Source organism: Phycicoccus jejuensis, from assembly GCF_044797865.1.
In the GTDB taxonomy this organism is placed as follows: domain Bacteria; phylum Actinomycetota; class Actinomycetes; order Actinomycetales; family Dermatophilaceae; genus Phycicoccus; species Phycicoccus jejuensis.
In genome coordinates, this window is the sequence record NZ_CP085209.1 from 4,083,113 (window position 1) to 4,138,532 (window position 55,420).

58 protein-coding genes and 1 pseudogene (1 of these 59 only partly in view) are annotated in these 55,420 nt (G+C 74.3%); 14 read left to right on the top strand and 45 right to left on the bottom strand.

Features of this window, described 5'->3' with window-relative positions; genetic code table 11:
• Nucleotides 1-89 precede the first annotated feature (89 nt).
• Entirely contained in the window at nt 90-341 is a 252-nt protein-coding gene (locus LG324_RS19445; protein WP_404350550.1) for a hypothetical protein, read from the top strand.
• 89 nt (nt 342-430) lie between these two features.
• Here the strand turns inward: LG324_RS19445 and LG324_RS19450 are convergent, their stop codons facing one another.
• The 10 genes and pseudogenes from LG324_RS19450 to LG324_RS19495 all read right to left on the bottom strand — a co-directional run bounded on the left by LG324_RS19450 (nt 431) and on the right by LG324_RS19495 (nt 7,191).
• Nucleotides 431-1,231 carry an RNA polymerase sigma factor gene (locus tag LG324_RS19450; protein ID WP_404350552.1) on the bottom strand — a complete coding sequence of 267 codons (801 nt, stop codon included), beginning with the start codon at nt 1,229-1,231 and terminating at the stop codon, nt 431-433.
• Between the two features lie 9 nt (nt 1,232-1,240).
• Nucleotides 1,241-1,498: pseudogene (locus tag LG324_RS19455) on the bottom strand (hypothetical protein); the annotation flags it as partial.
• 169 nt (nt 1,499-1,667) lie between these two features.
• On the bottom strand, nt 1,668-2,033 hold the full coding sequence (locus LG324_RS19460) for a YciI family protein (protein ID WP_055816774.1): 366 nt from the start codon (nt 2,031-2,033) through the stop codon (nt 1,668-1,670).
• Nucleotides 2,030-2,416 carry a YciI family protein gene (locus tag LG324_RS19465; RefSeq protein ID WP_404350555.1) on the bottom strand — a complete coding sequence of 129 codons (387 nt, stop codon included), beginning with the start codon at nt 2,414-2,416 and terminating at the stop codon, nt 2,030-2,032. Before LG324_RS19465 ends, LG324_RS19460 begins: the two co-directional genes overlap by 4 nt.
• Entirely contained in the window at nt 2,413-2,775 is a 363-nt protein-coding gene (locus LG324_RS19470) for a YciI family protein (protein WP_404350557.1), read from the bottom strand. Before LG324_RS19470 ends, LG324_RS19465 begins: the two co-directional genes overlap by 4 nt.
• 127 nt (nt 2,776-2,902) lie before the next feature.
• Nucleotides 2,903-3,952, bottom strand: coding sequence for an LLM class flavin-dependent oxidoreductase (locus LG324_RS19475; RefSeq protein ID WP_404350559.1), 1,050 nt, complete (start codon nt 3,950-3,952; stop codon nt 2,903-2,905).
• 102 nt (nt 3,953-4,054) lie between these two features.
• Nucleotides 4,055-4,696, bottom strand: coding sequence for a TrmH family RNA methyltransferase (locus LG324_RS19480; protein ID WP_404350561.1), 642 nt, complete (start codon nt 4,694-4,696; stop codon nt 4,055-4,057).
• 10 nt (nt 4,697-4,706) lie between these two features.
• Complete coding sequence (locus LG324_RS19485) at nt 4,707-5,441, bottom strand: amino acid ABC transporter ATP-binding protein (RefSeq protein WP_404350563.1); 735 nt, start codon at nt 5,439-5,441, stop codon at nt 4,707-4,709.
• Entirely contained in the window at nt 5,438-6,313 is an 876-nt protein-coding gene (locus LG324_RS19490; RefSeq protein WP_030526416.1) for an amino acid ABC transporter permease, read from the bottom strand. Before LG324_RS19490 ends, LG324_RS19485 begins: the two co-directional genes overlap by 4 nt.
• Nucleotides 6,310-7,191 carry an ABC transporter substrate-binding protein gene (locus tag LG324_RS19495; RefSeq protein WP_207022302.1) on the bottom strand — a complete coding sequence of 294 codons (882 nt, stop codon included), beginning with the start codon at nt 7,189-7,191 and terminating at the stop codon, nt 6,310-6,312. The genes LG324_RS19490 and LG324_RS19495 overlap by 4 nt, the downstream gene beginning before the upstream one ends.
• Nucleotides 7,192-7,404: 213 nt before the next feature.
• Here LG324_RS19495 and LG324_RS19500 point away from each other — a divergent pair, with 213 nt between their 5' ends.
• Nucleotides 7,405-8,088 carry a DedA family protein gene (locus LG324_RS19500; RefSeq protein ID WP_030526414.1) on the top strand — a complete coding sequence of 228 codons (684 nt, stop codon included), beginning with the start codon at nt 7,405-7,407 and terminating at the stop codon, nt 8,086-8,088.
• A gap of 564 nt (nt 8,089-8,652) precedes the next feature.
• Here LG324_RS19500 and LG324_RS19505 read toward each other — a convergent pair.
• The 5 genes from LG324_RS19505 to LG324_RS19525 form a co-directional block, all read right to left on the bottom strand.
• Nucleotides 8,653-9,279 (bottom strand): response regulator transcription factor, encoded by a 627-nt coding sequence (locus LG324_RS19505; protein WP_030526413.1) that lies wholly within the window; start codon nt 9,277-9,279, stop codon nt 8,653-8,655.
• The gene (locus LG324_RS19510) at nt 9,276-10,493 is read right to left on the bottom strand and encodes a sensor histidine kinase (protein WP_404350566.1); all 1,218 of its coding nucleotides are present in this window, start codon (nt 10,491-10,493) and stop codon (nt 9,276-9,278) included. The genes LG324_RS19505 and LG324_RS19510 overlap by 4 nt, the downstream gene beginning before the upstream one ends.
• A 34-nt stretch (nt 10,494-10,527) precedes the next feature.
• Nucleotides 10,528-11,328, bottom strand: coding sequence for an ABC transporter permease (locus LG324_RS19515; protein WP_404350568.1), 801 nt, complete (start codon nt 11,326-11,328; stop codon nt 10,528-10,530).
• Entirely contained in the window at nt 11,325-12,197 is an 873-nt protein-coding gene (locus LG324_RS19520; protein ID WP_207022300.1) for an ABC transporter ATP-binding protein, read from the bottom strand. Before LG324_RS19520 ends, LG324_RS19515 begins: the two co-directional genes overlap by 4 nt.
• A gap of 103 nt (nt 12,198-12,300) precedes the next feature.
• Nucleotides 12,301-12,981 carry a LemA family protein gene (locus tag LG324_RS19525; protein ID WP_404350570.1) on the bottom strand — a complete coding sequence of 227 codons (681 nt, stop codon included), beginning with the start codon at nt 12,979-12,981 and terminating at the stop codon, nt 12,301-12,303.
• Between the two features lie 121 nt (nt 12,982-13,102).
• Between LG324_RS19525 and LG324_RS19530 the strand changes: the two genes are divergently transcribed.
• Both LG324_RS19530 and LG324_RS19535 read left to right on the top strand, forming a co-directional pair.
• On the top strand, nt 13,103-13,534 hold the full coding sequence (locus tag LG324_RS19530; protein ID WP_030526407.1) for a universal stress protein: 432 nt from the start codon (nt 13,103-13,105) through the stop codon (nt 13,532-13,534).
• Nucleotides 13,534-14,985 (top strand): alanine/glycine:cation symporter family protein, encoded by a 1,452-nt coding sequence (locus LG324_RS19535; RefSeq protein ID WP_404350572.1) that lies wholly within the window; start codon nt 13,534-13,536, stop codon nt 14,983-14,985. Before LG324_RS19530 ends, LG324_RS19535 begins: the two co-directional genes overlap by 1 nt.
• Nucleotides 14,986-15,048: 63 nt before the next feature.
• On the opposite strand, the gene pyrE is transcribed toward LG324_RS19535, so the two are convergent.
• From pyrE to LG324_RS19560, 5 genes are all read right to left on the bottom strand, one after another.
• A complete protein-coding gene (pyrE, locus tag LG324_RS19540; protein WP_030526405.1) occupies nt 15,049-15,603 on the bottom strand; it encodes an orotate phosphoribosyltransferase in 555 nt (184 codons plus the stop codon).
• Between the two features lie 30 nt (nt 15,604-15,633).
• A complete protein-coding gene (locus LG324_RS19545; protein WP_030526404.1) occupies nt 15,634-16,116 on the bottom strand; it encodes a hypothetical protein in 483 nt (160 codons plus the stop codon).
• A 108-nt stretch (nt 16,117-16,224) separates the two neighbouring features.
• Entirely contained in the window at nt 16,225-16,662 is a 438-nt protein-coding gene (locus tag LG324_RS19550; protein WP_030526403.1) for a hypothetical protein, read from the bottom strand.
• Between the two features lie 86 nt (nt 16,663-16,748).
• A complete protein-coding gene (locus tag LG324_RS19555) occupies nt 16,749-17,525 on the bottom strand; it encodes an SDR family NAD(P)-dependent oxidoreductase (RefSeq protein ID WP_404350575.1) in 777 nt (258 codons plus the stop codon).
• Nucleotides 17,522-18,391, bottom strand: a complete 870-nt coding sequence (locus LG324_RS19560) for an alpha/beta fold hydrolase (protein WP_404350577.1) — start codon at nt 18,389-18,391, stop codon at nt 17,522-17,524. The genes LG324_RS19555 and LG324_RS19560 overlap by 4 nt, the downstream gene beginning before the upstream one ends.
• 65 nt (nt 18,392-18,456) lie before the next feature.
• Here LG324_RS19560 and LG324_RS19565 point away from each other — a divergent pair, with 65 nt between their 5' ends.
• Nucleotides 18,457-19,236 carry an exodeoxyribonuclease III gene (locus LG324_RS19565; RefSeq protein WP_404350579.1) on the top strand — a complete coding sequence of 260 codons (780 nt, stop codon included), beginning with the start codon at nt 18,457-18,459 and terminating at the stop codon, nt 19,234-19,236.
• A 58-nt stretch (nt 19,237-19,294) separates the two neighbouring features.
• The gene (locus LG324_RS19570) at nt 19,295-19,711 is read left to right on the top strand and encodes a hypothetical protein (RefSeq protein WP_051749997.1); all 417 of its coding nucleotides are present in this window, start codon (nt 19,295-19,297) and stop codon (nt 19,709-19,711) included.
• 55 nt (nt 19,712-19,766) lie between these two features.
• On the opposite strand, the gene LG324_RS19575 is transcribed toward LG324_RS19570, so the two are convergent.
• The 6 genes from LG324_RS19575 to LG324_RS19600 form a co-directional block, all read right to left on the bottom strand.
• Nucleotides 19,767-20,570 (bottom strand): DNA-formamidopyrimidine glycosylase family protein, encoded by an 804-nt coding sequence (locus LG324_RS19575; RefSeq protein ID WP_404350581.1) that lies wholly within the window; start codon nt 20,568-20,570, stop codon nt 19,767-19,769.
• 66 nt (nt 20,571-20,636) lie between these two features.
• Entirely contained in the window at nt 20,637-21,146 is a 510-nt protein-coding gene (locus tag LG324_RS19580; RefSeq protein ID WP_404350583.1) for a DinB family protein, read from the bottom strand.
• 10 nt (nt 21,147-21,156) lie between these two features.
• The gene (locus LG324_RS19585) at nt 21,157-22,830 is read right to left on the bottom strand and encodes an MFS transporter (protein ID WP_404350585.1); all 1,674 of its coding nucleotides are present in this window, start codon (nt 22,828-22,830) and stop codon (nt 21,157-21,159) included.
• A complete protein-coding gene (locus LG324_RS19590; RefSeq protein WP_404350587.1) occupies nt 22,811-23,503 on the bottom strand; it encodes an LppX_LprAFG lipoprotein in 693 nt (230 codons plus the stop codon). Before LG324_RS19590 ends, LG324_RS19585 begins: the two co-directional genes overlap by 20 nt.
• Before the next feature lie 144 nt (nt 23,504-23,647).
• Complete coding sequence (locus LG324_RS19595) at nt 23,648-26,218, bottom strand: ATP-dependent Clp protease ATP-binding subunit (RefSeq protein WP_207022288.1); 2,571 nt, start codon at nt 26,216-26,218, stop codon at nt 23,648-23,650.
• Between the two features lie 120 nt (nt 26,219-26,338).
• A complete protein-coding gene (locus LG324_RS19600) occupies nt 26,339-26,605 on the bottom strand; it encodes a ribonuclease E inhibitor RraB (protein WP_030526393.1) in 267 nt (88 codons plus the stop codon).
• Between the two features lie 78 nt (nt 26,606-26,683).
• Between LG324_RS19600 and LG324_RS19605 the strand changes: the two genes are divergently transcribed.
• Both LG324_RS19605 and LG324_RS19610 read left to right on the top strand, forming a co-directional pair.
• Nucleotides 26,684-27,493, top strand: coding sequence for a TspO/MBR family protein (locus LG324_RS19605; protein ID WP_030526392.1), 810 nt, complete (start codon nt 26,684-26,686; stop codon nt 27,491-27,493).
• Between the two features lie 151 nt (nt 27,494-27,644).
• Entirely contained in the window at nt 27,645-28,658 is a 1,014-nt protein-coding gene (locus LG324_RS19610) for a hypothetical protein (RefSeq protein ID WP_404350590.1), read from the top strand.
• 98 nt (nt 28,659-28,756) lie between these two features.
• On the opposite strand, the gene LG324_RS19615 is transcribed toward LG324_RS19610, so the two are convergent.
• The 5 genes from LG324_RS19615 to LG324_RS19635 all read right to left on the bottom strand — a co-directional run bounded on the left by LG324_RS19615 (nt 28,757) and on the right by LG324_RS19635 (nt 34,341).
• Nucleotides 28,757-29,218 carry a heat shock protein transcriptional repressor HspR gene (locus tag LG324_RS19615; RefSeq protein ID WP_404350592.1) on the bottom strand — a complete coding sequence of 154 codons (462 nt, stop codon included), beginning with the start codon at nt 29,216-29,218 and terminating at the stop codon, nt 28,757-28,759.
• Between the two features lie 14 nt (nt 29,219-29,232).
• Nucleotides 29,233-30,270: a DnaJ C-terminal domain-containing protein gene (locus LG324_RS19620; protein ID WP_404350594.1), complete on the bottom strand. Its 1,038-nt coding sequence runs from the start codon at nt 30,268-30,270 to the stop codon at nt 29,233-29,235.
• Between the two features lie 22 nt (nt 30,271-30,292).
• A complete protein-coding gene (gene grpE / locus LG324_RS19625; protein ID WP_030526388.1) occupies nt 30,293-30,910 on the bottom strand; it encodes a nucleotide exchange factor GrpE in 618 nt (205 codons plus the stop codon).
• Entirely contained in the window at nt 30,907-32,796 is a 1,890-nt protein-coding gene (dnaK, locus tag LG324_RS19630) for a molecular chaperone DnaK (RefSeq protein WP_030526387.1), read from the bottom strand. Before dnaK ends, grpE begins: the two co-directional genes overlap by 4 nt.
• Before the next feature lie 393 nt (nt 32,797-33,189).
• Entirely contained in the window at nt 33,190-34,341 is a 1,152-nt protein-coding gene (locus tag LG324_RS19635; protein WP_404350597.1) for a hypothetical protein, read from the bottom strand.
• A 123-nt stretch (nt 34,342-34,464) separates the two neighbouring features.
• Between LG324_RS19635 and LG324_RS19640 the strand changes: the two genes are divergently transcribed.
• On the top strand, nt 34,465-34,707 hold the full coding sequence (locus tag LG324_RS19640; RefSeq protein WP_404350599.1) for a DUF3072 domain-containing protein: 243 nt from the start codon (nt 34,465-34,467) through the stop codon (nt 34,705-34,707).
• 24 nt (nt 34,708-34,731) lie between these two features.
• Here LG324_RS19640 and LG324_RS19645 read toward each other — a convergent pair whose 3' ends face one another.
• The 7 genes from LG324_RS19645 to LG324_RS19675 all read right to left on the bottom strand — a co-directional run bounded on the left by LG324_RS19645 (nt 34,732) and on the right by LG324_RS19675 (nt 41,983).
• The gene (locus tag LG324_RS19645) at nt 34,732-35,721 is read right to left on the bottom strand and encodes an LLM class F420-dependent oxidoreductase (protein ID WP_404350601.1); all 990 of its coding nucleotides are present in this window, start codon (nt 35,719-35,721) and stop codon (nt 34,732-34,734) included.
• 39 nt (nt 35,722-35,760) lie between these two features.
• On the bottom strand, nt 35,761-37,371 hold the full coding sequence (locus tag LG324_RS19650; protein ID WP_404350603.1) for an HNH endonuclease signature motif containing protein: 1,611 nt from the start codon (nt 37,369-37,371) through the stop codon (nt 35,761-35,763).
• Nucleotides 37,372-37,497: 126 nt separating this feature from the next.
• Nucleotides 37,498-38,193, bottom strand: coding sequence for a nucleoside/nucleotide kinase family protein (locus tag LG324_RS19655; RefSeq protein WP_404350605.1), 696 nt, complete (start codon nt 38,191-38,193; stop codon nt 37,498-37,500).
• A 7-nt stretch (nt 38,194-38,200) separates the two neighbouring features.
• Nucleotides 38,201-39,079: a sugar phosphate isomerase/epimerase family protein gene (locus LG324_RS19660; protein WP_404350607.1), complete on the bottom strand. Its 879-nt coding sequence runs from the start codon at nt 39,077-39,079 to the stop codon at nt 38,201-38,203.
• On the bottom strand, nt 39,076-39,921 hold the full coding sequence (locus LG324_RS19665; protein ID WP_404350609.1) for an ATP-binding cassette domain-containing protein: 846 nt from the start codon (nt 39,919-39,921) through the stop codon (nt 39,076-39,078). The genes LG324_RS19660 and LG324_RS19665 overlap by 4 nt, the downstream gene beginning before the upstream one ends.
• Nucleotides 39,918-40,919 carry an ABC transporter permease gene (locus LG324_RS19670; protein ID WP_207022277.1) on the bottom strand — a complete coding sequence of 334 codons (1,002 nt, stop codon included), beginning with the start codon at nt 40,917-40,919 and terminating at the stop codon, nt 39,918-39,920. Before LG324_RS19670 ends, LG324_RS19665 begins: the two co-directional genes overlap by 4 nt.
• A gap of 11 nt (nt 40,920-40,930) precedes the next feature.
• Nucleotides 40,931-41,983 carry a substrate-binding domain-containing protein gene (locus tag LG324_RS19675; protein WP_404350612.1) on the bottom strand — a complete coding sequence of 351 codons (1,053 nt, stop codon included), beginning with the start codon at nt 41,981-41,983 and terminating at the stop codon, nt 40,931-40,933.
• A gap of 186 nt (nt 41,984-42,169) precedes the next feature.
• Here LG324_RS19675 and LG324_RS19680 point away from each other — a divergent pair, with 186 nt between their 5' ends.
• Nucleotides 42,170-43,405: an ROK family protein gene (locus LG324_RS19680; protein ID WP_404350614.1), complete on the top strand. Its 1,236-nt coding sequence runs from the start codon at nt 42,170-42,172 to the stop codon at nt 43,403-43,405.
• A 25-nt stretch (nt 43,406-43,430) separates the two neighbouring features.
• Here the strand turns inward: LG324_RS19680 and LG324_RS19685 are convergent, their stop codons facing one another.
• On the bottom strand, nt 43,431-44,414 hold the full coding sequence (locus tag LG324_RS19685) for a patatin-like phospholipase family protein (RefSeq protein WP_404350616.1): 984 nt from the start codon (nt 44,412-44,414) through the stop codon (nt 43,431-43,433).
• 74 nt (nt 44,415-44,488) lie between these two features.
• On the opposite strand from LG324_RS19685, the gene LG324_RS19690 reads away from it, so the two are divergent.
• On the top strand, nt 44,489-45,811 hold the full coding sequence (locus LG324_RS19690) for a cytochrome P450 (protein ID WP_404350618.1): 1,323 nt from the start codon (nt 44,489-44,491) through the stop codon (nt 45,809-45,811).
• 81 nt (nt 45,812-45,892) lie between these two features.
• A complete protein-coding gene (locus LG324_RS19695; RefSeq protein ID WP_404350620.1) occupies nt 45,893-46,564 on the top strand; it encodes a hypothetical protein in 672 nt (223 codons plus the stop codon).
• 45 nt (nt 46,565-46,609) lie between these two features.
• Here the strand turns inward: LG324_RS19695 and LG324_RS19700 are convergent, their stop codons facing one another.
• The gene (locus LG324_RS19700; protein WP_404350622.1) at nt 46,610-47,632 is read right to left on the bottom strand and encodes a GNAT family N-acetyltransferase; all 1,023 of its coding nucleotides are present in this window, start codon (nt 47,630-47,632) and stop codon (nt 46,610-46,612) included.
• A 61-nt stretch (nt 47,633-47,693) separates the two neighbouring features.
• On the opposite strand from LG324_RS19700, the gene LG324_RS19705 reads away from it, so the two are divergent.
• Nucleotides 47,694-48,242, top strand: coding sequence for a DUF6328 family protein (locus LG324_RS19705; RefSeq protein WP_404350624.1), 549 nt, complete (start codon nt 47,694-47,696; stop codon nt 48,240-48,242).
• An 82-nt stretch (nt 48,243-48,324) separates the two neighbouring features.
• Here the strand turns inward: LG324_RS19705 and LG324_RS19710 are convergent, their stop codons facing one another.
• The gene (locus LG324_RS19710) at nt 48,325-49,404 is read right to left on the bottom strand and encodes an alpha/beta fold hydrolase (RefSeq protein ID WP_404350626.1); all 1,080 of its coding nucleotides are present in this window, start codon (nt 49,402-49,404) and stop codon (nt 48,325-48,327) included.
• A gap of 149 nt (nt 49,405-49,553) precedes the next feature.
• Entirely contained in the window at nt 49,554-50,822 is a 1,269-nt protein-coding gene (locus tag LG324_RS19715; RefSeq protein WP_404350628.1) for an ArgE/DapE family deacylase, read from the bottom strand.
• A gap of 92 nt (nt 50,823-50,914) precedes the next feature.
• Between LG324_RS19715 and LG324_RS19720 the strand changes: the two genes are divergently transcribed.
• A complete protein-coding gene (locus LG324_RS19720; protein WP_404350630.1) occupies nt 50,915-52,378 on the top strand; it encodes an MDR family MFS transporter in 1,464 nt (487 codons plus the stop codon).
• A gap of 131 nt (nt 52,379-52,509) precedes the next feature.
• Here LG324_RS19720 and LG324_RS19725 read toward each other — a convergent pair whose 3' ends face one another.
• The 3 genes from LG324_RS19725 to LG324_RS19735 form a co-directional block, all read right to left on the bottom strand.
• Nucleotides 52,510-53,199 (bottom strand): DUF5701 family protein, encoded by a 690-nt coding sequence (locus tag LG324_RS19725; protein ID WP_404350632.1) that lies wholly within the window; start codon nt 53,197-53,199, stop codon nt 52,510-52,512.
• 37 nt (nt 53,200-53,236) lie between these two features.
• Nucleotides 53,237-54,496, bottom strand: coding sequence for an MFS transporter (locus LG324_RS19730; protein WP_404350634.1), 1,260 nt, complete (start codon nt 54,494-54,496; stop codon nt 53,237-53,239).
• 234 nt (nt 54,497-54,730) lie between these two features.
• Nucleotides 54,731-55,420, bottom strand: partial view of an ATP-binding cassette domain-containing protein gene (locus tag LG324_RS19735; RefSeq protein ID WP_404350636.1) — the 3' portion only. It continues 1,551 nt past the right edge of the window; the window shows 690 of its 2,241 coding nt (coding positions 1,552-2,241); its start codon lies beyond the right edge, outside the window; it ends in the stop codon at nt 54,731-54,733.

The following is a 55,420-nucleotide window of genomic DNA, read 5'->3' on the forward strand; positions in this document are numbered from 1 at the left end:
GACGGAATTCGTCGCTCGTCGTGCAGGACGGTGCCGATGTGGCCCGTGGGACGACCGGGCCGGCGGACGGACCGTGGCTTGCGCGCTTCTTGACCGAATCGTCGTCAACCGCCTTCTCGGAGGCGCTCAACGTCTTCACCTCGCTGTTCAACGGCGGCGGAGGACCGCACGTCAGGCTCGGCCGCGTGTGGTTCAACGCGGCCCCGCCGCCGGAGGTGCTCGCACCGATGGACGGCTCACTGACCCGCGACGACATGGTCGTCACGGTCTCGGGGTACGGGGCCGGCCGGCTCTCGGTCGTGCTCCCGGCGACGGCCGTCGCGACGAGCGGCGCTGCCTGACGCTCGTCGACCCCGGCGCAGGCCCGTCGGGGCCGGGCACCCTCCCGCGGCGGGGGAGGCGGTGCCCTGCCCCGGCGGGTCCTCGCGCGTCACCCGGCGGCGACGGCCTCGCGCCGGGTAAGCAGGTGGGCGCGCTCGACGTCGTTGCCGCACAGCCGGATCGCCTCGTCGAACGCGGCGAGCGCCGCGTCGTCCCCGGCGCGGGCCAGCAGCTCGGCGCGGACCGCGGCGAGCCGGTGGCTGCCGGCGAGGGCCTCGTCGAGGCCGTCGAGCGCGGCGAGCCCGGCCCTGGGACCGTCCCTCTCGGACAGAGCCACGGCCGCGGCGAGCCGGGCGCTGGGCGACGGGTTGACCTGCAGCAGAGCCGCGTAGGCCTCGCAGATGCGGTCCCAGCGCGTGGCGGCGGAGGTCGGCGCGAGGGCGTGCTCCGCAGCGACGAGGGCCTGGAGCCGGTAGGACTCGACGAGCGGGTCGGGGCTCGGCGCCACCCCGGCGAGCAGGTCGACCGCCTCGGCGACCTCGCCGTGGTGCCACAGCCCACGGTCCTGGTCGGGCAGGAGGACGAGCCCGCCCTCCGCGTCGACCCGCGCGTCGCGCCGCGAGTGCTGGAGCAGGACGAGCGCGAGGAGCGCGCGCAGCACGGGCTCGTCGGGCACGAGTGCGTGGGTCACCCGCACGAGGCGGACGGCCTCGCCGGCGAGGTCCGCCCGCAGCAGGTCCGGGCCCGAGCCCGGCGCGTAGCCCGCCGTGAACGCGAGGTAGGCCACCTGCGCGACGACGCGCAGCCGCCCGGGGAGGTCGCCGCGGCCGGGCACCGCATAGGGGATGCCCGCGGCGACGATCTTCTTCTTGCCGCGCGTGATCCGCGCCGCCACCGTCGGCTCCGGCACGAGGAAGAGGCGCGCGATGTCGGCCGTCGAGACGCCGACGACGAGCCGCAGCGCGAGCGCACTCGCGACCTCGGGCCCGAGGGCCGGGTGGCAGCAGAGCAGGACCAGGCGCAGCCGGTCGTCCTCGACGAGACCCCGGGGTCGACCATCGCCCCTCCTCCTGTCCCGCGCTCGGCCTCGACGACGAGCAACGGCTCCTTGCGGGCGGCCATCGCCTCCCCGCGCAGCCGGTCGAGCACCCGGCGCCGGGCCGCGGTGAGCAGCCAGGCGGCGGGCTTGTCAGGGGCGCCGTCGGCCGGCCACCGGCGGGCGGCCGACTCGACGGCGTCCCCGAGGGCGTCCTCGGCGAGGTCGAGGCGGCGGAACTGGCCGAGGAGGAGCGCCACGAGGCGCCCCCACTCGTCCCGGACCGTCGCCGCGAGGACCTCGTCGGCCGTCACAGCGGGGTGTGGTCCGGGATCTCGACGACGGGGCGGATCTCGACGGTGTACGCGCTCGGCAGGAGCCGGGCCGCGGCGATGGCGGCGTCGAGGTCGGGGAGCTCGACGTCGTAGTAGCCGCCGACCTGCTCGGCCAGCTCGACGAACGGCCCGTCGGTGACGACGCGGTCCGCGCCCGTGCCGGGACCCAGGGTCGTGGCGGTCTCGGCATCCGCGAGCGGGGCCCCGGAGAGGCGCCGACCGTGCTCTTCGACGTAGCGCTCGAACGCGTGGTGCGCGTCGGAGTACCCCCGGCGCACCTCGGGCGTGGCGTCGGCCCAGGCGGCCGGCTCGTAGGCGACGAGGACGACGTACCGCTTCACGACGTCACCGGCCCGTCGTCCTGCTGACCGGTGCCGGCCACCATGTCGCGGAGCTCGATGAGCTCGCCGCGCGCGGCGAACTCGGTGCAGATGCGCACGAGGTCGGCCCGGTCCTCGGTGTCGAGGAGGTAGAAGCCGACGACCTGCTCGACCGACTCGGTGAACGGGCCGTCGGTGACGAGCACGCCACCGGAGCCGTCGGGCCGCATCGAGAGCGCTCGCTCGGACGGCGTGAGCGGCGAGACCGCGAGGATGCGGTGGCCGCCGTCCGCGAGGTCACGGTGGAACTGCTGGTGGCTGCGCATCCCCCTCTCGTGCTCCTCGGGCGGCAGCTGGGCCCACTCGGCCTCGGGCGCCGGCAGGAGGACCAGGTGGCGGCTCACGCGGGCCGGTCCTCGGGCTGCACCGTGCGACGCACCTCGACGGTGTCGCCGAGGGCCGCGATGATGCGGCAGCAGTCGAGCAGGTCGTCGAGGTCGTCGGACTCGACCTGGTAGAAGCCACCGACCTGCTCGGCGGTCTCGGTGAACGGCCCGTCGGTCACGGGGCCGCCACCCCCCGGGATGCGCTTGGCCTCGCTCGTCGCGTGCAGCTCGGCGCCGCCCGTGATGCGGTGGCCGCGCTCGGTCAGCTGCTGGGCGAAGCGGCCGTACTCGGCGTAGCCGGCGGTGCGCTGCTCGGCGTCCATGGTGGTCCACCAGCGGTCGGCGTCACCGACGATGAGGACGACGTACTCGGGCATCGGGGTCTCCTTCGGGACTGCGGGCCGCCGGGTGCGGCCTCACCCCCATGACGCGCGGGACGGACCGACCTCGACAGGTCTACCGGACTTTTCCCGTCGGCGCGCCGGATACCCCGTCGACGACCCCTCAGGCGAGGGCGCCGGCGAGCAGCCGGAGGGTCTCCTCACGGGCCGGGGCCCGGTCGGCCGGCGTGCCGGCGACGGCGCCCGCCACCGGGTGGACCATCACCTCGTCGACGCCGAAGGTCTGCGCGAGGTCGCGCACCTGCGCGGCGGCCTCGTCCGGGGCGCCGACGACCCAGCGGCCGACCATCTCGGTGCCGAGGGCCTCGTGGGCCGCGGGGACGTCGAGCGCCTCGGCCTCCTCGACGAGCAGCTGAGCGGCGAGGCGCTGGCCGGTGCGCAGCGCCACCATCGAGCGGACGTTGGGCAGGGCGAGCCGCTGCGCCTCCTCGGCGGTGGGGGCGACGACGACGTTGACGGTGAGGAGGGTGCGGGGCTCGGGGTGCGCCTCGGAGGGCTGGTACTGCTCGCGGTAGAGGGCCAGCGCCTCCGCCGTCCCGCGGCCGGAGAAGTGGTGCGCGAAGACGTAGGGCAGGCCGCGGGAGGCGGCGAGCCGGGCCGAGAAGTCGGACGAGCCGAGGAGCCACACGGTGGGGACCGAGGTCGCCCGCGGCGTGGCCTTGAGGACGTGGTCGCCGGAGGCCAGGCGCAGGCCGACGCCGTCGGGCGACATCATCGCGAGGACGGTGTCGACGTGGTCGGGGAAGCGCTCGGCGGCGTCCGCCTCGACGCCCCCGCCGCCGCTGCGCAGCGCCCACGCCGTCACCGGGTCGGTACCGGGGGCGCGGCCGAGACCGAGGTCGACACGGCCGGGGAAGGCGGCCTCGAGCAGGGCGAACTGCTCGGCGACGACGAGCGGGGCGTGGTTGGGCAGCATGACGCCGCCCGACCCGACCCGGATGCGCTCGGTGGCGGCGGCGACCATCGCGGCGAGCACCGGCGGGTTGGTCGCGGCGACGGCCGGCATGTTGTGGTGCTCGGCGAGCCAGTAGCGGTGGTAACCGTGCTCGTCGGCGACCCGGGCGAGGGCGCGGGTGGCGGCGAGCGCGTCAGCGGTGCTCTGGTCGGAGCGGACCGGCGCGAGGTCGAGGACGGAGAGCGTGGGGGTGGTCACCGAGGAGTCAGCGACCTCCGCCCCGGCGCTATTCCGTGGGCCCGGTCACCCAGCCCGTACAGAAACTGACGAATGTGTCGATTCCTGCACACCGGCGGCGAGCTACGCCGACGGGTGCTGGTCGAAGACGTGCCGACGCACCCACGCGTGCATCGCGACGGCGGCGGCCGCGCCGGCGTTGACCGACCGGGTCGAGCCGAACTGGGCGATGTACAGGACGACGTCGCACACCTGCTGCATCTGCGGGGTCAGCCCGGCCCCCTCCTGACCGAGGACGAGGACGCAGGCCCGCGGCAGGTCGTACGTCTCGAGCGGCACCGACCCCGGCACGTTGTCGACGCCGACGAGCGGCAGCGGTGCGCCGTCCTCCCCCGCCGTCGCGGCCCAGGCCGCGAGCGCCGCCGCGTCGGGGTGGTGCACCTCGTGCTGGTAGCGGTCGGTGACCATCGCCCCGCGCCGGTTCCAGCGGCGCTTGCCGACGACGTGGAAGGCCGCGACGTTGGTGGCGTTCGCCGTGCGCACGACCGAGCCGATGTTGAGGTCGTGGCGCCAGTTCTCGATGGCGACGTGCAGCGGGTGCCGGCGCGTGTCGAGGTCGGCGACGACGGCGTCCATCCGCCAGTACCGGTACCGGTCGACGACGTTGCGGCGGTCGCCGTCACGCAGCAGCTCGGGGTCCCAGTGGTCGCCCTCCGGCCACGGCCCCTCCCAGGGCCCGACCCCGATCTCGCGCTCGTCCTCCACGCGCAGCAGGCTAGGCGTGCACGCGGGCGAGGAAGCGGCGGGTCCGCTCCTCGCGCGGGTCGCCGAGCACCTGCTCGGGCGGCCCCTGCTCGTGGACGACCCCGCCGTGGAGGAAGCACACGGTGTCGGCGACCTGCCGCGCGAACCCCACCTCGTGGGTGTTGAGGACCATCGTCATGCCCTCGTCCTTGAGCTCGCGCAGGAGGTCGAGGACCTCGCCGACGAGCTCGGGGTCGAGGGCCGAGGTGACCTCGTCGAGCAGCATGAGCCGGGGCTGGTTGACCAGGGCCCGGGCGATGGCGACCCGCTGCTGCTGGCCGCCGGAGAGGTCGTCGGGGCGGGCGGAGGCCTTCTCGGGCAGGCCGACCCGCTCGAGCATCGCCATCGCGCGCTCCCTGGCCTCGGCCTTGGCGACCTTGTGGACCCGGATCGGCGCGAGGGTGATGTTGTCGAGCACCGACAGGTGGGGGAAGAGGTTGTAGGCCTGGAAGACGACGCCCATCCGGGCGCGGACGGCATCGGCGTCGACCCGGGGGTCGGTCACGTCCTCGCCGTCGAGGGTGATGCGCCCGTCGTCGACGACCTCGAGGAGGTTGACGCAGCGCAGCAGCGTCGACTTGCCCGAGCCGCTCGCGCCGATGAGGACGACGACCTGCCCCTCGTGCACCGAGAGGTCGAGGCCGCGCAGGACCTCGGTCTCGCCGAACGACTTCCGGACGCCCTCGAGCCGCAGCACCTCGCTCACAGCATCCCTCCCGCGCCGTGGAAGCCCTGCCGGCGCGCGACGTGGTCGGTCAGCCGGGCCATGGGGATGGTCAGGCAGACGAAGAGCGCACCGGCGACGACGTACGGCGTGAAGTTGAAGTCGAGCGCGGTCTCGATCTGCGCCGCCCGGATGGCGTCGATGACGCCGAGGACCGCGATGAGGCCGGAGTCCTTCTGGAGCGAGACGAGGTCGTTCATCAGCGGCGGCACGACCCGGCGGACGGCCTGCGGGAGGACCACGTGGCGCATCGTCTGCCCGTAGGACAGGCCCAGCGAGCGGGCGGCGGCCCGCTGCGACGGGTGCACCGACTCGATGCCGGCGCGGAAGACCTCCGCCACGTAGGCCGAGTACGACAGCACGAGCGCGCAGGCGCCCCAGAACAGCGCCGACGACGGCAGGCCGGACAGCCGCAGCGCCGGCGCGCCGAAGCCGAGGACGAAGATGACGAGGAGCAGCGGCAGGCCGCGGAAGAGGTCGACGTACGCCGTCGCGAAGAGCCTCAGCGGGAACGCGACCGGGCCGCGGACGGTGCGCATCACGGCGAGCGTCAGGCCGAGGACGGCGATGACGACTCCGCAGGCGAGCATCACGCGGATGTTGAGCCAGAGGCCGTCGACGACGGCGGGGAAGGACTCGACCGCCTTGTCCCAGTCGAGGAACGTGTCGCGGACGCGCGGCCACCCGGGCGAGGTGACGACGAGGGCGACGACGACCCCGACGAGCAGCAGCGTCGAGACCGCCGAGATGCCGGCCGACCGCACCGCCCGGCCGCGGCGGTAGCGCCGTCGCTCGAGCTCGAGGGCGGACGGCTGCGCGTCGGACCCCGTCGCCGGTGCTGCCGGGGTGGTCACTTCAGCTCGGGGGCGCCCTGCGTCGAGAGCCACTCGCCGACGAGCTTCTCGAGCGTGCCGTCGGCGCGCAGGGCGTCGACGGCGGCGGTGACGCAGGGGGTGAGGGAGCTGCCCTTGTCGAGCACGGCGCCGAACTGCTCGGGCGTGCCCTGCGCGGGCAGCTGGCCGACGATGACGCCGTCGTCGAGCTGGGCCGCCGTCATGTAGAAGCCGGTCGGCAGGTCGACGACGATGCCGTCGATCTGCTGGTTCTTCAGGGCCTGGACGGCGAGGTCGTTGGTGTCGAAGACGGCGACCTGCTCGGTGGGGGCGATCTGCTGCGTGGCGGCGGTATAGGACGTGGTCCCCACCTGGGCGCCGAGCCTGGCGCCCTTGAGGTCGGCGACCGAGGTCTTGCCGTCGATCGGGCTGCCCTTGTACGTGATGACGGTCTGGCGCACGTCGTAGTAGCCGGAGGAGAAGTCGACGGCCTTCTTGCGGTCGTCGCTGATCGAGACCTGGTTGAGGTCGAGGTCGAAGGTCTTCGGGCCGGGGGCGATGGCCGTGTTGAACGGCACGACGGCCCACTGCACCTTGTCCTCGGCGTAGCCGAGCTTGTCGGCGATCGCGTACGCGACGGCCGACTCGTAGCCCTTGCCGTTGGAGGGGTCGTCGTCGACGAACCACGGGCCGTAGGCCGGCTTGTCGGTGCCGACGGTCAGCGTGCCCGCGGTGAGGGTCTTCAGCGCGTCGGGCGTGCAGCCGGCGAGCGGGTCGGACGAGGTGCCGCTCGGCGTCGCGGAGGCGGCGGGCTGCTCGTCGACGGGGGCGCCGCAGCCGGCGAGCGCGAGGGCGGCGGCCGCGAGGGCGGGGACGACGAGGCGAGGACGTCGGGTCATGCTGGGCTCTCTTCCGGGGGCGCGCCGTGGACCTGCGCGTTCACGCGCGAGAGTAGCCGCGGGGGACGGATCGCGTCGCGGGTGTCCATCCGCGCGGGGCTTTCCGCAGGGTCGCCCGCTGCTCCACCCGGTCCGTCCGGCGGGAAGCCACAGGTGGCGCACAGCGTCGAGCGGCCGCGCGGTCATGGCGGAGCACCTACCCTTGGGGCCGTGATGCACTCCCTCGGGCCCAACTGGATGGACCCCCAGTACCTCCTCGACACCTACGGGTCGGCGTTCTTCTGGATCTCGCTCGCCATCGTGTTCGTCGAGTGCGGGCTGTTCTTCCCGATCCTGCCGGGGGACTCGCTCCTCTTCGCCGTCGGCCTGTTCGTCGCGAGCGGCCAGCTCCAGGTCAACCTCTTCGTTGCGATGGGGGCGCTGTTCGCGGCCGCCTTCCTCGGCAACGTGGTCGGCTACGAGCTGGGCCGCAGGCTCGGGGCGCCGCTGCGCAACCGGGACGGGCGGATCATCAAGCGGCAGTACTTCGACAAGACCGAGGAGTTCTTCGACCGGTACGGCGCCAAGGCGCTGGTGCTCGGGCGGTTCGTGCCGATCGTGCGCACGTACATCACGGTCGTCGCCGGGATCGGCCGGATGGAGCGGCGCCACTTCTTCACCTGGTCCGCCGTCGGCGCCGCGCTCTGGGTGGGCGTCGTGACCCTCGCCGGTCACTTCCTCGGCAACGTCGCGTTCGTCAAGGACAACCTCGAGGTCGTCATCCTCGCGATCGTGCTCGTCTCGGTCGTGCCGGTCGTCATCGAGTGGCTGCGCCACCGCCGCGCCGCCGCGATGTCGCCGGCCGAGGCGCGCGCGGAGTCCGACGAGGTCGTCGACGAGCTCGAGCAGCGCCCCTGACCCCGGCCCCACCCACCGGGTCGAGGTGAAACCCGACCCTCTGACGGTCTCGTGTCACCTCGACCCGCCGGACCATCCGCGCGGTCGAGGTGAAACCCGACTCCCTGACGGTCCCATGTCACCTCGACCCGCTGCTCCCCTTGCCCGGTCGAGCTATCCGGCCGCCGTCAGACGTGGGCCGGATACCTCGACCCACGCCACGCGCGGCCGGTCGAGGTGAAACCCGACCCTCCGACGGTCCCTTCTCACCTCGACACCCGCCAGACCATCGACGCGGTCGAGGTGAAACCCGACCCTCTCGCGGTCTCCTGTCACCTCGACCCGCCGCGCCCGACCACAGGGCATGTCCCTCACGACCGCTGTCGTTCGCCCCTCATCCCGGAGCAACTGGGATGAGCGGCACTCCTCGGCCGCTCGTCATGGTCGCTCCAAGCCACGACGCGAGCGGGACGAGCGGTGCGCTACGACCGCTCGTCATGGTTGCTCCGGTATCGAAAGCGAACGACAGCGGCCGGTAGGGGTCGTTCCGCTCGAGCCTCGACCCGCTCGCCCCGGCGGCGGCCCTCAGCCGAGGTCGATGAGGCCGCGACGGTGGGCCTCGGTGACCGCCGCCGTGCGGTCCTGCACCCCGAGCTTGGCGAAGGCGCGCAGGAGGTGCGTCTTGACGGTGGCCTCGCCGATGAAGAGCTGCCGTCCCACCTGGGCGTTCGACAGCCCGCGGGCCACGAGCCCGAGCACCTCGACCTCGCGCGCGGTGAGGTCCGGGACCGCCGGCGCCCGCAGCCGGTCCGCCAGCCGCGCCGCGACCGGCGGCGCCAGCACCGTCTCGCCGCGCGCCGCCCGCCGGATGGCGTCCGTGAGCAGCGACGTCGGCGCGTCCTTGAGCAGGTACCCCCGCGCCCCGGCCTCCACGGCCCGGACGATGTCGGCGTCGGTGTCGTAGGTCGTCAGGACGAGCACCTGCGGCGCGGACGGCATCGAGCGCAGCCGGGCGGTCGCCTCGGCTCCGTCCATCACGGGCATCCGCAGGTCCATGAGGACGACGTCGGGCTCCAGGCGCGGGACGAGCGCGAGCGCCTCGGCGCCGTTGCCCGCCTCCCCGACGACGTCGAGGTCGGGCTCCTCGCCGAGCACGGCGACCATCCCGGCCCGGACGACGGGATGGTCGTCGACCACGAGCAGACGGATCACCGGGGCACCTCCAGGCGCAGGGTCGTACCCGAGCCGGGCACGCTCGTCAGGTCCACCTCGCCGCCGACCTGGGCGGCCCGGGCCCGCACGCCGTCGAGGCCGAAGCCGCCGCGGTCGGCGCCCGTGTCGAACCCGCGGCCGTCGTCACACACCGTGAGGACGACCCGCTCGGGCTCGTAGGCCAGCGACACCGCGACGTGCCCCGCGGACGCGTGCCGCCGGACGTTCGAGAGCGCCTCCTGGGCCGTGCGCAGCAGGACGACCTCGGCGACCCCGCCGAGCGGCGCCGGCTCGCCGTCCACCGTCACCTCGGCCCGCATCCCCGTCTCGCTGCTCACGGCGTCGCCGAGCCGCTGCATCGCCTCGACGAGCGTGCGCGACTGCAGGTGCCCCGGGGTGAGCTCGGCGACGATGAGCCGCGCCTCCGCGAGGTTGTCGACGGCCGTCCGCTCGACGAGCGAGAGCCGCTCGCGGGCCGTCGCGACGTCGCCGCGGGCCAGCGCCGCGTCGGCCGCGCGGGTCAGCGTGACCACCGACGTGAACCCCTGCGCGAGGGTGTCGTGGATCTCCCGCGAGATGCGCTCGCGCTCGTCCTGCACGCCGCGGTCGCGCTCGACGGCGGCGAGCCGGGCCTGAGTGGCCTGCAGCTCGTCGATGGTCTCGGCGCGGCTCTTCGCCTCGTCGACGATGCGGTTGATGAAGATGCCGAGGGCCGTCGAGATGCCGAGCGAGATGACCGAGCTGATGAGGATGGCCCCGAGGGCATCGGAGTCGAACCCGCTCTGCCAGAACCGCACCCCACCGAAGACCGCGAGGGACAGGAGCGTCCCGACCGCCGCCCACCGGACCTCGAGCATGGCCCACATCTGCGGGTAGAGGATGAAGTAGAGCATCCACGACTCGGTGCCCGGGTCGACGAGCTGGATCAGCAGGAGGAGGGACCACACGACGACCTGGTAGGCGACGCCGGCCCGCTGCTGCTGCCGGATGCCCCGGACCCCGAGCGTCGCGTACGCCACGGCCATCGCGACGAGCAGGAGCACCGAGGGCCACAGTCCGTGCGGGCCGCGCTCGTCGAGGACCGTGACGACGACCGCCGAGGCCCACACGATGGCGAAGGCCCCGTGCCAGAAGGGCTCCTGCCGCCGCCACATCGCCCGGAACTCGGCGGTCGACACCCCCTGCTCGGGGACGTCCGCGCTGACCTGGCTCATGCCCTCATCCTGCCCGTCGGGCGGCGCGAGCGCCTCACACCGTGCCGCGCTTGAACCACGTGAACGTCGTCAGGCAGAGGACCAGACCGGCGAGCGCCCACCCGGCGAGGACGAGCAGCACCCGACCGGGCTCCCACGAGCCGGCCATCTCGGCCGAGGCGAGGCCGTCCGGCAGGAACACCGCCCGCATCCCCTGGGCGATCCACTTGAGCGGGAAGACCGACGCCACCTGCTGCAGCCACTGCGGCACGTCGGTGAAGGCGATGTACACACCGCTGATGAACTGGAGGACCAGCTGCGGGCCGATGACCACGGCGCCGATGGAGCGCGACGACGCGAGCGACGAGTACGCGATGCCGAGCACCGTGCCCCCGAAGACGCCGAGCGAGAACACGCCCGCGAAGAGCAGCCACCGACCACCGGTGTCGGGCAGCGGCACGTCGAAGGCGAGCCGGGCCACGAGCAGGAGCAGCACGACCTGGACGAGCGAGGTGCACACGACGAGACCGACCTTGCCGAGGAAGTACGCCGCCGGCGGCATCGGCGTGGCGCGCAGCCGCTTGAGCGTGCCGTCGTCGCGCTCGGCGGCGACCGACATCGCCATCGTCTGGAAGCTCGTGAGGATGACGCCGGCGGCGACCATCCCCGGGAGGAAGTAGCGGGCCGCGGTCATCCCGGTGCGGGCCGAGTCCTCGAACTGGCTCGAGAAGATCACCGAGAACAGGAGCAGCAGGAGGATCGGGAAGAGGAAGGAGAAGAAGACGGCCTCCTTCTCGCGCGAGTACATCTTCAGCTCGACGGTCGTGCGGTCGACACCGAGGGCGAGGGTGTTCATGCGGGCACCTCCTGGCGCTCGGTCGTGACGTGGGGGGCGATGAGCCCGAGGTAGGTGTCCTCGAGCGAGGGACGGGTGACGGTCAGCTCGGGGACCTCTCCGCCGAACCGGGCTGCGAGGGAGGCGACCTCGGTGGTGGGCGTCCCCGTGCGGACGGTGCGCCGGGTGCCGTCCTCCTCCCACGAGACCGTCGCCTCCTGGGACTGACGGCCGCCGAGGGCGGCCGGGGTGTCGAGCGCGAGCAGCCGCCCACCGGCGATGACGCCGACCCGGTCGGCGAGGTGCTCGGCCTCGTCGAGGTAGTGCGTCGTCAGGAGGATGGTCGTGCCGCCCTGCGCGAGGCCGCGGATCAGCTCCCAGAAGTCGCGGCGGGCTTGCGGGTCGAACCCGGTCGTCGGCTCGTCGAGGAAGAGCAGCTCCGGCCGCCCGACGATCCCGAGCGCGACGTCGAGCCGGCGGCGCTGGCCCCCGGAGAGGCCGGTGATGCGGTCGTCGGCCTTGGCGCCGAGACCGGTCGCCTCGATGACCTCGTCGACGTCGCGCGGCGTCGCGTAGCACCGGGCGGTGCTGCGCAGCGCCTCGCGCGGGGTGAGCAGGTCGAGGCCGCCAGAGGTCTGCAGGACGATCCCGATGCGGTCGCGCCAGGCCCGGCCGGCGCCGTGCGGGTCGGTGCCGAGGACGGAGACCTCGCCGCCGTCGCGGTCGCGGAAGCCCTCGAGGATCTCGACGGTCGTCGTCTTGCCGGCGCCGTTGGGGCCGAGGAGGGCGAAGACCTCGCCGGTGTGGACGTCGAGGTCGAGGCCGGCGACGGCCCGGTGGCTCCCGTACGTCTTGGTCAGCTCGCGGATGCGGATGGCTGTCTCGCTCATGCCTCCAGCGTGCTCGGACCGGGCGTGCTCCGGGACGCCCGGGCGGTGGACGCGCCGTCCACCGACCGGTGGACGGCGCCGCCGCGGTGGGAGACCGCAACCGTCAGGCGGTGGGGGTGCCTCCGGGGGGCGGCGTGCCCGGGCCGGGCTGCGGGGCAGCCGCGTCGGACGCACCGGAGGCGGGCCCGCCGGTGTACCCGCTCGGCGGGGGGATGGTGGCCTCGCGCTGGCCGAAGTCGACCTTCGGCGCCTCGCGCTGCTCGCCCACGGCCTCGAAGTACTCGGCCCGCTCGATGTGGAACAGGTTCGCGACGATGTTCGTCGGCACCGTCTCGACCTTGGTGTTGAGGTCGCGGACGGTCGCGTTGTAGTAGCGGCGGGCCGACGCGATGCGGTCCTCGGTCGAGCTCAGCTCGGCCTGCAGGGCGAGGAAGTTCTGGTTCGCCTTGAGGTCGGGGTAGGCCTCGGCGACGGCGATGAGCCGGCCGAGCGCGCGCCCGAGGAGGTCCTCGCTCTCGGCCTGCTGCGCCGGCGACTGGCCGGGCGACATCGCCTGTGCCCGAGCCGACATGACGTCCTCGAGCGTGCCCCGCTCGTGCGCCGCGTACCCCTTGACGGTCTCCACGAGGTTGCCGATGAGGTCGTGCCGGCGGGTCAGCTCGACGTCAATCTGCCGCCAGGCCTCCTGGACGAGGTTGCGCAGCTTGATGAGCCCGTTGTAGGCCGCGACCGCCCAGAGGACGAGGGCCAGCACGATGACGACGACGACGATGGTGGCGATCACGAGGGTTCCTCCGGGGACGGGGTCGGGCCGATCCTACGGGCCGCCGGGTGTGGCGCGGGTCACACCCGAGCCGCTAGGGTCGAACGGGACCGTACCGATCGCCCTGAGACCGGGAGGCCCCATGGAAACCGTCGTCGTCGGTGTCGACAACAGCGACGCGTCCACCCGAGCGGTGGAGTTCGCCGTCGAGAGAGCCCGCCACAACGACTGGAAGGTCGTGCTCGTCCACGTCGTGCCGTGGAGCCCCTACTCCTTCCAGACCGCGAGCGAGAACGAGCACCGGCACCGCGAGAAGGAGCGCGAGCTCGCGGCCGCGACCGAGCAGGTGCTCGTCCCGATGGCCCGCATCGCCGAGGACGGCGGCGTCCCGCACACCGAGGTCGTCCGCCACGGCAAGCCGTCCGACACCATCACCGACGTCGCCCGCGAGACCGGCGCCGTCCACGTCATCGTCGGTCGCACCGGCGACGGCGGCCTGCGCGAGGCCGTCTTCGGCTCGGTCGCGAGCCGGCTCGTCCAGCACGCCCATCTCCCCGTCACGGTGGTGCCCTGATGAATCCCGTCGACCTCTTCACCCGCTTCTCCGACTGGCTGACCGGCCTCGTCTTCTACTCCGTCGACGTCGGCGGCGCGACGCTGCCGCTCATCGTCGTCTGGCTCGTCGTCGCCGGCGCGTTCTTCACCGTCTGGCTCGGCTTCATGCAGGTCCGTGGCCCGAAGCTCTCCATCGACCTCGTCCGGGGTCGCTACTCCGACCCCGACGACGCCGGCGAGGTGACGCACTTCCAGGCCCTCGCCACCGCCGTCTCCGGCACCGTCGGGCTCGGCAACATCGCCGGTGTCGCCATCGCCATCTCCCTCGGCGGACCCGGCGCGACGTTCTGGATGATCCTCGCCGGCCTGCTCGGGATGGCGACGAAGATGGCCGAGTGCATGATGGGCGTGCGGTACCGCCGAGAGCACGCCGACGGCTCCGTCTCCGGGGGCCCGATGTACTACCTGCGCGACGGCCTCGCCGCGCGCGGGATGGGCGGCCTCGGCAAGGTCCTCGCGGTCCTGTTCGCGCTGTTCATGATCGGCGGCGCCGTCGGCGGCGGCAACATGTTCCAGTCCAACCAGGCGACCGCGCAGATCATCGCCGTCACCGGCGGCGAGGACTCCTACATCGCCGACGTGCCGTGGGTCGTCGGCCTGGTCTTCGCGGGCCTCGCCGGCGCCGTCATCATCGGCGGCATCAAGAGCATCGCCCGGGTGACCGAGAAGATCGTCCCCTTCATGGCCGGCCTCTACATCGTGGCCTGCCTCGTCGTCCTCGTCTGGAACGTCGGCGCCGTCCCCGAGGCGTTCGGCTCGATCCTCACCGGTGCCTTCTCTCCCGAGGGGGTCGCCGGCGGCGCCGTCGGCGCGCTCATCGTCGGGTTCCAGCGGGCGGCCTTCTCCAACGAGGCCGGGCTCGGCTCGGCGTCGGTGGCGCACTCGGCGGTCAAGACCAAGGAGCCCGCCACCGAGGGCTTCGTCGCGATGCTCGAGCCGTTCATCGACACGGTCGTCATCTGCACGATGACCGCGCTGACGATCGTCATCACCGGGGCCTACACCAACCCGGACGCCTCCGAGCTCGGCGGTGTCGCGCTCACCTCGGACGCCTTCGCGACCGTGCTGCCGTGGTTCCCCAACGTGCTCGCGCTCGCGGTCGTGCTCTTCGCGTTCTCGACGATGATCAGCTGGTCGTACTACGGGATGAAGGCCACGGGCTACCTCTTCGGCGACAACGTCGTCGCCGAGAACACCTTCAAGGTCGTCTTCCTCGTCTTCACCGTCGTCGGGTCGGCGGCCGCCCTCGGGCCGGTCATCAACTTCTCCGACTCGGCGATCTTCCTCATGTCCCTGCCGAACCTCGTCGGGCTCTACCTCATGGCACCGGAGATCCGCGGCGTCATCCGGAGCTACTTCGACCGGGTCCAGAAGGGCGAGGTGACGCAGGTCCCGCACCCGACCCGCTGAGCCACGGGCCTCCGGGCCCGCCGCCCGCCCTGCTCGCAGGGCGGGCGCCGGGTCGGCGGGCGGTCAGGCGAGGCCGAGGTCCTCGAGGCCGTAGACGTGGCGGTACTCCAGCCCCGCGGCGGCGAACTTCTCGGCGGCGCCGGTGGCGCGGTCGGCGATCGTCGCGACGGCGACGACCGTCCCGCCGGCCTCCTGGACGGCCTGGGCGGCATCGAGCGGGGACGCGCCGGTCGTCGAGGTGTCCTCGACGACGACGACGCGCCGGCCCTCGACCGACGGTCCCTCGATGCGCTGCTGGAGGCCGTGGGCCTTGCCGGCCTTGCGGACGACGAAGGCGTCGAGCCGGCCGCCGGCCGCGGCGCTCGCGTGGAGCATCGAGGTGGCGACCGGGTCGGCACCGAGGGTCAGGCCGCCGACGGCGTCGAAGTCGAGGTCGGCGACGAGGTCGAGCATCACCCGCCCGACGAGCGGGCTCGCCTCGCCGTCGAGGGTGACCCGGCGCAGGTCGACGTAGTAGTCGGCCTCCTTGCCGGAGGAGAGGGTGACCCGCCCGTGCACGATGGCGCGGTCGCGGATGATCTCGAGGAGGCGGGCCCGGTCGGCGGCGATGTCGGTCACGGGCACCACGGTAGGGGGTCGGTCGAGGGCTCAGCGTCGCCGGCGCGGCAGCGGGGTCGGCAGCCAGGTCGAGCCGAGGTCGACCGGCGTCACGGCGCTGCCCCACTCGCCGGACCACCCGACGCCGCCACGGACGAGCGGCTCGTCGGCGGGGCCGGCCGGGTCGGCGCCGTCCCAGATCTCCTCGCCGACGCGGAGCGTCCGCCCGGTCGGGCTCGTGACGACCGCGCGGGCCAGCAGACGGAGCAGGTCGGGGCGCATCCCGTCGAGCAGGACCCGGGGCCGGTGCCGCTCGCCGTGGACGAGGAGACGGGCCAGGGTCGGGACGTCGTCCGGGCGGACGCGGGTCCCGGTGAGGCAGAGGCGCTGCACCTCGAGGAGCAGGGCCTGCCGGGCGGCCGCGCCGAGCCGGGTCAGCGCGTGCCGGTGCGCCGTCTCCTGCCAGTCGGCGGGGGCGGTGCGGAGGAGGTGGCGGTACTCGCGGAGCACCGCGGGCTCGACGGCCGGGCGCACCTCGCGATGCTACGTCGCGGCCGCGGCGTCGGGAAGACCCCGGCGCCGCGGCCGCCCCCGGTACCGCACGGGCCGGTCGCGGAGGGGGTGGGCCGGCCCGTGCGGAGCTCATCCGGCGCGCTCGAGCAGCCGCTCCGCCGCCGCGCCGAGGACGTCCTGCATCTCGGGGTCGTGGTCGTACTGCTCGGCGAGGGCGGCGGCCGCGAGCGCGGCGCCGGTGAAGAGCTGCCCCTCGTCCCAGTCGTGGCGCGGCTTCGGCTTCGGCCACTTCTTCGGCCAGCCGGTGCCGCACCAGTCGTCGATCTCGTCGAGCAGCGCCCGGCCCCCGCCGTCGCGCCCGCCGACGATGATGATCGAGGTCCAGAGCAGCGACTCGAGCATCCGCGCCCCGATGGCCGCCTCGCGCGGCGGGAGCGGCTGCGGGTTCAGCTCGACCTCGTCGAACCGACCCACGACGCTCCACGCGGGACCGTGCGGGACGATGGCGTCCCAGGCCTGCGGGGGGATGCGCACGACGTGCGCGAGGGCCTTCCAGCTGACGGCCATGGTGGCCTCCTTCCGTTCCCGCCGGTGCGGGTCACCGGGGAGGAGGCACGAGGTGCCGACCCTGATACCGGGTCGGCGCGGGTGGCTCAGCGACGCCCGCGCAGCCGCTCGACGAGCCGCGTGCCGGCGCCGCGCACGAGCGGGCGCGGCGCCATCCGCACGGCGAGCGACAGCGTCTTCCACTGTGGGCCCGGCACCGAGACGACACGACCGGCCGCGGCGTCGGCCAACCCCTGGCGGGCGACCTCGTCGGCGTCGAGCCACAGCCCCCGCGGCACCCCGGGCAGCGACATGCGGGCGCGCTCGTGGAACTCGCTGCGGGTCAGCCCCGGGCAGACCACGGTGACCGCCACCCCCGTCCCCGCGAGCTGGCCGGCGAGCGCCTCGGACAGCACCGTGACGTACGACTTCGCGGCCGAGTACGGGCCGCTCGTCGTGAAGGACGCGACCGAGCTGACGTTGACGATGCGCCCGCTCCCCCGCGCCCGCATCGCCCGTCCGGCGGCGTGGCAGGTCAGCAGGACGGCCCGGACCATCACGTCGAGCGCGGCCTCCTCGCGGCGGATCTCGTTGTCCAGGAACGGGTGCTGCTGCCCCAGGCCGGCGTTGTTGACCAGCACCTCGACCGGGCGGTCCTCGTCGGCGAGGCGGCGGCAGACCTCCTGCGTCTGCGCCCGGTCGGCGAGGTCGGCGACGAGCACCTCGGTGGCGACGCCGTACCGCTCGCGCAGCTCGGCGGCCAGGCGCTCGAGGCGGGCGCGGTCGCGGGCGACGAGGACGACGTCGAGGCCGTCGTGGGCGAGCCGCTCGGCGAAGGCGCGGCCGATGCCGGCCGAGGCACCGGTGACGAGGGCGGTGCTCATGCCGCCGTCCCCTCGCCGGCCTCGCCGAGGAAGGCGACGAGCGCGTCGAGCACCTCGGTGGGCGACTCCTCGGCGCAGAAGTGGCCGCCCGGGACGGCGTGCCCCTGCACGTCGTCGGCGTACCCCCGCCAGACGTCGAGGACGTCGTAGGTGCGCGCCACGAAACCCGCTGCGCCCCAGAGGACGAGCAGCGGGCAGGCGAGGCGCTGCCCGCGGCTCGCGCGGTCGTCGTCGAGGTCCGGTCCGAGCGCGGCGCGGTAGTCCTCGCAGCTCGCGTGGACCGCCTCCGGGGTGGCGAAGCAGCGGACGTAGTCGCGCACGGCGTCCTCGTCGAAGACGAAGTCCGGCGCCGACCAGCGGCGCAGCTTCTCGCGGAGGTAGAGCTCCGGGTCGGCACCGACGAGCCGCTCGGGAAGACCGTCCGGCTGGGCGAGGAGGAACCAGTGGTAGTAGCCGGTCGCGAAGGCGGCGTCCGCGTGCTCGACCATGTGCAGCGTCGGGGCGATGTCGAGGACGGCGAGCCGCGCGACGCGCTCCGGGTGGTCGAGCGCGAGCCGGTGGCCGACGCGCGCGCCGCGGTCGTGGCCGACGACCGCGAACCGGTCGTGGCCGAGCTCGTCCATCACCCGCACGACGTCGGCGGCCATCGTCCGCTTGGCGTACCGGCGGTGCCCGGGGTCGCCTCCCGGCTTGTCGCTGTCGCCGTAGCCGCGCAGGTCGGGGGCGACCACCTCGTGGCCGGCGGCGACGAGCCCCGGCACGACGCGATCCCACATCCGATGGGTCTGCGGGTAGCCGTGGAGGAGGACGACGGGCGGCCCCTCCCCGCGGCGGGTGACGTGCAGCGTGGGCTCGGCGGCGTCCATCGCCCCAGCCTGCACCGCCGGGACGGCCCACGAGCGCCGTCGGTGCGCCTCGTTAGGGTGGCCGCGTGCGCATCGCCACCTGGAACGTCAACTCCATCCGCTCCCGCATCGACCGCGTCGAGGCCTGGCTGCAGCGGGCCGACGTCGACGTCCTCGCGATGCAGGAGACCAAGGCCAAGGACGAGCAGTTCCCGTACGAGCGGCTGCGCGCGCTCGGCTACGAGGTCGCCCACCACGGCGTGAGCCAGTGGAACGGGGTCGCGGTGCTCTCGCGGGTCGGGCTCGACGACGTGCAGGTCGGCTTCGACGGCGACCCCGGCTGGGGCGAGCCGCTCGCGCCGGAGGCCCGGGCCATCGGCGCGACGTGCGGCGGCGTGCGCGTCTGGTCCGTCTACGTCCCCAACGGCCGCGCCCTCGACGACCCGCACATGGACTACAAGCTGACCTGGCTGCGCGGGCTGCGCGACCGCGCGGTCGAGTGGGCCGCCGACGGCACGCCGGTCGCCCTCTGCGGCGACTGGAACATCGCGCCGCAGGACGAGGACGTCTGGTCGATGGAGTACTACCTCGACAAGTCGCACGTCAGCCCGCCGGAGCGCGCCGCGTTCGCGGCCTTCCTCGACGCCGGCTTCGTCGACGTCGTCCGGCCGCACACCCCCGGGGCCTACACGTACTGGGACTACCAGCGTCTCGCCTTCCCCAAGAAGCGCGGGATGCGCATCGACTTCGTCCTCGGCTCGCCGTCGTTCGCCGCGCGCGTCGCGGGGGCCGCCATCGACCGCGAGGAGCGCAAGGGTACGGGCGCGAGCGACCACGCACCGGTCGTCGTGCAGCTCGACGCCTGAGCGCCCGTCCCGCGGGAGGGGCGTGACGGGCGTCGGTGCCCGGGGTTACGGTGCGGTGATGACCCGCCCGCCCCACGAGAACGTCGCGACGGTCCTCGTCGACCCGGCGGTCCTCGGCGCGCTCGAGGTCGCCCTCATGCACCTCGACCTGCGCGTCTGGCCGATGGCGACCGCGCCCGTGCCGGGCGACGGCCCCCGGCGGGCGTTCCAGTACCGGCGCCGGGTCCTCATGGCGCGGCGCGGCGCTTGGGACGACGCCGAGGGCTGGGTGCCGGTGTGGGTGTCCTTCGGGGCGTCGTGGCGCTCCGGCGCCGACCCGCTGCCGTGGGCCGCGCACGCCGCGCTCTGGGACGAGCTCGCGCGCTGGGGCGACCGGGTCCGGTACCGCAAGTGGCTGACCGGCGTGGCGCCGCTGCCCGTGCCCGTCGGGGTCGACGGCGCCGGCACGAGCCCGGGCACCCGCCGCCGCGCCTGACCGGTGCGCGCCCCGCCGCGCGCGCCGCACCCCGCATCCCGCCCAGTCGCGCGGGTCAGTGCTGCTCGCGGGGGCAGAACCACGTCGTGCGCCCGCCGACGGTCGCCCGGGCCATCTCGCTGCCGCAGCGCGGGCAGTGCCCCGACGACCCGCGGTGCGCGACGACCTCGAGGGTGTGGACGCCGCCCCGCCGCACGGCGGTCCGGACGGCCGCTCGCAGCCTGCGTCGCAGGGCGTCGAGGTCGTCGGTCCCGAGCGTGTCGACGGTGCGGCGCGGGTCGACCCCGGCCTGCCAGAGCACCTCGTCGGCGAGGAGGTTGCCGACCCCGGCGATCACCGACTGGTCGAGCAGGCGGGCCTTGACGGGCGCCCGCCCCCGGCCGACGCGCTCGCGGAACTCCTCGCGCCCGATCTCGGCGGCGTCCGGGCCGAGGGCGTCGACGTCTGGGTCGAGCCGGACCCGGCCGAGGCGCCGTGGGTCGAGCAGCCGCAGCCGGCCGCCGCCCTCGAACGTCAGCGAGAAGCGGTACCACTCCTCCTTCGGGGTGCGGGCCGAGCGCCGCGGCGGCACGTAGTCGCCGCCGACGTCGTCGCCGTCCGGCCCGGTGACCACGATGCGCCCGCTCATCCCGAGGTGGATCCCGAGCGTCGGCGCGTCTCCGCCGAGCTCGCACCACATCGACTTGCCCCGACGGTGGGCGGCGGTCAGCCGGTGCCCGACGAGCGCGTCCCGGATCTCGCCGGGGCGGTGCGGCCGGCACTCCCACGTGTCGGAGTCGTCGACGTCGACGATGGTGCGGTGCAGCCCTCCCCGCTCGATGACGGCGCGGGCGGACTCGACCTCGGGCAGCTCGGGCATCTGCCGATCCTCGCCGCTCGGGAGCGCCCGACCGGCTCCCAGCGCCCGATCTCCCGCGGACGTGTGTCAGGCGCGGTCGAGCATCCCCGCGGCGTAGGAGGCCTGGCCGACGTGCTGCGTCGCGTCGTTGAGCGCACTGACGAGCCGGACGGCCAGCGTCACGGGCGGGTCCCAGTCCTCGTCGACGACGCGGTCGAGCGACTCGGGGGTCACCTCGGCGAGGGCGTCGGTGACCATCGCGTGCGTCGCGTCGAAGTAGCCGCGCAGGTCATCGGCGGAGGCGCGCACCGCACGGACGTCGTCGAAGGACATCCCGTAACCGTGGGCGCTGGCGGGGAACGGCAGCCCGAAACGCTCGAACCATCCGCCGGAGGTCCACACGACGTCGCGGTCGAAGGCGTCGGCGACGTGGGTGTCGAGGACGCGGGTCAGGTGCCACACGAGCCACGCGACGGTGTTGGCGCCGTCGGCGGGCGGCTGGGCGAGCCGGTCCTCGAGGACGTCGTCGAGCAGGCCGTGGACGGTGTCGCGCACCCGGTCGAGGGCGTCGGTGAGCAGGTCGTTGACGGAGGCCATGCCCCCGACGCTACGCCCGGTGCAGGGTCCCGGAGGCCGAGCGGTCCGCGCCGTCCGGGCTGCTCGGGCGGCGGCCCAGCGTCAGCGCGACGGCGGCCCCCGCGAGCGCGGCGAGGGCGGCCCCCCGGAACACCGAGGTGACCTGGACGACGGCCGCGGCACGCAGCGCGTCGGCGTCGGTCGGGTCCGGGAGGGCGGCCACCGCGCCGTAGTAGCGGTGCAGCCCGATCGCCGTGAGCAGCGCGAGCCCGACGACCATCCCGACCATCCGGGCGACGACGACGAGCGAGGAGGCGGCCCCGTGCGTGTCCTCGGACGACTCGGCGAGCGCGGCGTCGTTGACGGGGGCCAGCGCCAGGCCGATGCCGAGACCGGTCACCGCGAGCACCGGGGTGGCGGACCATCCCGAGAGCGAGGTCGCGCCCCACGTCGACATCACACCGAGCCCGACGGCGGTCAGACCCAGGCCGGCCCCGGCCACGGGTCCCGCGCCGGCGCGGCGCAGCGCCCACCCGCCGGCGAGCGCACCGACGGGGACGGCGAGGAGGAAGCGGACGAGGACGAAGGCCGCCTCGGTCTCGTCGCCGCTCAGGACGACCCGCGCCATGAGCGGCACGTCGACCACGACGGCGACGAGGGCGACCCCGACGAGGAGCGAGACGACGAGCGCGCGGACCAGCCGCCCGCGCACCAGCCCGCGCGGGACGAGCGGCGAGACCGCCCGGCGGTGGTGGACGAGGTAGGCGAGCGCGAGGAGGGCGGCGACGGGCAGCAGCGCGTAGCCGAGCGGCCCGACGACCTCGCGCTCGGGCTGCGCGGCGGCGAAGGTGAGGACGACGCAGCCGAGCGCGCCGCCGACGAGGGTGGCGCCGAGCAGGTCGACGCGCCGGACCGCGGCCCAGCGACCTCGCAGCCAGGCCCCCAGCGCGGCGACGAGGAGCACGAGCGCGACGACGCCGATCGGGGTCGCAAGGCGCGAGGTCGCGTCACCGAAGGGGACGAACGGGACGCCCAGCGACACGCTCGTCACGAGCACGTCCGGCGCGGCGAGGACCAGCCAGCCGACGACACCCGCGAGCACCCCGAGGACGGTGGGGAGCGCGCGTGGACGTTGCGGCACACCGCCCCCCGTGACGACGACCGCGCCGGCGAGGACCACCCCCGCCCCGGCGCCGAACCAGAAGATGGCGCGCCAGTCGGCGACCGCGAGCACCGCGGCCCCGAGCACCGGCCCGAGGACGGAGCCGAGCTCCTGCACGGCCCCGACGACCCCGAGCGGGACGCCGCGACGGCCGGGCGGCCAGAGGTCGGCGACGAGCGCGAGGGTCGCGGGGACGAGGCCGCCGCCCCCGGCGCCCTGGACGACCCGCCCGGTGACGAGCACCGGGAGCTCGGTGGCCAGCGCCGTGACGACCGACCCGACGACGAAGACGCCGAGGCAGGCGAGGAGGACGCGCCGGCGGTCGACGACGTCGGCGACCCGGCCGACGAGCGGCAGCACCGCGACGTAGCCGAGGAGGAACCCGGAGACGATGGGCGTCGCGCGCTGCAGCGAGTCGATGCCGACGCCGACCCCGCGCATCATGTCGGTGAGCGCGAGGACGACGACGTAGGTGTCGGCGGCGGCGAGCGCGACGGCGACGGACGCGGCGCCGAGCAGCGCCCTAGGGGCGGTCGATGACAACGGGGGCGCCGTACTCGGTGAGCGTCAGCGTGTACGTCGAGTCCGACCCGCCGAAGAAGGGGCCGACGAGGGTCGCGGTGCGCAGCTGGTCGGCGTCGGTCAGGCCGTAGGTGACCTCGTACGTGCCGTCGCCCTCGCCGAGGTGGAAGAGGTCCTCGACCCGTTGCGCCGGAAGGGTCCCCGTGACCTGGGTGAGGACGTCGCGGCCGGCCCGCACCTGGCCGCCGGCGGTCGGCGACGTCGTCTCGGGCAGCAGGCCGGCGATGCCCTTCGACGGGTCGAAGAAGGTCGCCGGGTTGGGGGCGTTCAGCGTCGAGAGGTCGAACGGCTCGAAGTCGGGGGTGAAGAGCTTGAGCCACGTCTCGTCGCCGATCGCGATGACCTCGACGGTGGCGCCGACGCCCTTGACGGTGCCGGTGATGGTGCCCTTGAACTTCGGCTCGGTAGGGCTGACGACGCCCTGCCCGGTCGCGGCGGTCACGCCGTTCGTGCGCGCGGGGACGTCCGTGCTCTTGAGGTCGAGCGTGAGGCTGCCGGCCTGCTCGAGCGCGGCCCGGGCGGCCTCGAGGCGCTGGGTCGGGGTCTTCGCGGGCGCCTTGTCCTCGTCGGAGCACCCGGCGGGGAGCGCGACGGCCGCGGCCAGGAGGAGGGCGGGGAGCAGGCGGCGGCGCATGGCGGTCAGGGTAACCGGCGCGCGGGTGGCGCCACGTCAGGTCCGACCGGTCCGCGACACAGGGGTTCGTCCACGAGACCCCGGCTCCGAGCCGGGGTCTCGTGGACATTTCGGGGTCACCCCGAAAACGTGAGGCGGATGGGGTCAGGCGAGGGTGAGGGCGTCACCGGCGGCGTCGAGGTCGACCCGCACGGTGTCGCCGTCACGGACGCGGCCCGCGAGGAGGGCGGTGGCCAGGCGGTCGCCGACCTCCTTCTGGACGAGCCGGCGCAGCGGCCGGGCCCCGAACGCCGGGTCGTACCCGGTCGCGGCGAGCCACTCCTTGGCGTCCGCCGACACCTCGAGGGTGATCCGGCGGTCGTGCAGCCGGGTCGAGAGCGCCCGCACCTGGAGGTCGACGATGTGCGCGAGCTCGTCACGCGAGAGCGGGTCGAAGACGACGACCTCGTCGAGGCGGTTGAGGAACTCGGGCTTGAACGCGCCCCGCACCGCCGCCATCACGGCGTTGCGCCGCGCCTCGGGGTCGAGCGTCGGGTCGATGAGGTACTGCGACCCGAGGTTGCTCGTCATGACGAGGATGACGTTGCGGAAGTCGACCGTCCGGCCCTGCCCGTCGGTGAGCCGGCCGTCGTCGAGCACCTGCAGGAGGATGTCGAACGTCTCTGGGTGGGCCTTCTCGACCTCGTCGAGCAGCACGACCGAGTACGGACGCCGGCGCACGGCCTCGGTCAGCTGGCCGCCCTCCTCGTACCCGACGTAGCCGGGGGGCGCGCCGACGAGCCGGGCGACGGAGTGGCGCTCCGAGTACTCGGACATGTCGAGCCGGACCATCGCCCGCTCGTCGTCGAAGAGGAAGTCCGCCAGCGACTTCGCGAGCTCGGTCTTGCCGACACCGGTCGGGCCGAGGAAGAGGAACGAGCCGGTCGGCCGGTCGGGGTCGGCGATGCCGGCCCGGCTGCGGCGCACCGCATCCGACACCGCACGCACGGCAGAGGACTGGCCGATGAGCCGCGCACCGATGATCGACTCCATCGAGAGCAGCTTCTCGGTCTCGCCCTGGAGCAGGCGCCCCGCGGGGATGCCGGTCCACGCCGCGATGACCTCGGCGATGTCGTCGGCGCCGACGCGCTCCTTGACCATGAGGTCCGCGCCCTCGAGCGCGGTCTCGGCGGCCTGCGCGGCGTCGAGCTCCTTCTCGAGCGCGGGGATCTCGCCGTAGAGGACGCGCGAGGCACCCTCGTAGTCGCCGTCGCGCTGGAGCCGCTCGGCGCGGGTGCGCAGGTCGTCCAGACGCGCCTTGAGGTCGCCGACCCGGTTGAGGCCCTCCTTCTCGGCGGCCCAGCGGGCGTTGAGCGCGTCGAGCTGCTCGGTGGCGTCGGCGAGGTCGGCCCGCAGCCGGCCGAGCCGCTCCTGCGAGGCCTCGTCGGTCTCGCGCCCGAGGTGGAGCTCCTCCATCTTCAGCCGGTCGACCTGGCGACGCAGGACGTCGATCTCGACGGGGCTGGAGTCGATCTCCATCCGCAGCCGCGACGCGGCCTCGTCGACGAGGTCGATCGCCTTGTCCGGCAGCTTGCGACCGGTGATGTACCGGTCCGAGAGCGCCGCGGCGGCGACGAGCGCGCTGTCCTCGATCTCGACCTTGTGGTGCGCCTCGTAGCGCTCCTTGAGGCCGCGGAGGATGGCGACGGTGTCCTCGACGGACGGCTCGCCGACGAACACCTGCTGGAAGCGGCGCTCGAGGGCGGGGTCCTTCTCGATGTGCTCGCGGAACTCGTCGAGCGTCGTCGCGCCGACGAGGCGCAGCTCGCCGCGGGCCAGCATCGGCTTGAGCATGTTGCCGGCGTCCATCGCCGACTCCCCGCTCGCCCCGGCGCCGACGACGGTGTGCAGCTCGTCGATGAACGTGACGACCTGGCCGTCGCTGCCCTTGATCTCCTCGAGGACGGCCTTGAGTCGCTCCTCGAACTCGCCGCGGTACTTCGCGCCGGCGACCATCGCCGCGAGGTCGAGGCTGACGAGCCGCTTGTCGCGCAGCGACTCCGGGACGTCGCCGTCGACGATGCGCTGGGCGAGGCCCTCGACGACGGCGGTCTTGCCGACACCGGGCTCGCCGATGAGGACGGGGTTGTTCTTCGTGCGCCGCGAGAGGACCTGGACGACGCGGCGGATCTCCTCGTCACGTCCGATGACCGGGTCGAGCTTGCCGTCGCGCGCGGCCTGCGTGAGGTCGGTGCCGTACTGCGCGAGCGCCTCGCCCGTCTCGCTCTGCGTCTCGGAGGTGACGGTGCGCCCGCCGCGCAGCTCGTCGATGGTGCGCTCGATGTCGGCCGCGCCGCGCTTCTCGACCGCCGCGAGGTGGCCGGTCTCGGCGAGCGCGAGGAGGACGAGGTCGAGGGCGAGGAAGGTGTCGCCCTTGGCCCGCATGAGGGTGTCGGCCTGCTGGAGCACGGCGACGGCCTCGCGGCCGAAGGTCGGCGGCTGCGCGGTGGCGCCGCTCGTCGTCGGCAGGGCCCGCAGCCGGGCGTCGGCCTGGCCGAGGACGTGCTGGGCGCCGGTGCCGGCGGCGGTGAGCAACGCGTCGGCGAGGGGGGTGTCGAGGCGCACGGCGGCGCTCGTCAGGTGGTCGGGCGTGATCTCGGCGTGGCCGGCGGTCTGCGCGGCGCGCTGGGCGAGCGCGAGGGCCTCCGCGACCTTCGTCGTCGGCTTGAGCTCCATTCGGGTCGTGTCTCCTGGTCGTGCGGTGGGGTGGTGACGTCATCCGGAGCAACGCTCACCAAAGTTGAGTGTATTCCGCTCAAGGTGCTCCCGCCAGCCGTTCGCGCCCTCCCGCTCCTCTCACCCCGCGGGGTCGGGGTCGTACCAGCCGCCGCGCTCCTCGGCGAGGGCGGCGAAGCGGTCGCGCAGCCCCTGGGCGACCGGCCGGCTCTCGTCGATCACCGTCTCCTCCTGCACGAGCACGCCCCACTCGTGGTCCTCGGCGTCGTCCTCGCCGGCCAGCGCCTCCCGGACGACACGGACGTCGTCGAACCCGTCCTCGCGCAACCCCTCCGCCACGTCCTCGGCGGTCTCGCGGTCCGGGAAGACGATGAGGTGCTCGGTCATCCGCCGAGTATGGACGCTCCGACGCCCGTCGCGCCGCTGTCGCGGCCGGGCGCCCGAGCGCCCCGCTAGCGTCGGTGCATGAGCGCCGCGACCGTCACCTCGACCGCCCCCACCTCGGCCGACCGCCTCCGGCAGGTGGGCGTCACCCTCGCGGAGGTGTTCTGCGTCGTCGGCACCCTCGTCGGGGTCGGCGTCATCGGCACCCGTGTCGAGGAGTCCTCGGGCGGGGCGCTGGCCGCCGACGCCACGCTCGTCGCCCCGGCCGGGCCGGCGTTCTCGATCTGGACGCCGATCTACATCGGTCTCCTCGGCTACACGGTCTGGCAGTGGCTGCCGCAGCAGGCGAGCGACCGCCGCCACCGCGCCATCGGCTGGCTCGCCGCCGTCTCGATGGTCCTCAACGCCGCATGGTTGCTCGTGACCCAGCAGGGATGGCTCTGGGCCAGCGTCGTCGTCATCGTGGCGCTCGCGCTGACGCTCGGCCTGCTCGTGCGCCGGCTCCAGGAGAACCCGTCCTACGGGCACGCCGAGACGGTGCTCGTCGACGGCACCTTCGGCCTCTACCTCGGCTGGGTCACCGTCGCCACGGTCGCCAACGTCACGACGACGCTCATCGAGAGCGGTATCGACCCCTCCGGTCTCGTCGCGGAGGTCCTCGCCGTCGTCGTCCTCGCCGTGGCCGCGGGTCTCGGGGTCCTCTTCGCCCGCCGCCTCGGTGGCCGCTGGGCCGTCGCGGTCGCGATGGCGTGGGGGCTGGGCTGGATCGCGTGGGGCCGCCTGACCGACGAGCCGCGCTCGGCGATCGTCGGGCTCGCCGCGGTCGTCGCCGCGCTCGTCGTCCTCTCCGCGGCGGCGCGTGTCCGCCGCCCCGCCCTCACCACCCCCTGACCCTCCCGCGAACGCGTGTGAACCCGCCGGTCTCCTCCGGCGGTTTCACCCGCGTTCGCGACGAGGACCGGCCGCCGGACGAGGTTCGACGGCTCTGCGTCCCGCCGGACTCCCCCGCGCCCTCCCCGGCACGACCGGGCCACCGTGGACCATGGACACCCTGACGCAGCCCGCCCGCCCGACGACCTCCCTCACCCGCCGCTCGGCGCTGACCGCGGGCGCGGTCGGCGTCCTCGGCGCCACCGGCCTCTCCCTCGCGCCGTCCGCGGCGGCCGACGGACGCCATCACGGCGGCCGACTCCCCGAGACCGTCCGGCTGCCGGACGGCATCCAGCCCGAGGGCATCACCTCCGGCCCCGGCACGACCTACTACGTCGGCTCGCTCAACGACGGCCGCATCGTCACGGGCGACCTGCGCCGCGGGACGAGCCGCGTCCTCCTGCCGGGCGCCACGGGCCGGCAGCTGCGCGGCCTGCGCTGGGACGCGCGCTCCGGGCTCGTCTGGGCGGTCGGCAACGTCGGCACCGAGGCGCACGTCTGGGCCGTCGACGGCCGGCGCGGCACCGTCGTCACCGACGTCGTCGTCCCGGGCGGTGGGTTCCTCAACGACCTCGACATCACCCGGGACGCGGTGTGGGTCACCGACTCCCGCGTCGACCGGCTCACCGTGATCCGGCTCGGGCGTGACGGCCGGCCCGTCCGTGGCGCGTCCCCGCGCTTCGTGCCGCTCGTCGGTGACTGGCCGGGCTACGACGGGACGAACCTCGCGGCCAACGGCATCCGCGCCCTCGACGGGTGCAGCGCCGTGCTCGACCACAGCACGGCCGGCGGTCTCTGGGTCGTCGACACCCGCACCGGCCGCGTCCGCGAGGTCGACGTGCAGGGCGGTCCGGGCATCACCGGCGGCGACGGCATCGAGCGCTCCGGCTCGACGCTCTACGTCGTGCGCGGCTCGGGCCAGGCCGAGGTGTCGGTGCTCCGGCTCGGTCGTGACCGCCGCGGATGGGTCGCGCGCTGGCGCGGCGCCCTGACCGACGAGACGCTCGACGTCCCGTCGACCGCCACGCTCGCGGGCGGCGCGCTCTGGGCGGTCAACGCGCGCTTCGGGGTCGCGTCACCGGCGACCGCCTCCTACTGGATCACGCGCCTGCCGGCCCGTCGCTGACGACGGTCCCCCACCCGGCTTGTTGCGAGCTCACCCGCTCGACACGCCGATCCACGGCGTGTCGGGCGGCGCAGCTCGCACGAAGTCGGGGGTGAGGATCAGTGGCGCTGCGGGCCGCGCCAGACGACCAGCGCCTGGCCGCGCGCGGCGGAGCGGGGGCGCTCGCCGAGCCGTGCCGCGTAGACGTCGCCCGCCGGGCTGACGGAGAACACCCGAGTCGTGCGCCCGCTGCCGGCCTCGAGCGCCTCGACCTGCGCGCTCAGCTCGGCGACCCGGGCGCGCAGGGCATCGACCTGGTTCTCGAGCTCGAGGATGCGGGCGATGCCGGCGAGCGAGACGCCCTCGTCCTGCGAGAGCCGCTGCACCTCGCGCAGCAGGGCGACATCGCGCTGGCTGTAGCGACGCCCGCCGCCCTTGGTGCGCGAGGGCGTGACGAGACCCATCCGGTCGTACTGCCGCAGGGTCTGCGCGTGCATCCCGGCGAGCTCGGCCGCGACCGAGATGACGAACACGGGCGTGTCGTCGTCGGGGCCGAACGCGGTGACGTCGAGACGGGCCATCGGTGCACCTCCGGTCAGGTCGCGGCCTGCTGGAACAGGGTGGCGCGGGGGTCGACGCCGCCCTCGGCGTCGCGCAGCGTCTCGACGGCGGCGCGGGCCTCGTCGGTGAGCCGCTGCGGGACGACGACCTGGACGCGGGCCAGGAGGTCGCCGGTGCCGTGGCGCCCGGCGACGCCGCGGCCCTTGACCCGCAGCACGCGGCCGCTCGGGGTGCCCGGCGCGACCTTGACGCGCACCGGGGTGCCGTCGAGCGTCGGCACGGCGACGGTCGCCCCGAGGGCGGCCTCGGCGAAGGTGACCGGCAGGTCGACGGTCAGGTGGTCGCCGTCGCGCCCGAACACCGGGTGCTTCTCGACGCTCACCGTGAGGATGAGATCGCCCTTGGCGGCGCCGGGGTCGCCCTCGCCGCCCTTGCCGCGCAGGCGGATCTTCTGGCCGTCGCGCACGCCGGCGGGGATCTTCGTCGTGACCCGCGCGCCGTCGGCGGTCGTCAGCGTCACCGTCGAGCCCTCGACGGCGTCGCGGAACCCGAGCGTCGTGCGGGCGTTGACGTCCGCACCCGGCCGGGGACCGCGCGCGCCGCGGAAGCCGCTCGCGAACGGGTCGCCGCCACGGGCACCACCGGCCCCGCCGCCGAACATCTGCGACAGCAGGTCGTTGATGTCCTCGCCGCCGGGCTGGCCCTGACCGGGCCCTCCGGAGGAGAAGCGGACCCGGCTGCCGCCGGCCCCGCCGCTCCCGAAGGCGCTGAAGATGTCCTCGAACCCGGTCGCCCCGCCGGGACCGCCGGCCCCGGCGCGGAAGCGGGCGCCGCCGCCGGCCATCGACCGGACGGCGTCGTACTCCTGGCGCTGCTTGGGGTCGGAGAGGACGGCGTGCGCCTCCCCGACGTCCTTGAAGCGCTGCTCGGCCGCGGCGTCCCCCGCGTTGCGGTCGGGGTGGTGCTGCTTCGCGAGCTTGCGGTAGGCCTTCTTGATCGCCGCCGCGTCGGCGTCCTTCGGGACGCCGAGGATGGCGTAGAAGTCCTTCTCGAACCAGTCCTGGCTGGCCATCGGCGCCTCCTTCCGGTCGCTGTCAGTCGGGGTCGGCGACCGCGACGCGGGCAGGACGCAGGACCTGCTCACCGGCACGGTAGCCGGGCTGGAGGACGGTGACGACGGTCGTCGCGCTCGCGCCGCTCGGGAGCTCGTCGTCACCGGCCGGCCACGGGGCGTGCATGAGCGCCTCGTGCAGCTGCGGGTCGAACTCCTCGCCCTTGGCCCCGAAACGCTCGAGGCCGTAGCGCCCGAGGGTGCCCTCGAGCTTGTCGGCGATCGCCGCGAACGGCCCGACGAGGTCGCCGTGCTCGCGCGCGGCGTGGATGTCGTCGAGGACGGCGAGCATCGACTCGAGGACGTCGTGGACCGCACGCTCCTGGACGACGGCGCGGTCCCGGTCGACGCGGCGCTTGTAGTTGACGTACTCGGCCTGGAGACGCTGGAGGTCGGCGAGGCGCTCGGCCGCGAGGACCGTGTCGGGGTGGCCCTCGCCGGCGGGCGCGGCGCCCTCGGCCGGGGCCTCGGCGGGCTCGCCCGCGGGCACCCCGCCGGGGGCGGCGGCCCCGGACTGTGCCGGGGCCGCCTCCTCACCGCGCTGCGGCTCGTCGTTGACCGCCTCGGTGTTCACCGAGTCGTCCATCGAGGAGTCGGTCACTTCTTCTCCTCGTCGTCCTCGACGACCTCGGCGTCGACGACGTCGTCGTCCGAGGCGCCGGTGGTGCTGCCATCGGTCGCCTCGGCGCCGGGCACGTCCGCCGACTCACCCTGCTCGGCGGCCGCGGCGTAGACGGCCGCGCCCATCTCCTGGGAGACCTTGTTCAGCTGGTCGATCTTGGCCTGGATGTCCTCGGTCGAGGCGCCACTGTCGGGCTTGATGGCGTCCTTGAGCTCGGCGAGGGCCGCGTCGACGGGGGCGCGGTGCTCGTCCGAGACCTTGTCCCCGGACTCCGAGAGGAACTTCTCGGTCGAGAACACGAGGGTCTCGCCCATGTTCCGGGTCTCGGTCTCGGCGCGGCGCTTCTTGTCCTCCTCGGCGTGCGCCTCGGCGTCCTTGACCATCCGCTCGATCTCCTCCTTCGACAGCGCGGAGCCGCCGGAGATGGTGATCTTCTGCTCCTTGCCGGTGCCCCGGTCCTTCGCGGAGACGTTGACGATGCCGTTGGCGTCGATGTCGAAGGTGACCTCGACCTGCGGCACGCCGCGCGGCGCCGGCGCGATGCCGGAGAGCTCGAAGGTGCCGAGCGGCTTGTTCTGCTGCGCGATCTCGCGCTCGCCCTGGAAGACCTGGATGAGCACCGACGGCTGGTTGTCCTCGGCCGTCGAGAAGACCTCGCTGCGCTTGGTCGGGATGGCGGTGTTGCGCTCGATGAGCTTGGTGAACAGGCCACCCTTGGTCTCGATGCCGAGCGAGAGCGGCGTGACGTCGATGAGGAGGACGTCCTTGCGCTCACCCTTGAGGACACCGGCCTGGAGGGACGCGCCGAGGGCGACGACCTCGTCCGGGTTGACGCCCTTGTTGGGCTCCTTGCCGCCGGTCAGCTCCTTGACGAGGGCGCTGACGGCCGGCATGCGGGTCGAGCCACCGACGAGGACGACGTGGTCGATCTCGCCGACGGAGATGCCGGCGTCCTTGATGACGTTCTGGAACGGCTGCTTCGTGCGGTCGAGCAGGTCCTTGGTCATCTGCTCGAACTGGGCGCGGGTCAGCGTCTCGTCGAGGTGGATCGGGCCGTTCTCGGACATCGAGAGGTACTGGAGGGAGATGTTCGTCGAGCTGGCCGACGAGAGCTCCTTCTTGGCCTGCTCCGCCGCGTCGCGCAGGCGCTGCATCGCGATCTTGTCCTTGGACAGGTCGACGCCCGAGGTGTTCTTGACCGTGGTCAGCAGGTGCCCGACGACGCGCTCGTCCCAGTCGTCACCACCGAGCTGGTTGTCACCGGAGGTCGCCTTGACCTGGATGGTCGCGAAGCCGTCGTCGGGGTCCTTGCCGACTTCGAGGAGGGACACGTCGAAGGTGCCGCCACCGAGGTCGAAGACGAGGATGAGCTCGTCCTCCTTGCCCTTGTCGAGGCCGTAGGCGAGCGCGGCCGCGGTCGGCTCGTTGACGATGCGCAGGACGTTGAGGCCCGCGATCTCGCCGGCCTCCTTCGTGGCCTGGCGCTCGTGGTCGTCGAAGTACGCCGGCACGGTGATCACGGCGTCGGTGACGGTCTCGCCGAGGTAGGACTCGGCGTCCCGCTTGAGCTTCTGGAGGATGCGCGCGCTGATCTCCTGCGCGTTGTACGTCTTGCCGTCGACGTCGTCGGAGGCCCAGTCGGTGCCCATGTGGCGCTTGACGGAGCGGATCGTCCGGTCGGCGTTGGTCACGGCCTGGCGCTTGGCGATCTCGCCGACGAGGACCTCACCGCCCTTGGAGAAGGCGACGACGGAGGGGGTGGTGCGACCGCCCTCGGCGTTCGCGATGATGGTGGGCTCGCCACCCTCGAGGACGGCGACGGCACTGTTGGTGGTGCCGAGGTCGATGCCGACTGCACGTGCCATGTGTGGTGCTCCTTGGTGTGGTGCTGGGCCGGGGCGGTGCGCCCACGGACCGGGTTGAGTCGTTGTCACTCAAGTTAGCCCCGCCGACCATCCTGCACAAATCGGTGGGACGAAACTTGCGTCCACCAGGCTCAACCCTCGGGTGGGCACGGATGTTCCCCCCGACCAGGACCCCAGCCTGAAAGCCCGCACGTGCGGGGTTATCGCTGTCCCGGGGCCGTCCCGACCACGAAAAGCCCGCACGTGCGGGGTTGTCGCTGTCGCCTCGCCGTCCAACCACGGAAAGCCCGCTCGTGCAGGGTTACCGCTGGCCCGGGGCCGTCCCGACCACGAAAAGCCCGCACGTGCGCGGTTGTCGCTGTCCCGGGGCCGTCCCGACCGGCCAGCCCGACGTCAGGGCGCCGGGCGGGTGTGCCGGATGGCCACCGTGCACGGCGGGAGCGTCGAGAGGTTGTTCGTCGGGTCGGCGTCCGCGACCGTCGCCAGGTAGGGGAAGTAGGGGTTGTCCTCGTTCTCGGTCGTCACGACGTCGGCCTCGGCACCGGTCTCGCCGCGCACGAAGAACGTGTGCGTGCCGGCGCGCAGCAGGTCCATCACCCGGCTCTTCGACATCGCCCACGGGCTGCCGTCGGGCAGCACCCCGCCGAGGGTGCTGATGAAGGGCTTGCGCCCGGTCCGCTGGATGCCGGTCACCTGCCACCGCCCCGGCGGCAGGGTGTCCGCCACCGGGACCCAGTACTCCTCGATCGGCTGCCAGACGTGCCCGTGGAGGGCGTAGTTGTAGGCGGAGGCCTCCCGATGGCCCGCCCCGTGGTCGTAGATCAGCTCGTCGACGGCGAGGCGGCGGTGGGTGTCGCTCGCCGCGAGCTCGTCCTGGCTCCACGAGCGGACGACGATGCCCTGGAAGTCGTCCGGGTCGGAGGCCTCGACCACCGCGGCGGGGAAGCTCAGCTCGCGCACGATGGTCGCGATCGCCACGTCCTGCGCGTAGCGGTTCAGCCGGTCGACGACGCGCTTCATCCGCTGCTGCAGGTACTCGGTGGCGACGTCCTGCGCCGTGCGGCCCTCGGCGAGGCCGCGGAGGATCTTCGCCCCGACGCCGTCGAGGTCGAGGTCGGCGACGGCCTCGGTCAGCTCGGTGCGCAGGAGGTCGACGACCTTGGCGTGCGCGGCCTCGGCCCCTGCGTCGGAGGTCATGTCGTCCTCGAGGAGGATCGCGACGAGCACGAGACGTCCCGGCACCTCGACCCGGTGCCCGGCCGCGGTGATGACGATGGGCTCGAGCGTGGTGTCGTGGTGGCCGACCGCGGCCGGCACGGTCCGGTTCTCGCCGATGCCCACCGGCCCGCCCAGGCTGCCGTGGCTGCCCGGCGAGGACCAGATGCCGGGAGCCCCGTCGAGCGAGGGCGCGTCCGGCCGGTGCGTGATGGTACGGCCGTCGAGGGTCACGACGACGGTCCACAGGTACGGCTCGCTGTCGCTCTCGTCGGCGCCGTGGTAGCAGAAGAGCTGCTCCAGGCGGAGGCGGACGGGGATGGTGGCCATGGCGTCTCCCGGGTGCGTGGGTGGTCACGCGGCAGGAGGCGACGCCGCACCCGGGTGATACACGGACCCCGTGGGTCGGTCACGGCGGGGCGACCTGTCGGACCCGGTCCGTAGCGTGCAGGGATGAGCACCCGGGACCAGAACCCCGCCCAGACCGACCCGATCCAGGACCCCCAGGACGCCACGAAGCCGCCGGAGCAGTGGGCGACCGGTGACGAGCCCGCCACCGGCCCCCAGCTGAGCTACCTCTCGACCCTCGCCCGCGAGGCCGGGCGCGAGGTGCCGGAGAACCTGACCAAGGCGCACGCCTCCGAGCTGATCGACGAGCTGCAGGGCGCCTCCCCCCGGGTCGAGCCCGAGGCCTGACGCCTGCGGCGCCCCGCGGGCGGGTCAGCGCGACCGCACGAGGGGCGCCAGCGCCTCGGCCATCATCGAGACGACCCCCGGCTCGTGGCCGTTGGCGACCATGTTGACGATGAGCCCGTCGACCCCGTGGTCGAGCACCCGCTCCTGCAGCTGCCCGGCCACCTCCTCGGGCGTGCCGGCGAACTGCCGGTCGGTCGCGGCGCGCCGCTGGTCCTCGTCCATCGCGTCGAGGTCGACGCCGCGGGCGGCGAGGAAGTCCCGGTGCAGGCGGCGCGCCGCGTCGCCGTCCTGGTCCATCATCACGAAGGCCAGGTAGCTGGTCTCGAGCGTCGAGCGCTCGCGCCCCTCCTCCTCGCACCGGGCGGCGAGGGCCTCGAGCTTGCGGGGGATCTCGGTCGCGTTGCAGATGAGGTTGAGGTGCGCCGCGTGGCGGGCCGCGTACCTGAACGTCTTCCGCTCTCCCCCACCGCCGAGGAGGATCGGCAGGTCGTCGCGCAGCCGCGGCTCGTTCATCGCCGACTCCGTGCGGTACCACTCGCCGGAGACCGTCGGCCGCTCCCCGCGCAGCATCGGCTCGATGATGGACAGCGCCTCCTCGAGCCGCTGGAAGCGGTCGGTGAAGGTGCCGAACTCGAAGCCCAGCTGCCGGTGCTCGAGCTCGAACCAGCCGGCGCCGAGGCCCAGTACCGCGCGTCCGCCGCTCACGAGGTCGAGGGTCGTCACCTCCTTCGCGAGCAGCGTCGGGTTGCGGTAGGTGTTGCCGGTGACGAGCGTCGAGAGCTGCACCCGCTCGGTGGCCGTCGCGAGCGCGCCGAGCAGCGTGTAGGCCTCGAGCATGGGCTGGTCCGGCTCGCCGATGCCGGGCAGCTGGTAGAAGTGGTCCATCACGAGGACGGCGTCCACGCCCGCGGCGTCCGCCTCCTGCGCCTGCTGGACCACGGTCGGCACGATGCGCGCGGGGTCGCCCCCGGGGTAGCTGAAGTTCGGGATCTGGTAGCCGAGGCGGATGCTCATCCTCGGGACGCTACGCCCGTCGAGGCCTCACCGGGCGGCTCAGAACGGGGGTGACCCGGGCGGCGTCGAGCGGCGCCGCCGGGGGTGCGGCGCGAGCTCGACGACGAGCCGCCCCGGCGGCCGACCGCGGGGGCGGTGGACCTCGACCCGGCAGCCCCGCGAGGGCTGCGGCGGCCCGCCGTGCTCGAGCAGGTGCTCGAGCACGGAGTGGGGTGCGTCGCTCGGCGCCGCACCGGCCGGGCGCGCCGGCAGGTGGGCGTCGGACCCGGTGTCGGGCAGGACGACCGGCCGGTGGTCCAGCGGATGCGTGGTCCGGCGCCGACCGGTCGGGTCCACCCAGGTCGTCGTGGCGTCCGGGTGGAGGACGACCGACCATCCCGGCCGCTGCTTGGTGCGGTGGTGCCGCCGGCACAGGCACACGAGGTTGCGTGCCGTGGTGGGCCCGACGGGCCAGGGCACGACGTGGTCGAGGTCGCAGAACCGGGCGGCGACGTGGCACCCCGGGAAGCGGCAGCGCCCGTCCCGCGCCCGCACGAGCCGGGCGAGCCCGGCCCCCGGCCGGTAGTCGTCGGCGCCGGGATCGTCGACCGGGACGAGGGCACCGCTCGAGGGGTCGACGACGACCCGCCCGAGGTGGTCGGGGCGGGAGGAGGTGGCGGCCACGGCACGCTCCAGCCAGTCGCGGGCGACGAGGACGGGCTCGCCGGGCGCAGCGCCGTGCACGGTCACGAGGTCGGTCGGCCGCGTGGCAACCGCCGACCCCGCCGGCCGAACCTCGCCGTCAGGGTCGCCGTCCGGGACGACGGTCACGACGTGGACCCGGAGGTCGATGGTCGCGCTGCCCGTCACGAGGTCGGTGAGCGCCCGGGCCCGTGCCCGGTCGATGCCCTCGCAGGTGCCGTCGGCGACGAGGCGCTGCGCGAGCGCGTCGATGGCGGCCCACGCCCGACAGGCCTCCTCGGAGGGGAAGGTGCCGAGCCAGGTGTCGGTGCCCGGCTCGTCGACCCAGCGGCGCAGCGACGACGCCGCCCGGGCCCGGACCGCCCTCTGCCGCAACAGGTCCGGCGAGATGCGGGCCAGAACCCGCCGCACCCGGCGGCGCAGGCGGGGCGCGTCCTCGACGCCGAGGTACGCGTCGACGGCCTCGAGCACGGTGGCGGCGACCTGCGCCGGGACCTCCTCGAGCTCGCGGGCGACGACGCCCGCGCGGTACCCGTCCAGGCGCCCCTGCGCCATGGCGAGGTGGAGCGCGCCGAGGCCGGTCGCAGTGTCGGTCCCGTCAGGGCCGTCGGCGGCGCGGCGGACGGCGTCGCGCACCCAGTGCTCGGCGTGGACGGCCGTCATCCCCAGCACCCCGGAGACGATCGACGGCGCGTCGAGCGAGACGTGGCCGGGCGCACGGTGGGTCTCGACGAGCTCGCCGGTCTCGAGGACGAGCGGCTCGATGGCCGCCAGGCGCACGACCGCTTCGGCCTCGGCCGCCTCGACGACGTCGGCCAGGGCCCGGAGCTCACCGAGGGCGGCGGCCCACTCCTCGCTCGAGCCGCGGGCGCCGGCCGGGGAGAGGACCGCGCCCACCACCTGCCGCGCCCTGCGGGCCGCCTCGGCGACCTCGCGCGGACCCGGTCGCGCCGTGGTCTGGGACTGCATCGGCTCCCCCTCCCCTCGTGGTCCCAGCCTACCGCCGCGGGGCCGTTCGAACAAGGGTTCGAGAAGGCGAATTCGCCTGTCGGTCAAAGTTTTTGCTGGCAACAGATGGGGCGACGCGAGCGAGGGTCAGCCGCGCGCGAGCTCCCAGCCGCCGTCGGTGACGAGTACGACGCGGTCGGCCGCCCCGGCCCGCTCGCGCACGAGCTCGGCGTTGCGGTCGTCCACCGCCGCCACCCAGGCCGCGGCCTCCTCCGGCGTCTTGCCGAACTCGACGTGCCGGGCCAGCAGCCGGCGGCGCCGGACGGCGTCGTCCCCGTCGACGAACCAGACGGCGTCGAGGGCCTCGCGCGCCTCGCGCCAGTCCCCCTCCAGCAGCAGGTAGTTGCCCTCGGTGACGACGAGCCGCGTCCCGCCGCGCACGACGACCGCGCCGGCGATCGGCTGCTCCAGCACCCGCTCGAACCCCGGCGCGTAGACGTCGCGCTCGGGGTCCTCCCGCAGGCGGCGCAGCAGCGCCGCGTAGCCGAGCGCGTCGAACGTGGCCGGGGCGCCCTTGCGGTCGCGCAGGCCGAGCCGCTCGAGCTGCACGTCCGCGAGGTGGTAGCCGTCCATCGGCACCTGGGCCACCCAGCCGTCCCCGTGCCGTCGGGCGAGCTCGGCGACGAGCGCCTCCGCGAGCGTCGACTTGCCCGCCCCCGGCACGCCGGCGACGCCGAGCAGCGCGCGTCCGTCACCGGCCGACCCGACCAGGGTCTCGGCGAGGTCGGCGAGCTCGCCGAGACCCTCGGGGGCGGTGTCGGACGGTCGGGGGCCGGCGCTCATCGGCCCATCATCGCGCGACGGCGGCGTGGGCCCGGTCCAGGCCCGCCGTGAGGAAGCCGTGCGCCTCCCGCGCGAGGTCGGTGCCGTCGGACCAGAGGTTGCGCCAGATGGCCAGGTCGTTGCTCAGCCCCGGGGCGAGCACGGCCGACGAGAACGACTCGAAGGTCACCGGGCCGCGGTACCCGATGTCGGCGAGGGCCCCGAAGAAGCCCTCGAAGTCGAGGTGGCCGGAGCCGAGGTAGCCGCGGTGGTTCTCGCCGACGTGGACGTAGCCGAGGCGGTCGCCGACCTCGCGCACGGGGTCGCTCATCGAGTCCTCCTCGATGTTCATGTGGTACGTGTCCAGGTGCACCACGACGTTGTCCGCGCCGATGTCGTCGGCGAGGCGTACCGCGTCGCGTGCGGTGTTGACGACGTTGGTCTCGTAACGGTTGCACACCTCGAGCCCGAGCGTGACGCCGCGTGCGGCCGCGTCGACGGCGAGGCCCTTGAGGACGGCGACGACGTTGGCCCGGCCCTTCGCGGTGAGCGGCGCGGCCGCCTTGCCGAAGGCGCTGTACAGCGCACCGGTCAGGACGGTGCCGCCGATGTCGGCCGTCACCGCGAGCGACTCCTGGAGCAGCTCGGCGCCGCGGGAGACGACGGCCGGGTCCTCGCTCGAGACGTCGGCATCCGGCGCGAGCCCCCGCGAGCAGGCGGCCTGCAGCCCGTGGGCCTCGAGGGCCGCCCGGGTGGCGGCGCGGTCGAGGTTGACCGAGTCGTGCAGCGAGAACTCGAGGAGGTCGAAGCCGGTCGCGGCGGTGCGCTCGACGGCGGCGGCGACGGACTCCGGGGAGGTGTCACCGACCCAGACGAGGGCGTGGATGCCGAGGGGGTTCGCGGTCACGGGGTGGGTCCTTCCGTCGGGGAGGCCGCGCCGGCGGGCACGGCCTCGTGGTCGCCCGGGCGGGCGCCGGTGATGAGGCCGACGATCTCGTCGCCGTCGGTCTGCGCGGTGCGGCGGCCGGCGACGCAGCGCCCGGCCCGCATGACCCAGACGGCGTCGCTGAGCCGCAGCACCTGGGCGAAGTTGTGGCTGATGAGGACGATCGCGTGGCCCTGCCCGCGCAGGTCCTCGACGAGCCGCTCGACCTTGGCGGTCTCCTGGACACCGAGGGCGGCCGTCGGCTCGTCCATGATGATGAGCTTCGAGGCGAACCCGGCGGCCCGGCAAATGGCCACCGCCTGCCGCTGCCCACCGCTGAGGCGCCGCACCCGCGAGCCGACCGCGGGGACGTTGACCGCGAGGCCGGAGACCTTCTCGGCCGCGCCGGCGCGCATCGCCTTCCGGTCGAGGACGCGGAACGGCCCGACCCCGCGGGTCAGCTCGCGGTTGAGGTAGAGGTTCTGCCACACCGTGAGGTCCTCGACGAGCGCGAGGTTCTGGTGGACGGTCTCGATGCCGGCCTCGCGGGCGTCCTCGGGCGAGCGGAAGCCGGTGGCCGCGCCGTCGAACCGGATGGTGCCGGCGTCGGGGCGGTGGATCCCGCTGATGCAGCGGATGAGCGTGCTCTTGCCGGCGCCGTTGTCGCCGACGATCGCGGTGACTTCGCCCCGGCGGGCGTGCATCGTCACGTCGCGCAGCGCGCGGACCTGCCCGAACGAGAGGCTGATGTCGCGGACGTCGAGGAGCGCGTCGGAGGGGACGTCATGGGCGAGGGGCGTCCCCGCGGTCTGGGTGCTGGTCACTTCTGGAACCTCGTGAGGAAGGCCGCCGCGACGACGACGACGCCGACGGACAGGGGCTGGTAGAACTGCGAGACCCCGAGCAGGGTCAGGCCGTTGACGAGCGCCGTGAGCAGGAGCGCGCCGATGACCGGCCCGAGCACCGTGGCCCGTCCGCCGAAGAGGCTGACCCCGCCGAGGACGACCGCGGCGACGCTGTTGAGCAGGAAGGCGGTGTTGGCCGCGGGCTCGGCGGCGCCGACGCGGGCCACGAGGAGCACGGCCCCGACCCCGGCGAGCAGGCCGGCGATGACGTAGACCGCCGTCTTGACCCGGGCGGTGCGCACGCCGGTGGCGTTGGCCGCCTCGGCGTTGCCCCCGGTCGCGAGCACGTGGGTACCGAACCGCGTGTGGAAGAGGACCACGTGCGCGACGACGGCGATCGCCGCCGCGACGACCACCGAGTAGCCGATGATCCCGACCGACCCGGTCGACAGGCGCAGCAGCGGCGCGCTGATGATCGTCGCCGGCTTGCCGTCGGAGAGGACCAGGGCCAGCCCGGAGGCCGCGGAGAGCGACCCGAGGGTGACGATGAAGTCGGTGATCTTTCCGCGGGCGACGAGCAGGCCGTTCGCGAGCCCGACGAGGCCGCCGGCGACGACGGCCGCGACGACCGCGGGCAGCAGGCCGGCGCCGGAGGTGAAGACGATCCCGAGGACGACGGCCGCGAGGGTCATCGTCGACGCGATCGAGAGGTCGATGCCGCTCGTCGCGACGACGAAGGTCTGGCCCACGGCGAGGACGACGAGGATCGCGGCCGCGACGAGCATCGACTGGATGTTGCCCGCGCTGAGGAAGGTCGGGTTGAGCGCCTGGAAGACGACGACGAGGACGACGAGCCCGACGAGCGCGGCCCAGTCGGCCCAGTTCGCGACGTCGCGCCATCCGGTGCGGGGGCGGGGGCCCGCCTCGTCCGCCGGCGGGGCGGACGAGGGGGCGGTGGACGACGGGGCGGGGGTCACGGTCGGGGCCGTCACTTGAGGAGCTCCGCGAACGGGTCGTCGTACGCCTCGCCCGGCTTGGGGGCGGCCGAGAGCGCGGCGTCGACGGTGTCCTTGGTGACGACCTGGACCGGCGCGTCGACCTTCTCGGGCAGCGTCTTGCCCTTCATCGCGGCCTCGCAGGCCTCGAGGCCCATCTTGCCGACGACGTAGGGGAACTGGGCGACGACGGCGTCGATGCCGCCGCTCTTGATCGCCTCGAACGCGTCCTTGTTGCCGTCGACGCTGATGACCTTGATCTGCCCGGTCTTGCCGGCGTGGGCGATCGCGCGGGCGATGCCCAGGCCCATGTCGTCGTTGGCGGCGAAGAAGCCCTTGAGGTCGGGGTTGGCGCGCATGATGTCGGTCGCCTTGGTCAGCGCGGTCTGGCGGTCCCAGTCGGCGGCGACGGTCTGGACGATGCTGACGTTGGCCGGCTTGCCGGCGGTGAAGCCGTCGAGCCGCGCGCCGCTCGTGACGTCACCGGAGATCCCGCCGACGAGGGCGACCGCGCCGCCGTCCGGCAGGAGGGTGCCCATCTGCTTCCCGGCGAGCTGCCCGGCGGCGTTGTTGTCGGTGCCGATGTAGGTCGCGATCTTCGCGCCCGCGGCCTTGGCGGCGTCCGCCTCGACCGGGCTGTCGATGTTGACGATCGGGACGTCCTTGGCCGCGATCTGCGCGATGCCCTGGACGAGGTTGGTGCCGGAGATCGGGTTGACGACGAAGCACTTGTAGTCCTGGCCGGCGAGCCCGGTCAGCTTGTCGGCCTGGCCGCTGGTGTCGGTGATGGCGGCGGCGGCCTGGATGGTCACGTCGGTGCCGTCGGCGCTCGCCTGGTCCTGGATGCCCTTCTCCATCGTCTGGAAGAACGGGTTGTCCAGGCCCTTGATGACCGCGGCCACCTTGCCGGTGGTGGCGGCGGACGAGCCGTCGGAGCCGGAGCCCGAGGCGGTGGAGGAGCCGCCGCACGCGGTGAGCGCGAGACCGAGGCCTCCGACCGTGGCGACGAGGACGAGCTGGCGGGCGGCGGTGCGTGCACGGGCCATGGGGGAGCCTCTCTTCGTTGAGCGGGCCGGCGTGGGGGCGTCCGGCGACTTTTGACAGTTGATCACCTATTTATGACTTGTGTCAAGCAAAAAGATCCTGCACTCTGGTAGAAATAACCACGGCGCGACGAGGCCCCTCGTCGCCGGTCCCCCGGACCGGGCCCGTGAGCGACGGCAGGAGCAGCGATGTCCACGACGACCGAGCCCGCGGGCCCCGTGGCCCTCCTCGGTCGCCCGGTGCGCCCCGCGGCCGCCCCCGGCTCCCCCGGCCAGGTCCTCGCCCTCGTCCGGGCGCACGGCGAGCTGACCCGGGCCGAGCTCGTCGAGCTGACCGGCACCTCCCGCTCCACCGTCGCCGCGCGCCTCGACGCCCTCGTCGACGCCGGCCTGCTCGCCGAGGTGACCCCCGTCGCGACGACCAGGGGACGCCCCCCGACCCGCTTCCGCTTCCGCGAGGAGGGCGGCGTCCTCGCGCTCGCCGACGCGGGGGCCACCGGGGTCCGCGTCGCCGTCACCGACCTCGGCGGGCGCATCCTGCACCAGCAGCGGCACGACCTCCCCGTCGGGATCGGGCCCGAGCCCTGGCTCACCGAGGTCCTCGGCCACCTCGACGACGCCCTGCGCCGCGTGGGCGTCACCCGGGCCGAGGTGCACGGCGTGGGCCTGGCCCTGCCCGGGCCGGTCGACGGGGACGCCGGCACGGTCGTCAGCCCGCCGATCATGACCGGCTGGGACCGCTTTCCCATCCGCGACTGGTTCGCCGAGCACCTGCCCTGCCCGGTCGTCGTCGAGAACGACGCCAACGCGATGGCCGTCGGCGAGCACCGCTCCGCCCACGCCGACCGCTCGTCGATGCTCCTGCTCAAGCTGGCGACCGGTGTCGGCGCGGGCCTGGTCATCGGCGGCTCGGTGTACCGCGGCTTCGACGGCGCCGCGGGCGACATCGGCCACATCCAGGTCACCGCGCCGGACGAGGGTCCGGCGCCCGCCTGCCGCTGCGGCAACACCGGGTGCATCGAGGCCTACGCCGGCGGCTGGGCGCTCATCCGCGACCTGCGCGCGGCCGGCCACGACGTCTCGTCCGTGCCCGAGGTCGTCGCGCTCGTCAAGGCCGGGGACCCGAGCGCCACCGCGCTGTCGCGGCGGGCGGGCCGCTTCATCGGGATCGCCCTGTCCGACGCCGTCAGCCTCCTCAACCCCGAGGTCGTCGTCATCGGGGGCGACCTCGCGGCCGCCGCCGACCACCTCTTCGCCGGGATCCGCGAGTCCGTCTACGCGCGTTCCCTCCCGCTGGCCACCCGCCGCCTGACGATCCTGCCCTCGAGCCAAGGCGACCTCGCCGGGCTGCACGGGCTCGCCGCGGCCGTGGCCGACCGCCTCTACGCCCCCGAGCGGGTCGACGCGATCGTCGCCGCCGGCTGACGCCGCGCGGCGCGCACCGGGTCCGTCAGTACCCGGCCTCGTCGAGGGCCCGCTCGGTCAGCTCGCGGCCGAGCGCGATCATCTCGGACGCCCGGTGGAAGTCCATCGTCCGGCAGGCGTCCGAGGGCACCGAGACGAGCACGTCCGGCGGGTTGCTGGCCATCCGGTAGCGGGTGATGAGCGCCGCCATCGTGTCGAACGAGCGGTTGAAGATCTCCATCGACGCGAGGTCCTTGGGCGCCGAGGTGTAACCGGGCGCCGAGGGCACCGCGGGGGAGCCGCCCTCGGTGACCGGTGCGACGTCCTCGGCGACGTCGTCACGGGCCGGGGCGTCGGTCGTCGTGTCGTGCGACCCGCCCCCCATGAGCGCCGACACGCGGTGGGTCAGCGACCGGACCGACCCGGCCACCGTGCTCGTGACGCCCGGCGAGCGCACCGGCGCGACCGGCATCCCGGTGCTGTGCCCGGCCTGCAGGCTGACCGCGACGGTGAGGTCGGACATCACGGCGGCGGTCGGCTCGATGGGTACGGGGTTCATGAGGCCGCCGTCGACGAGCAGCCGGCCGTCGACGACGATCGGCGTCACGAGGCTCGGGATGGCCACCGACGCGCGGATCGCCGTGGCCATCGACCCGCGCTGGAACCACACCTCGCGGCGATGGTTGAGGTCGGTCGCGACGGCGGTGAAGGGGATGGCGCAGTCCTCGATGAGCGTGCCGTCGAGGATCTCGCCGACCTTGGCGAAGATCCGCTCGGCCCGGATCGCCCCTCCCCCACCGAGGTTCATGTCGAGCAGCCGCCACACGTCGTACTGCGTGAGGCCGGTGACCCACGCCGTGTAGGCGTCCAGGCGCCCGGCCGCGGCGAGGCCCCCGACGAGCGCGCCCATCGAGGTGCCCGCGACGGCGACCACCTCGAACCCGCGCTCCTCGATGACCTGCAGCGCGCCGATGTGCGCGTACCCGCGTGCTCCGCCGGCGCCGAGCGCCAGGGCGACCCGTCGACCCATGGCGTCAGGGTACGTCGACCTCCCCCCGCGCCGCGGTCGTCGGCGCTAGCCTCGGCAGCGGGAGGAGGACCCCCATGGACGACGCCCGCGCGGCCCGACGCACCCCACCGGCCGACCCCGCCCTCCTGCCCCCCGGCCCGCGGCTGCCCCGGCTGGTCCAGAGCGTCGGGATGATGCGCTTCCGCCACCGCTGGGTGCCCTGGCTGCATCGCCGGTACGGGGAGGTCGTGACCGTCCGGCTCTTCCCGCGCGGCCGCAACATCGTCCTCGTCAGCGAGCCCGACGCCGTCCGCGACGTCTTCGCCGGCGACCCCGCCACCTTCCGGGCCGGCGAGGCCAACGCCATCCTCGGGCCGGTCATGGGCGAGCACTCGGTCCTGCTCGTCGACGGCGAGGGGCACCGGCGCGTCCGCCGCCTCCTCACGCCGGCCTTCTCCGGGCGGGCGCTGCGCGGGTACGCCGACCTCGTGACGGGCCTGGCCAAGACCGAGGTCGGCGCGTGGGCCCCCGGCGTCCCGTTCGCCGTCCTCGACCGGATGAACGCCGTGACGCTCGAGGTCATCCTCCGGGTGGTCTTCGGGGTCACCGACGAGAGCCGGCTCGCGCGGCTGCGGCCGCTGGTCGGCGAGCTCGTCGACGTCAGCCCGCTCGTGTTCCTCGGCTGGGCGATCCCCCGGCTGCGCCGGGTCGGGATGTGGCGGAGGGCGGTCGAGCGCACCCGCGCCCTCGACGCCCTGCTCCACGAGGAGATCGCCGAGCGGCGCACGAGCCCCGACCTCGCCCTGCGCACCGACGTGCTCTCGACGCTGCTGCGCGTCGAGGTCGACGGCGAGCGCCTGACCGACGCCGAGCTGCGCGACCAGCTCGTCACCCTGCTCCTCGCCGGCCACGAGACGACGGCCACCGCGCTGGCCTGGACCCTCCACGAGATCGGCCTGCACCCGGGGCTGCGGGCGCGCGCCCGCGAGGCGGCCCGCACCGGGGACGACGACCTGCTCGAGGCCTTCGTCAAGGAGGCGATGCGGCTGCACCCGGTCATCCCGATGGTCGTGCGCGTGCTGCGCGAGCCGGCGCGCATCGGTGGTGTCGACCTGCCGGCCGGCGCGACCGTCGGCGCGTCGGTGATCCTCGCGCACCGGCGCGCGGCGAGCCATCCCGACCCGGCGGCGTTCCGGCCCGACCGGTTCGTCGGCGGTCAGCCCGCACCGCACACGTGGATCCCCTTCGGCGGCGGCGCCCGCCGGTGCATCGGGGCGTCGTTCTCGCTGATGGAGGCCGTCGCGGTGCTGCGGGAGGTGCTCGTCGCGTACGACGTCGAGTCGGTGGCCGCGGAGGGTCCGCGGGTGCGGAACATCACGAGCATCCCGCGACACGGCGCACGGATCACGGTGCGCTGAGCCCCGACCCGGGCCAAAGGTGCGAAGGTCCCACGCGGGGACCCTGCCGTCGAGGACGATGGGAGCGTGAAGGGAGGCGCCATGACGACACGACGCCGCACACCGACCGTCCGCACCCTCGGCGTGGGGGTGAGCGTGCTCGCGCTGGCCGCCGTCGCGGGCTGCTCCTCCGGCCCGGACGACCCGTCTCCCACGTCGTCCTCGGCCGCCCCGACGGCGAGCACCTCGTCCTCCCCCACGGACTCCGCCTCGGCGAGCAGCTCGCCGTCCGAGAGCTCCTCGCCGAGCGCATCCGCCTCGCTTCCCGCCGGGTTCTCGCTCGACGAGCAGTCGACCGTCGACTGGCCCGCCCTCGGCGGACGGGTCGGCATCGGCATCGAGTCGCGCGTCGGCGGCCACGGCTCCTACGACCGCGTCGTGTACCAGTTCGCCCGCGACGGGGCGCCGAGCTACCGCGTCCGCTACGTCGACGAGCCGATCCAGGACGGCAGCGGCGAGCGCAAGGACGTGGCCGGGGACGTCTGGCTCGAGGTGCTCGTCTCGACGGTCGACATGCCCGGCGAGTCGGCCCCGACCGCCGACGACCCCCTGCCGGAGACGCTGGAGGGCACCGGGATCGCGGCCGCACCGGCCATCTGGGGCGGCTTCGAGGGTGTCGGGCAGTCGTTCATCGGCCTGACCGGCGGCCAGCGACCGTTCAAGGTCTCGGTGCTGTCGAACCCGACGCGGCTCGTCGTCGACGTCGCCCGCTGAGGGGGCGGGTCACGGTGGCGCGTCGCGGCGCGCCACCCCGACGCGTCAGAGGTCGAGGTCCTGGTGCCAGGACTGCGTCCGGTAGTCGGTGACCCAGCCCATCGAGGAGTAGAGGCCGTCGGCGCCCGTCGGGCTGTCGGCGTCGACCTCGAGCCCGACCCGGTTGCGGCCCCGGCGCGCCGCGTCGCCGATCACCTGGTGCAGGAGTGCCTTGGCCACGCCGCGGCCGCGCGCGTCGCGGTGCACCCCGATGTAGTCGACGTAGCTGCCGGGGATGCCGTCGGCGTCCGGGCGCAGCACCGACGAGACGACGGCACCGGCCGGCACCGGCCCGTCCGGACCCTCGACCGTGGCGAGCCACCAGTGGTCCCAGCGGTGCCCCGGGTCCTCGCGCAACCGCATGACGAACTCGGGGAAGCTCTCGCGGTAGGAGCTGAAGTGGTCCTGGAAGGACTCCTCGAGCACCCGGTGCACGGCCTGCAGGTCCTGCGCGAGCGGCAGGCCGTCGTCGTGGCGGTCGACCGGGCGCACGGTGACGCCCTCGCGCGGCCCGGGCAGGCTGCTCGCCTCCTCGGAGGACACGGGGCGGGTCATCTGCAGCCAGGTGCGCGTGTGCCGGTAGCCGGCCGCGGTGAGCCAGCGCTGCTGGCGGGGGTCGTCGGCGTAGGCGCCGGAGTCGAGCAGCGTCGTGCGCAGCCCGCGCATCCGGCCGATGTCGCGGGCGTAGCGCTCGCCGGCGGCGAACAGGTGGCCGGCCAGCTCGTCGGCCGCGTCGTGGTCGGGCGCGACGGTGACCTCGACGAGCGTGCGCCCCGCGGCGCGGTCGTGCACCGACAGCCAGGCGAGCAGCCGGCCGTCGCCGTCCTCGACGAGCACCTGGCGACGCGTCCACGAGCCGGTGCCGGCCAGCTGGACGACGACCGCCTCCGGGTCGGCGCCGGCGGAGCCCTTGGCCGCCTGCTGGTGCGCGGCGAGGAGGGCCGTGACGGCGGGCGCGTCGTCCGCCTCCGGCCGTCGGGTGAGGTAGTGCTCGGGCAGTCCGTCGATCGTCACCTCGGCGTGGCTCATCCCCCCACTCTCCCATCCCCCAGGTCCTAGGCTGAGGGGCCGCCGAGCGAGGGAGTGGTCGATGGGGAGCGGACACGGTCGTGGCGGACGCGACGCGACGCCGTCGCGGCGCACCCTGGCGCGCAACTGGGACGAGCTGCTCCAGGAGATCCGGGTCACGCAGACCGGCGTCCAGATCCTCACGGGGTTCCTGCTCACCGTGCCGTTCTCGGCGCGCTTCGACCAGCTGACGGGTTTCCAGCGCACGACGTACCTCGCCGTTCTCGCGGGGTCGGTGCTGACGACCGGGCTGGTCGTCGCCCCGGTCGCCTTCCACCGGATGCTCTTCCGGCAGCGGCGGCGCGAGCTCCTCGTCGAGTCGGCCAACCGGTTCGCCATCGCCGGGCTCGCGATGCTCGGGCTCACGGTGAGCGGGGTCGTGCTGCTCGTCGTCGACATCACGCTCGGCACCCGGCCGGCCCTGGTCGGCGGCGGGTCGGTGCTGGCCGTCCTCGTCGTCCTCTGGTTCACCCTGCCGTTCCTCGCGGCCCGGCTCGGCGACACCCCGCGCAACCCCCCGCCCGACGGCGACGACGACACCGGCGACGACGACGACACCGACGACCGCTGACCCCCACCTCACCCGCGAACGTGTGTGAAACCGCCGGGGATCACCGGCGGTTTCACACGCGTTCGCGGTGAGAGAGGGCGGGTCAGACGGGGGTGTCGAGGAGCTCGCGCAGGTGGGCGTCGACCTCGTCCAGATAGGACTGCTCGAAGCCGAACAGCCCGAAGTGGCCGGCGATGCTGTGCAGCATCCGCACCTCCGCGCCCGGCGTCATCGCGGCCTCGGGCTCGCAGTCGCGCGGCGGGAAGAACATGTCCTGCTCGATCGGCATGACGAAGACCTTCGCCGTGACGCGCGCGAGCGCCGCCGCGAGGTCGCCGTCGGCGTTGCGGGCGACGTCGCCGCGCTGCCACTTCCAGCCCATCGACAGCAGCGCGTTCGGGTCCATCATCGTGAAGAGGGTCCGCGTGAAGTTCTGCTGGAACTCCTCGTAGGTCGAGAACTCCAGGCCCTCGGCGATCGGCGGGATGCCCTTCCAGAACTCCGTCTTCCAGAAGTCGGTCGTCAGCCCCATCGTCGCCCAGATGTCGGCGTGCCGGGTCAGGCCGTCGCGCACCTCCTCGTGCGAGGCGTACTCGCCGCCGTTCCAGCCGGGGTCGGAGGTGATGGCGTCCATGAGCGTCTGGGTGAAGAGCGCGTCGTGCGGCGTGTTCTGCGCCGTTCCGGCGATCGGCGCGGCCCGCAGCACCTTGTCGGGGTAGCGAACGGCCCACTCCCACGTCTGCTGGGCGCCCATCGAGCCACCGACGACGAGGGCGAACCGCTCGACGCCGTAGTGCTCGCGCATCAACTGCTCCTGCGCACGGACGTCGTCGCCGATGCGCACCTGCGGGAAGCGCGACATCGCGATGGACGGGTCGTCGGTGGTGTGCGGCGAGGTCGAGAGGCCGTTGCCGATCTGGTTGACGACGGCGATGAACCACGTCGTCGGGTCCAGGGCGCGCCCCTCGCCGATGTAGACCTGCCACCACGTCGCGTGCGTCCCGGAGAACCACGTCGGCACGAGGATCGCGTTGTCCCGCGCCTCGTTGAGCTCACCGAAGGTCGCGACGGCCAGCTGGAGGTCGGGGATGACGCCGCCCTCCTCGAGCTCGAAGCGGCCGATCGACCGCAGCTCGTACGGCCCCTGCATCTCGGGCGTGTAGAACGGGTTCTCCAGGGGCATGGCGGGGCCTCTCGTCGCGACGATGCTGACCGGACCCACGCTAGGCGGCACGCGCCCCGGGCGGAACCCCCCGGACGCGGCCGGTCCTGTCGCGAACGCGTGTGTCACCGCCGGTGGTCCCCGGCGATTTCACACACGTTCGCGGGACGTCAGGCGGGGGTGGTGAGGCGACGGACGGCGAGGACGCAGAGCGCGCGGGTGACCTCGACGAGCTCGCCGAGGTCGACCGACTCCCGCGGCGAGTGCGCGAGCCGGACGTCGCCGGGGCCGTACTGGAGCGTCGGCACCCCGGCCGCCGCGTAGAGGCGCAGGTCCGAGCCGTAGGGGGCACCACCGGCCACGGGTCGCACCGCCCCGACGGCCTCGGCGGCGTCCGCCACCTCGTCGGCCAGCGGATGGCCCGCCGGCAGCCGCCCGGACGCGAACGCCCCGCCGGGCCAGGTGACGACGGGCGCATGCTCCCGCAGCCACGGGTCGCCGGCGGCCGCCTCGGCCACGCACCGCTCGAAGGTGTCGCGGGCGGCCTGCGGGTCCTCGCCGAGCGCCACGCCGTAGCGGCCCTCGGCGACCAGCAGGTCGGGCACGCTGCTCGCCCAGTCGCCCGCCCGCACCGTGCCGACCGACAACGCGTACGGCAGGCGCGACCCCGCGAAGAGCGCGTCGGCGTCGCGGTTGCGCTCGGCCTCGAGGCGGCGCAGGGCGTCGTGGACGACCCCGAAGGTGTCGAGGGCCGAGACCCCCTCGAGCCGCGTGCTGCCGTGGGCCGCGAGCCCGCCGACCTCGAGCCGGAAGGTCAGCGCGCCGGCGTTCGCGGTGAGCAACCGGCCGCCGGTCGGCTCGGTGATGACGACCGCATCCCCCGTGTGCCCGCGCCGCAGCGTCGCGAAGGCGCCGAGCCCGCCGTCCTCCTCACCGACGACCGAGTGCACCGCGAGCCGGCGCTCCAGGCGAACCCCGGAGCGGTGCAGCGCCGCCGCCACCGCGAGGTTCGCGACGAGCCCGGCCTTCATGTCGCACGCGCCGCGCCCGTGCAGCCGACCGTCGCGCACGACCGCCCCGAACGGGTCGTCGCGCCAGGCGCCGGGGTCGCCGACCGGCACGACGTCGACGTGCCCGTTGAGCACGAGCCCCGGCACGCCGGTCCCTGGTGTCGTCCCGACCAGGCCCCAGGCCTCGGAGCGCGGCGCCTCCAGGCCGGGGAAGCCGGGGGCGGCGAGCAGCGCGGGCAGGTCCTCCGACCAGAGGTCGACCTCGAGCCCGGCGCGCTCGAACCATCCGGCGAGCAGGTGCTGCGCCTCGGACTCGGCCCCGCTCCCGGTGACGCTCGGCACGCGCACGAGGTCGACCAGCGAGGTGACGAGGGCGTCCTCGTCGAGGGCGTCGAGGACCCGGCGCTCGACGTCGGTCGGGGTGCTCACGGCGGCACGCTAGCCCCGCCCGCGCCGTCTCCGCAGGTGGGACCACGTCCGGACCCCGGAATGTCACCGCCCGGCGACGGGTTGGCCCTCCGGTGACGTCCTCCTCCGCCACCCGCGTCCCCCGCTCGGCCGTCGGCCTGCGCTCCGAGCGGGGGCCGGTCCTCCTCGGCGTCATGCTCTCGACCGGCCTCGTGGCCATCGACTCGACGATCCTCGCGACCGCCGTGCCCGCCGTCGTCGGCGACCTCGGCGGCCTCTCGCAGTTCCCGTGGCTGTTCTCGATCTACGTCCTCGCGCAGGCCGTGTCGGTGCCGGTCTACGGCAAGGTCGCCGACCTCCTCGGGCGCAAGAACGTCATGCTCGTCGGGGTCGTGCTCTTCGTCGTCGGCTCGCTGCTGTGCGGCGTCGCCTGGTCGATGGGCTCGCTCGTCGCCTTCCGGGCCGTCCAGGGCCTCGGCGCCGGGGCCATCCAGCCGATCGGGATGACGATCATCGGCGACATCTACTCCGTTGCCGAGCGCGCGACCGTCCAGGGGTACGTCGCCTCGGTGTGGGCGGTCAGCTCGCTCGTCGGCCCGACCCTCGGCGGGTTCTTCTCCGAGGCGCTCTCGTGGCGGTGGATCTTCTTCGTCAACCTCCCGCTCGGCGCGGCCGCCGGCTGGATGCTCTGGCGCCGCTTCAGCGAGTCGCCGCGACCCGTCACCGCGCGCCCGCGCATCGACTGGGCGGGCTCCCTGCTGCTCCTCGTCGGCACCGTGGCCCTCCTCGTCGGGCTGCTCGAGGGCGGCGTCCTCTGGTCGTGGGGCTCGCCGGTGAGCATCGGGCTGTTCGTCGGCGCCGCCGTGGTCCTCGCCGCCTTCGTCGTCGTCGAGCGCAACGCGGCCGAGCCGGTGCTCCCCCTGTGGGTCTTCCGCGACCGGGTCGTCGGCGGCGCGATGCTCGTCTCGCTCGTCGTCGGCGTCATGCTGCTCGGCCTCACCTCCTACGTCCCCCTCTACGCGCAGGGCGTTCTCGGCGCGGGCGCCATCGTCGCCGGGTTCGCGCTCGCCGCGATGACGCTCGGCTGGCCGGTCGCCGCGTCGACGTCCGGACGCCTCTACCTGCGCCTGGGCTTCCGCGCGACGATGCTCATCGGCTCGGTCCTCGCGGTCGCCGGGTCGGCGCTGCTGCTGACCGTCGGCCCGGACAGCTCGGTGTGGCAGCTGGCCGCCGCCTGCCTCGTCCTCGGCCTGGGCTTCGGCTACGTCGCGAGCCCGTCCCTCGTCGCCGCCCAGTCGGCCGTGCCGTGGCACCAGCGCGGGGTCGCCACGAGCGCGTCGATCTTCGCGCGCTCCGTCGGCAGCGCGGTCGGCGTCGCGGCCTTCGGCGCGGTGGCCAACACGGTCGTCCGCGACCGCCTCGGGAGCACCCCGAGCGACCTCGAGTCGCTGCCGTCGGGCGTCCTCGCCCCGGCGCTCGGGGCCGTCTTCGTCGCCGCCGCGGCGGTCTCGGTGACGATGCTCCTCGCGTCCTTCGTCATGCCGCGCACGGTCCACGAGGCCGGCCCCGAGGGGTGAGACGCACGCCACGCCGGTGACGCGCGCGGCCATTCCACGGCGGACGAGCCGCGCGGGAGTACGTTTGCGGTGCAGGGGAACCGGGCGCGGCGCTGGAGTAGGGACCGGCTCCGCGCCCGGCCCCTGTGTGGTCAGGCCCGCCGGCTCCCGGCGGAGGCGACCCCCAGCCACGAGTGGGGGTTGCCGTCCCAGCACCAGCCGAGCTTCGGCGCCCGCTCGCTGATCCACATCGCCGGCACCCGCCGGTCCCCGCGGCGCGAGCCGGAGAGCATAAAGCAGCGGTTCTTCTCGAGCAGCCCGGGTGCGTGGGTGACGACCGCGACGCCCTCCTCGACGGTCAGCGGCGTCCGACCGCGGCCGAGGACGACCGGCAGCGCCTCCTCGGGACGCACGCCGCAGAACTCCTCGCCCCGGTCGACGTCGAGCAGCAGGTAGGCGTCCGGGGCCGGCAGGACCACCGGCTCGATCGGCCGGTAGGGCGTGAGCCCCTCGGGTCCGTGGTTGCGGTCGACGACGCCGGGCCGGGTGCCCCGCGGAGCGAGCCGCAGCAGCGGCACCGTGCGCTCGGGGTCGACGACGGCGGCGGTGACGACGAGGACGAGCGGGGCGTGCCCCGGGGCGGCGTCGGGCAGCGGGTCGAGCCGTGCGGCGACCGTGCGCAGGGGCTCGAGGCGGGCGGTGAAGTCGGCCTCGCTCTGATCGGCGAGCGCCGGGTAGCCGAGGCGGAGCAGAGTCTCGACCTGGTGGTCGAGGAGGGCGAGCGCGGTGGACGGAGCGGTCTGGACGGCGATGGCGGACCTCCAGGGTCGGTGAGCGGCCATCGTCCAACGCGCCCCGCCGCGGCGTGGTTCCCTGCGGTCAGGCCGTCGAGGACCCCAGCCGGCGCACCGGATGGGTCTCGCGCGCCCGGACCCACGGCACGACCGCGAGCAGCGTGATGGCCCCGGTGACGCCGAAGGCCAGACCGAAGCTGCCGTGGTCGACGAGGGTGCCGGCGAGCACCGGGCCGATGATCGCGCCGGTGTCCGAGGCCATCTGGAAGGCGGCGAGGGCCGGGCCGCCGTTGCGCTCGCGGCCGACCACGTCGGCGAGCGAGGCCTGCTGGGCCGGGTTGAGCGCCCCCGCCCCGAGCCCGGCGACGACCGAGAACGCGACGAGGAGGAGCAGGTTGGTGGCGAGGCCGGTGCCGAGGGTCGCGAGGCCGGAGACGAGCAGGCCGCCGATGATGAACGGCTTGCGCCCGATGCGGTCCGAGGTGCGACCGGCCACCGTCAGCCCGACGGCGTTGCCGGCCGCGAAGACCGCGAGGGCCGTGCCCGCGACGAGCGACTGGTGGGTCTCGCGCGTGGCGGGGTCGAGGGACTGGTCGACGATGACGGCGGCGGCGAAGAGCGGGAGGATCGCGTTGCGGACGCCGAAGTTCGCCCAGCCGTTGGCGAACGCCGAGACGACCGAGGCCTTGTAGGCGCTGTCGCGCCAGCCGTCGCGCACGGTCATCATCGGCAGGACCGGCGCCCCCTCGGCCGGGCGGAGCGAGGCGTCCTTGAGGAAGACGAAGACGATGGTCGCCGCGAGCAGCAGGGCCGCCGCGTAGACGAGGAACGGCACCCGCAGCCCGAGACCGCCGAGCAGGCCGCCGACGACCGGGCCGCCGACCCCACCGATGAGGAAGGCCGAGGCGTACGCCGACGACACCCGCGCGCGGATCGAGGGCGGCGCGAGCCGGACGATGAGCGCCACGGCGGAGACGGTGAACATCACCGAGCCGATGCCGCCAAGACCCCGGAACAGCAGCAGCTGCCAGTACGAGCCGGCGAACGCCGTCGCGCCGGTCGACACGGCGACGACGAGGAGCCCGGTGAGGTAGATGGGGCGTTCGCCGAGCCGGCCGATGAGCCGGCCGCCCGCGGGGGCGAAGACGAGCCGGAAGAACGCGAAGGCGCTGACGACCACGCTGCTCGCCGTCGCGCCGACGCCGAAGCTCTGCGCGAACCCCGGCAGGACCGGGGTGATGAGGCCGAAGCCCAGGGCGATGACGAAGGCCGCCGCGATGAGGACCCAGATCTCACGGGGGATGCGGACACGCGCCTCGGGGGCGCTCACGGGCTCGGCGGACACGAGGGTCCAGTATGCCCGCGCCCACCGACGGTGGCGGGGCCGCGGTCGCTGCGACCGCGGCCCCGTCCGTCGTGGCCGCCGGGGCCCTCGTGGACCCGGGCGGCTCCTGCACCTGCGAGGTGGTCTCGACAGCACCTCGCGCCCCCGAGCATGCCCGGGCACCGGGCCGCGCGTCCAGACCCCGCCCGGCATCTTGACCGGTTCTTGCCGCGGCGACGACCGCGGCCCGGTCGGTCAGCGTGCGAGGACCGCGGCGGCCACCGGCAGGGCCGCCGCCGCGAGCAGCACGGTGTCGCGCAGCCGCCAGGGCGCCGGCGCCCACCACGTCCGGCGGCGGGCCGTCGCGAAGCCGCGGGCGTCCATCGCCACGGCGAGCTCGACGGCGGCACCGAGCGTGCGCACGAGGAGGCCGGTCGTCGAGGCCGCGAGGTGGCGCGCGACCTCGCCCGGGCGGGTCGGCCGCACCCCGAGCCCGCGGACCCGGCGGGCCCGGCCGATCTCGGTCCAGACGGCCCTGAAGGTGTGGACACGCTGCAGCGCGGCGGCCGTGGCGACGACCGGGCGGTCGGGCAGGTGGAGGCGCTGGGCGAGGTGGTCGCCGAGGCGGTCGGGGTCGACCCACGGCAGGAGCACGGCCGACGGCACGACGATGACGAGCACCCGCAGGGCGACGGTGAGGGCGGTGTCGACGTCGTGCCCGGCCAGCCACCACGTCGACCAGCCGGTCGACAGCGCGGCCAGCGCCCCCGGCACGGTGCGCAGGAGGACCCGGCGGGCCCGGCCGGCCGGTGCCCGGCCCGGACCCGGGGCCGCGAGCGCCGCGACGGCGAGCAGCACCTGCACCGCGAGCACCGCGAGGGAGGTGCTCCAGTGCGGGGAGACCACGCCCGCCGGGATGCCGAGCATCGCGCCGGCGAGCAGCGC

Bases quoted from the DNA above. Each gene is read 5' to 3' on its own strand.
- LG324_RS19575 (WP_404350581.1), bottom strand. From the start codon at position 20,570: ATGCCCGAGCTGCCCGAGGTCGAGTCCGCCCGCGCCGTCATCGAGCGG.
- LG324_RS19470 (WP_404350557.1), bottom strand. From the start codon at position 2,775: ATGCCCGAGTACGTCGTCCTCATCGTCGGTGACGCCGACCGCTGGTGG.
- LG324_RS19650 (WP_404350603.1), bottom strand. From the start codon at position 37,371: ATGCAGTCCCAGACCACGGCGCGACCGGGTCCGCGCGAGGTCGCCGAG.
- LG324_RS19500 (WP_030526414.1), top strand. From the start codon at position 7,405: ATGCACTCCCTCGGGCCCAACTGGATGGACCCCCAGTACCTCCTCGAC.
- LG324_RS19620 (WP_404350594.1), bottom strand. From the start codon at position 30,270: ATGGCCAGCCAGGACTGGTTCGAGAAGGACTTCTACGCCATCCTCGGC.
- LG324_RS19550 (WP_030526403.1), bottom strand. From the start codon at position 16,662: ATGGCCGTCAGCTGGAAGGCCCTCGCGCACGTCGTGCGCATCCCCCCG.
- LG324_RS19635 (WP_404350597.1), bottom strand. From the start codon at position 34,341: ATGGCCACCATCCCCGTCCGCCTCCGCCTGGAGCAGCTCTTCTGCTAC.
- LG324_RS19610 (WP_404350590.1), top strand. From the start codon at position 27,645: ATGGACACCCTGACGCAGCCCGCCCGCCCGACGACCTCCCTCACCCGC.
- LG324_RS19710 (WP_404350626.1), bottom strand. From the start codon at position 49,404: ATGCCCCTGGAGAACCCGTTCTACACGCCCGAGATGCAGGGGCCGTAC.
- LG324_RS19520 (WP_207022300.1), bottom strand. From the start codon at position 12,197: ATGAGCGAGACAGCCATCCGCATCCGCGAGCTGACCAAGACGTACGGG.
- LG324_RS19705 (WP_404350624.1), top strand. From the start codon at position 47,694: ATGGGGAGCGGACACGGTCGTGGCGGACGCGACGCGACGCCGTCGCGG.
- LG324_RS19675 (WP_404350612.1), bottom strand. From the start codon at position 41,983: ATGGCCCGTGCACGCACCGCCGCCCGCCAGCTCGTCCTCGTCGCCACG.
- LG324_RS19560 (WP_404350577.1), bottom strand. From the start codon at position 18,391: ATGGACGCCGCCGAGCCCACGCTGCACGTCACCCGCCGCGGGGAGGGG.
- LG324_RS19570 (WP_051749997.1), top strand. From the start codon at position 19,295: ATGACCCGCCCGCCCCACGAGAACGTCGCGACGGTCCTCGTCGACCCG.
- LG324_RS19725 (WP_404350632.1), bottom strand. From the start codon at position 53,199: ATGGCCGCTCACCGACCCTGGAGGTCCGCCATCGCCGTCCAGACCGCT.
- LG324_RS19535 (WP_404350572.1), top strand. From the start codon at position 13,534: ATGAATCCCGTCGACCTCTTCACCCGCTTCTCCGACTGGCTGACCGGC.
- LG324_RS19700 (WP_404350622.1), bottom strand. From the start codon at position 47,632: ATGAGCCACGCCGAGGTGACGATCGACGGACTGCCCGAGCACTACCTC.
- LG324_RS19510 (WP_404350566.1), bottom strand. From the start codon at position 10,493: ATGAGCCAGGTCAGCGCGGACGTCCCCGAGCAGGGGGTGTCGACCGCC.
- LG324_RS19515 (WP_404350568.1), bottom strand. From the start codon at position 11,328: ATGAACACCCTCGCCCTCGGTGTCGACCGCACGACCGTCGAGCTGAAG.
- dnaK (WP_030526387.1), bottom strand. From the start codon at position 32,796: ATGGCACGTGCAGTCGGCATCGACCTCGGCACCACCAACAGTGCCGTC.
- LG324_RS19685 (WP_404350616.1), bottom strand. From the start codon at position 44,414: ATGGGTCGACGGGTCGCCCTGGCGCTCGGCGCCGGCGGAGCACGCGGG.
- LG324_RS19680 (WP_404350614.1), top strand. From the start codon at position 42,170: ATGTCCACGACGACCGAGCCCGCGGGCCCCGTGGCCCTCCTCGGTCGC.
- LG324_RS19695 (WP_404350620.1), top strand. From the start codon at position 45,893: ATGACGACACGACGCCGCACACCGACCGTCCGCACCCTCGGCGTGGGG.
- LG324_RS19655 (WP_404350605.1), bottom strand. From the start codon at position 38,193: ATGAGCGCCGGCCCCCGACCGTCCGACACCGCCCCCGAGGGTCTCGGC.
- LG324_RS19640 (WP_404350599.1), top strand. From the start codon at position 34,465: ATGAGCACCCGGGACCAGAACCCCGCCCAGACCGACCCGATCCAGGAC.
- LG324_RS19600 (WP_030526393.1), bottom strand. From the start codon at position 26,605: ATGACCGAGCACCTCATCGTCTTCCCGGACCGCGAGACCGCCGAGGAC.
- LG324_RS19495 (WP_207022302.1), bottom strand. From the start codon at position 7,191: ATGACCCGACGTCCTCGCCTCGTCGTCCCCGCCCTCGCGGCCGCCGCC.
- LG324_RS19690 (WP_404350618.1), top strand. From the start codon at position 44,489: ATGGACGACGCCCGCGCGGCCCGACGCACCCCACCGGCCGACCCCGCC.
- LG324_RS19605 (WP_030526392.1), top strand. From the start codon at position 26,684: ATGAGCGCCGCGACCGTCACCTCGACCGCCCCCACCTCGGCCGACCGC.
- LG324_RS19645 (WP_404350601.1), bottom strand. From the start codon at position 35,721: ATGAGCATCCGCCTCGGCTACCAGATCCCGAACTTCAGCTACCCCGGG.
- LG324_RS19580 (WP_404350583.1), bottom strand. From the start codon at position 21,146: ATGGCCTCCGTCAACGACCTGCTCACCGACGCCCTCGACCGGGTGCGC.
- LG324_RS19595 (WP_207022288.1), bottom strand. From the start codon at position 26,218: ATGGAGCTCAAGCCGACGACGAAGGTCGCGGAGGCCCTCGCGCTCGCC.
- LG324_RS19530 (WP_030526407.1), top strand. From the start codon at position 13,103: ATGGAAACCGTCGTCGTCGGTGTCGACAACAGCGACGCGTCCACCCGA.
- LG324_RS19555 (WP_404350575.1), bottom strand. From the start codon at position 17,525: ATGAGCACCGCCCTCGTCACCGGTGCCTCGGCCGGCATCGGCCGCGCC.
- LG324_RS19615 (WP_404350592.1), bottom strand. From the start codon at position 29,218: ATGGCCCGTCTCGACGTCACCGCGTTCGGCCCCGACGACGACACGCCC.
- LG324_RS19590 (WP_404350587.1), bottom strand. From the start codon at position 23,503: ATGCGCCGCCGCCTGCTCCCCGCCCTCCTCCTGGCCGCGGCCGTCGCG.